We start from the raw sequence: 56,677 nt of genomic DNA on the forward strand, positions 1-56,677 counted from the left end.
TCGCCGCTTTCACAGGCATTCATCGAATTTGTGAAGTCGCCCGAGGGGAAGCGGATTCTGACCCAAACCGGAAACCATGTTCCTGGGGCAAAATAATGGCCGCGATCCAAAAGCTGACAAAACTCTCGACCCTTCTTGCCTTCCTGCTGGCCGTGCTGATTTCGATCGGACTTCCAACTGGCTATTACCTTCTCGGGTATCAGAACCAGAGAGCGGTCATTCAGACAGAGGCGTATATGAACTCGATCTTCCTGTCCGAGGCGATCAGCGAGAGCCCTGAATATTGGCGATATGAGGAACACAGGATCTCTGAAGTCCTCTCATATCACACCACGAGGCTCTTTGACCAAATGCGCAGCGTTGTTGACACCGACAACGCGGTCATCGCACGGAGTGGAGAGACTATTGCTCCGCCTCTTCTCACGGTTTCGCACGACCTGTACGACTCCGGGCGAGTAGTCGGCCGGATAGAGATAACCACTTCACTTCGTCCACTTCTGACAAAGACACTTTTTGCGGCTGTTCCCGGTCTTTTCTTCGGCATGCTTGTTTTTGCCACACTGAAGTATTTTCCGCTCCGCGCCCTGTCAACAGCGCTGCGGGCTATCTATGAGGAGAAGGAAAAGGCACAGGCGATCCTGAACAACGTTCCGGATATGGCCTGGCTGAAGGACAGAGAGGGCCGGTATATCTCGGCCAACGGTCCGTTCTGCAGAATCTGCGGTGTGGATCCGAACAAGCTGCCGGGCAAGACTGACCTCGATCTCTGGCCGCGCGCCCTTGCCGACAAATACCGCCTCGACGACAGGGAGGTGATGGAGACCGGAAGATCTAAACAGATAGAGGAACAGATCATCGACACTGGAGGCAGAACGACCTGGATATCAACGATAAAAACACCTATCTTCAGTGAAGGTGGCGAAGTTATCGGCACGACCGGCATAGCACGGGACTTTACTGAGCGCAGGCAGATCGAAAAGGAGTTGAGAGCGAGCGAAGAGAAGTACAGAAGCGTTGTCGATAACGTCGGGATCGGGATAGCGCTCATCAGTCCGAATATGGAGATCCTCTCCTTGAACAAGCAGATGCAGGACTGGTTCCCAGCTCTCGATGCATCCCACAGACCGATCTGCTTCCAATCATTCAACAGCCCCCCGAGGTCGGGGATATGCTCGTACTGTCCGACAGCCATTACCCTGAAGGATGGACTGGTACACGAGTCCATTACCGAAACACCAACGCAAGGTGGAGTGATAAATTTCAGGGTGGTCTCCTCACCCCTCAAAGACAGTGAGGGGAATGTGACCGCCGCGATCGAGCTGGTGGAAGATATCACGGCGCGTAAACGTGCTGAAGCAGAGATCAAGAGGCTGAATGATGAACTTGAACTCAAGGTTCAGGAAAAAACACGGCAGCTTCTGGATGCCCAGGAAGAACTGGTGCGAAATGAGAAGCTTTCTATTCTCGGCCAACTCGCCGGAAGCGTGGGCCACGAACTGCGCAACCCTCTTGGCGTTATGAATAATGCCATATATTTTCTGAAGACCGTATTGCCGCAGGCTGATGAAACGGTGCGTGAATATCTGAACATGATAAAAAACGAAATAGACAACGCCGAGCGCATCATCACGGACCTGCTGGATTTTTCACGCACTAAGACACCCCAGATCAGATCCATAACTGTCTATGAACTGCTCAGCACCAGCATGGGAAGATGTACTGTTCCTGAAAATGTGAAGATCGAGACGGACATCCCTGACAGACTGCCGCTGCTCAAGGTTGATCCTTTTCAGATAACGCAGGTATTTCAGAATCTGATAACGAATGCCTGCCAGGCCATGCCAAAAGGGGGCATACTGCGGATCAGTGCGAAGAATGTCGTTAGGGATCTCGGAACAGGGATTAGTGAAAAAGGACAGACCCCGAACGCCCTGACCACGGCCCCTGAGAGAACTTTCATTGAAATTACCGCAGCTGACACAGGAGAGGGAATATCTCCTGAAAACATGAACAGGATCTTTCAGCCGCTCTTTACGACAAAGGCAAAGGGTATAGGTCTTGGTCTCATAGTTTCCAAGAGACTCACAGAGGTCAATGGCGGAACTATAGGGGTAGATAGCAGGCCGGGCAAGGGGACAACATTTACCGTGATGCTGCCTGCTGAAGGCAAAGAAAAATAGTAAGAGGCCAAAAGGGGACAAAAAATGGGGAACAGAACAAAAGTGCTGGTGGTGGATGACGACCAGAGGATGGTCAGGACGATCTGTGATATCCTGAAGGTGAAAGGCCACGAAGCGTTAGCGGCATATTCAGGAGAGGAGGCGGTTGAAAAAGTGAGGTCCGATAATCCTGACTGTGTGCTGATGGACATGAAGATGCCCGGCCTGAACGGGACCGAGACGCTCAGCGCGATCAAGGCCCTTTCCCCCGGCCTGCCGGTTGTCTTGATGAGCGCCTATGCCTCAGAGGAGCAGATCGCCTGTGCCAGACAGCAGGGGGCATATGCGGTGCTCGCAAAACCGATAGACATGGGCGCCATCATCTCTTTTCTCTCCCTGCTCAGAAAAGAAGACAGCGTTCTGATCGTCGATGATGATCCGGGCTTCTGCAAAACTCTTGGAGACGTACTTACGTCGCGGGGATATCGTGTTGAGACAGAAGGCGACCCCAACAAGGTTCTGGGGCATATGGAGCAGGACTACAAGCTGGTTGTTCTTCTCGATCTCAAACTCGGAAACAGTGACGGGCTTGATGTCCTCAAATCCATACGGACCAAATATCCCACAAAACCGGTCGTGCTGGTGACCGGATATAAAGAAGATGTCGGGAGCTCTATAGAAAAAGGAATGAAGATAGGTGCATACACCTGTCTGTACAAACCGTTTGCAGCGGATGTGCTGATCGAATCCATTGAAGAAATAAGCATAATGAAACGCTCTGCTGTCCTTGAGCAGATATATTAGCAGAGGAGGACCGGGGTCATGACAACGGACAAGTTCAGTATACTGATCATTGACGATGACACTAATCTGAGAAGAACTCTCGCAGACATCCTCTCGGTAAAAGGATATCAGACCCTTGCGGCCAAGGACGGGTCTGAGGGACTTGCGCTGCTCGGCCTGCATACAGTTCATCTGGCCCTTGTTGACCTTCGTCTGCCTGACATGTCCGGGCTTGAAATACTGAAGATCATCAGGGCTGATCATCCACATACCGAGGTGATCATCCTGACCGGAAATGCAACCCTTGATTCAGCTATCGAGGCAACGAATAAGGGGGCCTTTTCCTATCTGCAGAAGCCGTATGACATTGACCAGTTGATGCTGCATATAAAACGCTCGATCGAAAAACAGCAGGCCGAAGAAAAGATCAGACAGTATCAGGGTCATCTGGAAGAGCTTGTGCGTGAAAGGACCTGTGAACTCGAGACTGCCATGGAGGCTGCCGAGGCAGGGAACCGCGCAAAGACAGAATTCATAGCAAATATGAGCCACGAGATAAGGACGCCGCTCAATGCCATCATAGGTTTTTCCGAGGTCCTCAGGGACGGTATCCTGGGATTGCTCAATAAAGAACAGACCGAATATATGAACGACATTGTCAGGAACGGCAGACACCTCCTCGAACTTATCCTGAACGTCCTCGCGGTTGCCGAAGCAGAATCAGACAGAATGAAGCTCAGATCGGACAAAATAAGACTGAAGGATATCTTCGTCTCAGCCCTGTCTCTGGTAAGAGATGAGGCCATGCGAAAGGATATTCTGACGGATTACAAAATATCGGCCGAGGCAGATATAGACATAGAGGCAGACGGTTCCCGGCTTCAGCAGGTCATGGTCAGTCTGCTCGATAACGCCGTAAAATTCACGCCAGCGGGCGGCTCGGTGAAGGTAACTGCACGGAGAATGCCTGGGGATTGGAGATCGGAGACCGGCAGAGATGATACGGATATTAAGACCAGAATCGCAAACCCTGACACTGATCTCATCGAGATCAGTGTCGCTGACACCGGCATCGGTATTAAACCGGAGGATATACTAAAGCTTTTCAGGCCGTTCCAGCAGCTCGAAGCGCCCTACACCAAGAGATACAGGGGAACCGGTCTCGGACTGCTCCTGGCAAAGAAATTAATCGAACTGCATGGCGGCAAGATACGGGTCGAGAGCGAGTTCGGCAAAGGCAGCACCTTCACCTTTGTGATACCGGTGAAACAGACATGCGATAACAGAGCAAGAACCGTCATTGAGGACAAAAAATAAGGAGTCTGTCTCAACCAGACATCAGGTCATTTCCCGTGCATCAAGCCCTGTATCTCTTCGCCCTGTAATAGCCAAGAATCTTTTTCATCGCCAATGGGAACACCCCAAGCAGCACAAATGAGATGATCAGCCCGGGCGAGAGAATGCCTTTGAGCGAATCGATCCTGCCGAGTTCCTTTCCGGCATTCACGTAGACCAGTGTGCCCGGCAGCATACCCAGCTGCGATACCCAGTAGAAGGTCTTGAGAGGCATCTTCGTCAGCCCCATCAGAAGGTTGATCATAAAGAACGGGAAGACCGGTATCAGGCGGAGGGTAAAAAGATAAAAAGAGCCGTCCTCTGCTATCCCCCTGTCTACAACAGAGAGCCTGTCGCCGAACTTCTTCTGGACCCAGTCCCTGAGGATATAACGCGATACAAAGCAGGCGAGCGTTGCGCCGATGCTGCTTGCAAAGGATATGATGACCGTACCTGTCCAGAGGCCGAAGAGCGCTCCGCCTGCAAGGGTCATAACGGTTGCGCCGGGAAGAGAAAGGGCAGTAACGACAATATACACCGCCATATAGACCGCAATGACCACAGGACCGTGATCTGCATAGAGTGCAATTAAGCGCTGTTGGGATGCCTTGACTGAGGCCAGGCTCAGGAGATCACCGAGAACATAGATCCTGAGTACCATTGCGACGGCAATGATCATTGCAGCGAGAGTTACTTTTCTTATCGCTTCGCGGCTCATATCACATGCCCTATACCATGACATGCTCTCCCTGTCATCTGAACACCTCAATATAGTCGACGAACGATTCAGAGCTTTCACCCGTGTTGTCCGAGTCGTTCATGATCGCGATACTTGCAAGAGCTGGCGGCTTTGTGCCGAACGCCTTTTGATAGTCGTCAAGGATATCGATCTCCTCTTCGAGCCACCGGCCGGCCTTTTCCGGCCCTGCCTCAAGAAGAATCATCTTCGCCTCATCAGCATACGCGTTGGTGATAATGCGTTCCGCATGCTTCCTGTTCGCCCAGATATAGTTCAGGCTGCTGTGAGGCGGATATTCGCCATAGATCCGTTTGGCAAGGCCGTATTTTATCATCTGGCCAAAAGCAGCTGCATCCGGATCATACTTGAAGATGATATAGATACGAATGGGATAGTCGTCTCCGGACTTCGACCGTTCATCCCCTTTTGCATAAATATTGCTGACCTTCCAGCGCCACCGTACCTTTGGGTAATCATATACGCTGAACTCCTTCTTGTAGATGATCCCTGATGCCGAGGCATTGCTCTCAGCCTTGAGAAGGCTGTCAGGGCCATCCTTGACAATGGTATATCTGGAGTGCTGCTTTATCTTAGGGAAAAAAAGCGGCCTCCAGTTTTCGAGATCGTTGAAATCTTCCCGCAGAAAAACCGATCGTGTTTCGGCTGATGCGGCAGCAATGCAAAGAACAGACAGAAGAAAAAGAACAACGGCACATGAGAGCAGTCTTTTCATATCGTTATCCTGATGATTCCGCAGGCCAACTGCCTGCTACCGGATCGAGCCGGTTCACGTGAACCCCTGACCCGCAGTGCAGGCGAAACAGTGATCGCCGACCGCAATGGTTCGCCCGGACAGCGCATCAAGGTCAAAAGTGCGTATATGCTGCGGGCAGCCTTCATCAGGCGGAATATCAAGGACCTGGTTAAAATCGCAGTCATAGATTCTGCCGTCCCACCCCACGCTGACCATGGACCGGCACATGAGGCCAGGCAGCGCATCAGCATTAAAGGAGCATTTAAGGAGTTCATGATACTGCTCCTCTTTTCCTGCCTGTTCAAGGACCTTCGAGAACCTGCCGATAGCCATATTTGCAAAGGTAAAGAGACGGTCAAAGGAGATGCCGTGGACCTCCAGGAGAACCTTTTTATAATCTCTTTCGAGCAGTGCCTGCGAAGAGGGAAGAAAAGCCCCTCCCGGGTTGTACACCAGATTGAGCAGTCGGTGTGCATTGCCTGTTCCATACCCGATCGCATTCAGCCGCTTCAGGGCATGGATGCTCTTTGCAAACGCACCCTTCCCCCTCATGCTGTCCACATTACCTTCCGTGTAGCAGGGCAGGGAGCCTGTTATCTCAAGATCATGACTGCTGAACAGTTCATAGAGATATTCGTATCGGGGATCAGCGAGCACGGTAAAATTGCTGCGGACAATAACATGGCTGCCTAATCTCCTGCCCTCCTCGACCAAAAAAACAAAGTTCGGGTTCAGCTCCGGCGCACCACCCGTAATGTCGAGTGCACTGATCTTATTGTCCCTCAATACAGAGAGCACCATTTCAGCGGTTTCTCTCTTCATCGACTCTGTACGCAGAGATCCGGCCTCGACATGGCAGTGGAAGCAGGACATGTTGCAGACATAACCGAGATTGACCTGAAGCGTTGATACGGAAACCGCCTTGAGCGGTCCAGACTGGAGGGCACTGACCTTGTCCTGAAATCTCATGCCTTCATTTTACCAGCTTCCGGGTCATGTTGGATATGATTATCACGTTGTATTCGTAAGCATTCAGGTATGAGGGGACAGATTCAATATCCCCTCCTTACCAAGGAGGGGCATGGGGAGGTTTTGGTTCATTTTCCAATACCCCACCCGACCTCCCCTTGGAAAGGGGAGGAGATTTACCCCTTACAACTGAGTGGTTACTTTTATTCAGGCACGACACAAAAATAGTTAAGGCAGGCTCCTGCATTTCTGATACAATTTTATCAGCATCAGCAAACGGAGGAACTATGCAGATCGGCATGATCGGTTTGGGACGTATGGGAATGAATATGGCGGTCCGCCTGCTTCGCGGCAGGCACGCAGTAACAGCCTTCAACAGAACGCCGGATAGGACCAGGGAAATCGCAAAAAAAGGAGCAAAGGCGGCCTTCACTCCTGAGGAACTCGTCTCCCTGCTTCGACCTCCCCGTTTTCTCTGGATCATGCTGCCTGCAGGAAGACCGACGGATGACATGATCGCCAGCCTCCTGCCGCTCCTGAAAAAAGGCGATACGATCATTGACGGCGGCAACGGTTTTTATAAAGATGATGTCCGGCGGGCGGAGAAGTTGAAAAAGGCCGGCATAGCGTATGTTGATGCAGGCGTGAGCGGCGGCATCTGGGGCCTGAAGGCAGGGTACTGTCTTATGACAGGCGGCGAAAAAGCGGTCTGCAAAAAACTTGAACCGATATTCAGGACCCTGGCGCCAAAAGACGGGTACCTCTATTGCGGCCCTGCCGGCGCTGGCCATTTTGTAAAGATGGTGCATAATGGCATCGAATACGGCATGATGTCTGCGTATGGAGAGGGCTTCGGTATCCTCGATGCATCACCTTATGGAAAACATCTGGACTTCGGCGCAGTAGCGCACCTCTGGAACCAGGGCAGCGTTGTCCGTTCATGGCTTCTTGAACTGGCAGAAGAGGCCTTCAAGAAAGATAAGAGGCTCGCAAAGCTCGAAGCATATGTGGAAGACTCGGGAGAAGGAAGATGGACCGTGCAGCAGGCAATAGAGACAGCGGTCCCTGCGCCGGTCATTACTGCCGCCCTCTTCCAGAGGTTCCGTTCACGGGATGCCAATGCCTTCTCTGACAGAATGTTGGCTGCACTGCGCAACGAGTTCGGCGGCCATGTGGTCAGGAAAAAGAAGGGCAACGGCAGGAAAGGCCAAGGTTAAGAGGAAACGGAAGATATGAATAACGGGCCTGCATACGCCACCTATGACAGCTGCAGCATAGAGATCCCGAGGCCTTTCCTGCTGGTGATATTCGGCGCATCAGGAGACCTCAGCCGGAAAAAGCTCTTCCCTGCGCTCTACCGTCTGGACAGAGACGGTCTTCTTCCCCGCAACTCCTGCATCCTCGGAACTGCAAGGACAGCAATGGACCAGAACTCGTTCCGTGAACAGATCCGCCAGGCAGTAGAACAGGCAATGGGCAAAGACTTTGACAGAAAGGCATGGGACGTCTTCAGCGCAAGGCTCTATTACCATGCAGGAGCTTATGACGATCCTGCCTCTTACTCTATCATGAGGGCGGTCATAACAGGACTCGAGCAGGCCCACGACACCCTGGCCAACCGGATCTTCTATCTTGCGGTGCCGCCGACCGTCTATGAACTGATCATTACGAACCTCGGCATATCCGGCCTTTCGAAAGAAGATGGCGGATTCACCCATGTAGCCGTAGAAAAGCCGATCGGTTCCGACCTCGACTCTGCAAGAAAGCTCAATGCCGTGCTCAGGACCTCGTTTCTTGAACGTCAGATCTACCGTATGGACCATTACCTTGCAAAAGAGACGGTGCAGAACATCCTCATGTTCCGGTTTGCCAATGCGATCTTCGAGCCGCTCTGGAACAGACGCTATATCGACCACGTTCAGATCACGGTTGCAGAGAGCATCGGCATCGAAAACAGGGCCGGCTATTATGAAAAGGCCGGCATACTCAGGGACATGTTCCAGAACCATATCTTCCAGCTCCTTGCGCTCACTGCCATGGAGCCTCCCGCGCTGTTTGAGGCTGAAAGGGTGAGGGATGAAAGGGTCAAGGTATTCCGTTCCATCAGACCCCTGAGTGTTTCCGGCCTTCGGGACAGTCTTGTGCTCGGCCAATACGGCTCAGGGTCGATCAACGGAACCGCAGTCAATGCATACAGACAGGAAAAGGGCGTATCGCCTGACTCGCAGACGCCGACCTATGCTGCTCTAAAGGTCTATATTGATAACTGGCGATGGAACGGTGTGCCTTTTTACCTCCGCTCAGGCAAGAGGCTTTCCGGGAAAAAAGCAGAGATCTCGATCCATTACAGGGCAGTGCCGCATCTTATGTTCGCCCAGGCACTGAAGGAGAAGATCGAACCGAATACGCTCGTGATCCGCATTCAGCCGGACGAGGGCATCGACATCACCTTCCAGGCAAAAAATCCCGGCACAAAGATATGTCTCAGCCCGGTGAACATGGATTTCTCATACCCGCGCTTTGTGGCGCTGAGCGATTATGAACGCATCCTGCTCGACTGCATGCAGGGGGATCAGATGCTTTTCGTCAGGGACGACAGCGTTGAAGAGACCTGGGCGCTTCTCAATCCGGTTTTTGAAGAGTTCGAGTCCGGAAGGTCAGCCCTGCTGCTTCAGCCGTACACTTCAGGAACTGAAGGTCCTGCTGAAGCAACAGAGCTTCTGCGAAAGGATGGAAGGGCATGGAGACCGCTCTGAGCGAGATTCTCAGAATCGTCGAAAACCCGGCGGAGCTTGCCGCTGAAGGCGCAAAGCTCTTCAGGGATGCCTCTGAACAGGCTATCGCGGAACAGGGCAGATTTTCCGTTGCACTCTCAGGAGGCTCGACACCCCGTCAGCTCTTCCGGCATCTTGGCACCTCATATCGGAAGAAGATCGCCTGGGACAGGGTACATCTCTTCTGGTCAGACGAGCGGTGTCTGCCGCGCGACCACGAGCAGAGCAACTTCAGACTGGCCTATGATGAACTGATATCGCGCATATGGATACCCGGTGCGAATGTTCACAGGATAAAAGGTGAACTGAGGCCTCTGGAAGCGTCCCAATACTACGAAGTTGATATGAAAAAACATTTTGTCGAAGATCTGCCGGCCTTTGACCTCATTCTGCTCGGTCTCGGCGCAGACGGCCATACTGCCTCTCTCTTCCCCGGTTCAGAGATCCTCAGGGAAAAGCAGCGGCTTGCCCTGCCGGTCTTCTCCGACACCGCTCTTCACTGGCGCGTCACGCTGACCCTTCCGGTGCTGAACTCTGCGAAGCGGGTGATCTTCCTTGTCAGCGGCAGATCAAAGGCAGGGATCGTCGGTTCTCTGCTCAGCCGCAAGGAAAACAGGGAATATCCGGCTGCGATGGTCAGACCATCTGACGGAAATATCACGTGGCTTCTGGACAGAGACGCAGCTGCAGATCTGCCGAAAGCCTCATTATGACGAACTTCAGCATCGCGATGCTTCGGGGTCTGGTCTCCTGGGGCGGTTTTTTTATCTTTCTCCTCTTCGAGTATGTGCGGCCCTACCGGCCATCCTCTGTGCCGAAAAGAGAACGGCTCTTGACCAACATCTCTCTCACGATATTCAACAGTGCAGTCCTCAGTCTCCTGTTTGCCACGGCAACGATCAACAGCGCCCTGCATGTTTCCGCAGGCCATCTCGGCATACTGAACAGCTTCAGTCTGTCTTTCTGGCAGAAGGTTTTTCTGTCGGTCATATGCATGGACCTCGTCTTTTATATATGGCATCTCCTGAATCATCGCGTCCCCCTTCTCTGGCGCTTTCACCGCGTACATCACAGTGACCTCAATATGGATGTGTCAACAGCAAGCCGTTTCCATATCGGTGAGCTTGCGCTCTCCTCCGGGATCAAAATAGGCCTGATCTATCTGATCGGTGCAAATGTGGTGAGCGTCATCCTCTTCGAAAGCCTCCTGGGACTGACTGCACAGTTCCAGCACAGCAGCGTCAAGGTGCCGTTATGGTTTGAAAGGATCTTCCATCTTCTTTTTGTTCCGCCATCCATGCACCGTATCCATCACTCGGTCGTCATAAGGGAACGCGATACAAACTACGGCACGATCCTTTCGATATGGGACAGACTGCTCGGAACCCTGCTGAAGGATATTGACCAGGAAGGGATCGTGATCGGCCTGGGTCCATACCGCAAGCCCGGAGAGCTCGGACTCCGCAGGCTTCTTATCATGCCTTTTACCCGGGCCATACGATGATCTCGATTATCATTCCGACGCTGAATGAAGAACTGCTGATAGCACGCTGTATTGACGCACTGGGGACAGAGGGCTTTCCAGGGGAGATCATTGTCGCAGACGGCGGCAGTGCTGACCGGACACGGGAGATCGCCCTGAGCCGTAATCGTGTCATGGTAATAGATTCTCCGAAAGGCCGCGGAACTCAGATGAATGCCGGCAGTGCAGTTGCTGCAGGTGACATTCTTCTTTTTCTTCACGCAGATACGATTCTCGAACAGGGCTGGGCAGAAGAGCTCTGCTCTGCCCTTGATGATCGATCGGTCGTTGGAGGCGCATTTCGCTTCTGCATAGACGATCCTTCTTCGAAATTCCGACTCGTTGAGGCATGGGTCAATATGCGCTGCAGGGCCTTCGGGCTTCCATACGGCGATCAGGCGATCTTCATCCGGAAAAGTATATTTGAAAAGCTCGGCGGCTACAAAGCGATACTGCTCATGGAGGATGTTGATATTATCAAAAGAATGAAAAAGCTCGGCAGGATCGCAGTCCTTCAGAAAAAAGCCGTGACATCAGGACGCAGATGGATCAGCAGGGGTCTGCTCAGGACTGCAGCGACCAACCAAATGACCATGCTGCTTTATCAGCTTGGCGTATCGCCGGATAAACTCGCTCGGTTCTACTACCGATGAACAGAAATCTGTACGGCATCATGATCAAATACCCGGAGCCTGGCCGTGTAAAAACACGTCTGGCAAAAGATCTCGGCAGCGAAGAGGCTGCAGAGATATATCGCAGGGTGACAGAGCAGATAATGAAAAACACGGCCCCGGCCGGTCAGGACTATCGACGCGCTGTTTTCTACGACCCTCCTGAACGACAGGAAGATTTCCGATCATGGTTTGAGCATGAAGAGCTTGTCCCCCAGCAGGGAAATGACGTCGGTCAGCGGATGGACAATGCGATCAGGCAGTTGCTATCGCTTGGAGCTGAGAAGGCAGTCCTGACCGGAACTGATATTCCCGGCCTGAACTCAACAATAATTACGCAAGCCTTTGCAGCCCTGGATAATGCAGATATCGTCATCGGCCCGGCAGAAGACGGCGGATATTATCTGATCGGCATGAAAGAGCCGCATGGAGAGCTGTTTCGTGACATTCCCTGGAGCACCGTACAGGTCTATGAGCAGACGCTCAGAGCGATCGAAGACGGGAAACTGCGCTGTCAAAGCCTCATCACTCTTTCAGACCTCGATATTGTGAGTGATTACCGGCGTCTGTTACTCAAGGGCCTCGCCTGATACCTGGAACGTCCTCATGAACTTCCGGTCAATGTGGTCCTTGAGCAGAAAGGCAGTTCTGCCATGCCAGACGAACTTTCCCCGCCAGAGAATACCTTTTCCGTTCCCAAGATTGAAGATGAGCATATAATGCTTCTGGGGCATGAATGTCCCGAGAGTTCCGCCTTCAAGGGAGGCCATAAGATTGTTGAAGAGGATCATATTCTGCCGAACAGCATATACCCCCACCTTTGCAAGCTGATGACCTTCGAGGTTTATGCAGTCGCCTCCGCCGAAGATTTCGGGATACGCAACACTCTGAAGATGGCTGTTCACCAGGAGGCCGTTGTCACTGCCGACCGGCAATCCGGAATCCCTGAAGAGCGTTGACGGCCTTACACCCGTTGAGATCAGCACAATATCAAATCCCTGCCCAGTATTGTCGTCAAATACCACCCGCTCCTCTTCTACCGCTGTGACGCGCCTGCCTTCCAGAATCTTGATACCTCTGGACAGAAACGAAGCCATCACCTGTGTTCGCACTCCCTCTGGGAGTGCATGAAGCATTCTGCTGCCGGCAATCAGGGTGATCTCAGCCCTGCCGTCCAGATCGTTTACGAGACGCCACACGTTTCCGGTCATTTCGACGCCTGCAGGCCCGCCGCCGACAACGGAAATGCGCAGGATCTTTTGGCCGATGCCTTCTGCAACAGCCTTCTTCGCAGCCAGGAGGTTAATAATAGGTTTGACCGTAAAGATACGCCCCGGATGCCCGGCCGCTGATGACAACGAAACTTCGCTGCCGATATTGAACGAGACCGCATCATACGTTATGCTCTTGCCTGAGGCCAGTATGAGCGATCGCTCCTGAGGCTTGATGCTGACCACCCGGTCTTCAATAAAGTCCCCGCCGCGGTCTTCGGTCATTTTTTTTATATTGAAACGGATATCCTGTGGTCTATAGATGCCTGACAGCATGCCCGGTCCCATGCCCGAATAATACTGATAGGCATAAGCACTGACGACCGTTACCCTATGGCCCCGGTCAACATAATCCTTTATGCGGGAAAGGGCTGTGAGATGGGCATGTCCCCCGCCGACAAATACGAGATGTTTTTTCATGGCTCTATTTTACAGGAAATCTGCTCCCTATGACTGAATACGGTCAGCACAGGCCAGAAACTCCTTCACTTTTTTCAGAGGCGTATCAGGAGGAAGATCACAGGACGGCATCAGGATATATCGATAAAGCGGATCTGAAATGCCTGCAACAGATCCTGCAACCACCCTGCAGATAAGCTCCTCATCCCCGCCATAGATCGTATTGATCACATCGATGTTGCCGGCAGTAACCAGCGTTTTGTGATAGTGGTTATACACCTCACTGATCAGGACGCCCGCATCAACTGATATGCAGTCTGCACCGGTCTCGGGATAAAGAGCGATCTGCTGATTAATATTGCCGCACTGGTGGAGGAAACAGCCAACACCGCGTGCCCTGACAAGGTCAAAGAGCTTCTTTTCATAGGGGAGGACCACGGTTCGATAAAGATCATGGGGAATGAGCGTTACCGCACCGTCCGGTATTGAGATGCCGTCGATGAGACCCCGTTCGATGAGCGGTTCATACAATGCAAACGAGAGGCGGACTCCCAGATCGCAGACCTCCTGCACAAACCTCCTGTCGCCCGCCACTTTTTCCCGCAGGAGGTGCCAGTCACAGAGGATCATGGCCCAGGTGAACGGCCCCCACGATGTAGCACAGATGTACCGGTCAGGAAGCCGTCTCCTGAGTCCGGCGATCATCTCGACCAGCGCAAGACTGTGGGGAGAGTTGGCAATACTGATCTGCGCAAAATAACCGGCGTCTTCAACTTTCTGGATAAGAGGGAACGAAAGCAGCGGGGCCTGCTCTCCCCGGAAGGCGAGCTGGCCGCCGATCGCCTCGGCAGGAAAGGAGTTCAGGCCTGAGCCGGCAAATATGATGTCCGTATTCAACTCCCCAAAAACAGCGGCAAGTGCTTCTGCATGGACGTCGGGAGCTTTTGCCATATCTTCGATCTGCAGACCCGCCTGGCGGAATGACCAGAGCCCTCCGCCGAACAGGGCACAAGAAACCCGGTCACTCCGGTCGCCACGCAAGATCGTTTTAACCCGGTTTCGCCCGTCCATGCTGTATGGTAACGCCACCGCAGGGAAATTGCAAAAAGACGAAACAGGGCAATAAAAAATGATTTGTCTTTAGACTTCTCTTAACGTAAAATCAGGCTGTGATGGAAGATAGACAAGAAGACAGTGCAGACAGTCAAAAGTCTGAGAGATCGCAATCGGACATTCTCGTCATGTACCGGGCAGCCATTGAAACATCCTCAGATGGTTTTCATTTGGTTGATGCGGAAGGCCGCATTCTCGATGTTAACAATGCTTATATAAAGCGCTCAGGTTACACACACGATGAGCTGCTCGCCATGAAAGTCACGGATCTCGAAGTAATAGAACGGCCCGAGGAGACTGCCTCCCATATCGCAAAGGTCATGCGCAATGGTAACGACTTATTCGAGACACTGCACCGCGCCAAAGATGGAACGATCTGGCCCGTGGAGATCAATACATCCTACCGGACGATTGAGGGCGGCCGCTTCTTCTGTTTCCTGCGCGACATCACCGAACGCAAACGTGCTGAAATGGAGATCGCCGAGCGTGGTGATATGCTGCAGCAGATCATGGACACTGCGAGCGTTGCGATCGGTCTGGTGGATAAAACCGGCCGCATCACCCACGCCAACCGGCGCATGGCAGAGATGTTCGGGCGAACGATTGAAGAGCTTCTCCGGTGCGAATATGTGGAACTGGTCCATCCGTCCGAGAAGGAGACCGGCCGGAAGAATATGCTCGCTCTGCTGTCAAGCGAGGTCCCTGCGGTTGATTTGGAACGTCTGTACTGGCGGAAAGACGGTACCCAGTTCTGGGGCCACCTTGCATGCAGGCGATTCCACGACGTCCACGGCAACGAAATCGGCCTGATTGGCGTGATTACAGATATCACCATGCGAAAGCAGGCCGAGGAGGCACTCAAGAACAACGACGAGCGCCTCAACACCATCCTGAACAATGTCGGGGCCGCTATCTTCATCAAGGATACTCAATACCTCTACACGTATGCCAACCGCAAAGTCTGCGAACTCTTCGGCAGGAGTACGGATGAGATCATAGGTAAAAGTGACAAGGAGTTTTTTTCAGCCCAGTCGGTTGAAGAGATCATGCGAAGCGACCGCCCGGTTATCGAGCGGGGGGAGACGGTCACCCGGGAAGAGACAGGGCTCAAGTCTTTCGACAAAGCGCCGCGTACCTATTGGACCGTTAAGTTGCCGCTTCGGGACAGCATGGGGACAGTCACTGGTCTCTGTGGTATTTCTACTGATATCACCGAGCGCAAACGCATCGAGGAAGCTTTGCGGATGAGCGAGAAGTTGCTCCAGACAATCATAGAGACCGAGCCTGAATGCGTCAAGCTGCTCGACGAAAATGCGAACCTGATCATGATGAACCGTGCGGGGCTGGATATGATCCAGGCCGATTCCTTTGACCAGGTAAGAGATCAAAACATCAGTCAGCTAGTCACTTCCGAGTATCGGCAGCCGTTCATGAATCTGGCCAAACAGGTGTTTCGGGGCGAAGCCGGAACCCTGTTGTTCGAGATCATCGGCATGAAAGGCCGCCACCTGTGGCTGGAGACCCATGCGGTCCCCCTGAGAAACGATAGGAACAAGATCACCGCGCTGCTGAGTGTGACACGCGATGTCACCGAACGCAGGGAGGCCGAAGAAAAACTCCGTCAGAGTGAAGAGTTTGTCCGGGGCATCCTCGATACCGTAGACGAGGGGTTTATCGTTATTGACCGGGACTACTGCATCCTGACGGCAAACAAGGCCTACTGCAGCCAGGTGGGCGGCTGCGATCAGGATGTCATCGGCAGCCACTGCTATGAGATATCGCACAAGATCGACCGGCCCTGCTTTGAGAAAGGCGAAGAATGCGCAGTCCGTCAGACATTCGAGACCGGAGCACCCCATTCAGCCCTGCACCGCCATAAAGATGCCAATGGCACTATCCTTTATGTGGAGACCAAGGCCTTTCCGATCAGGGATGATTCCGGCAAGGTCACTTCAGTCATTGAAACAATCAATAATATCACCGAAAAGTATCTCCTCGAAGAAGAAAGGCTCAAGACCCAGAAACTCGAATCCATCGGCACTCTTGCAGGAGGCATAGCCCACGACTTCAATAACCTGCTGCAGGGAGTATTCGGGTACATCTCGATGGCAAAGATGACGCTGGACCAAAAGGAAACATCGCTTGCCATGCTCGAACAGGCCGAGGAGGCTCTCCACCTGTCGGTCAACCTCACAACGCAGCTGCTGACCTTCTCCAAAGGCGGCAAGCCGATGAAAAAGCTGATCAGGCTCGAACCGACCGTTGAAAACGCCGTCAAGTTCGCCCTGAGCGGTTCCCATACCGACTATCGGCTCGACATAGTTCCCGGCCTCTGGTCTGTTGAGGCAGATGCCGGACAGCTCGCCCAGGTCATCCAGAATATCGTGCTCAATGCCAATGAGGCGATGGCAGGCAGGGGCACCGTAGTAATCGCGGTTAAAAATATGGATATCCCGCCAAAGACCAATCTAAGACTGCCCGACGGGGGCCGGTTCGTACGCATGGATATTCAGGATTCAGGTATCGGCATATCCGGGCAGAACATGACAAAGATCTTTGACCCCTATTTTACGACCAAACAAAGGGGAAGCGGTCTCGGACTTGCGACCTCGTATTCGATCATAAGGAACCACGGTGGTCTCATTGAGGTACGCTCTGAGATAAACAGAGGCACCACCTTCACCATCTATCTTCCTGCATCAAAGGAAACAGAGGTGAAGGCTGCAGCAACTGCTCCCGTTGCTGAAGGGACGAAGAAGGGCAGGATACTCCTGATGGACGATGAAGATCTGGTGAGAACCGTCGCCCATCAAATGATCACAGCGCTGGGTCACTCCGCAGTAAGCGCTGAGGATGGCGAAAAGGCGATCGATTCGTTCCGGGAAGCGAAGGAGACGGGCAGGCCTTTCGATCTGGTCATTCTCGATCTGACCGTAAAAGGGGGTATGGGCGGCGAAGAAACTGTCGCAAAGATCCTGGAGATCGACCCCCATGTCAAGGTAATCGTTTCGAGCGGATACGCAGACAATCCGGTAGTGGCTGATTATCGTGCATATGGTTTTTCTGGGGTCCTGAACAAACCCTACAGACTCGATGACCTGAAGGGCTGCCTGAATCTGTTTTTTTCGTAGCTGCATTCCTTTGTATCCGGCATGCGCAACTCGCTGTTGCAGCCATGCATAAATGGTGATAGGATACAGTCACCCGGCTGACAGCCCAGGCTGAGGAAAGGGACTCCCGGCCTTCTCATGAAATGACAAAAGAACAATATATTAGTTCTCGTTACGTTGACTATCTGCACTATTGGACAAGTATCGGGCTTGGTTTTGGGTCGATCCTCGTCCTGTCCCTGATACCACTCGACTATCTGGCAACCCCGGACAATTTTTTTGCCTTCCTTGCCTATCGTCTCTGCACATCAGCCTTGCTCTTTCTGTTGTATCTTCTCAACCGGCGGATGACGACCCGGAAACGCATGACTTTATTTGTCATCCTGGCGGCGGTCGCTGTCTCGACCATGCTTGCCCTGATGATCGCAAGATTCGGCGGTCACCAGTCACCGTATGCACCGGGCTTCATTCTGGTCGGCATTTTTGTGAGTGGCATCATTCCGCTCTACTTCGGCATATGCCTCATCTCGTCATTGATCGTCTATTCTCTCTATTTGGTACCGATCCTATTGTACGACCCTATAACGAATATCCCTTATTTTGCATCAGAGAGCATTCTCATATTCTCCTGCATAAGCGCCATGCTGATCATGAGATACGTTGCCAACAAGAGGCTTTTTTACGAGTTTGGGCTCCAATTCGATTTTGAGCAGTATAGGACAAGCCTTGAAGCTCAGGTGAAAGACCGGACGTATCAATTGACCACGACCATCATGCATCTTGAACAGGAGGTACAGGACCGTGAAAATGCCGAACGGGCACTCATCGAGAGCCAGGAGATCTTTCGTCATATTACTGACGATTCTCCAATGGCAATTTCTATGGTCACAAGAGAGGGCACAATCGAATATATTAACGTGAAGCACTTAGAGATCATGGGCTATACGCATGAGGATATACCCACCCTTGAGCGATGGTGGTCTCTGGCCTATCCTGATGCTGCTGCCCGCGAGAACATTTCGCGTAAATGGCAGGATCTGGTCGATCGCCTCTTCAGCGGAGAGCGGGTTCCCAATGTGGTGAGGCAGATTGTCTGTAAAGACGGAAGCATTAAGGACCTTGAGCTCAGGATTGCCAGGGCAGCTGACAAGATCATCGTTGCGTTTGACGATATCACGGAGCGCCGCCGGGTTGATGATCTCATTCGTCAGGCAAAGGACGACTGGGAAGACACATTCGATACGATCAACGACGCCATAACCATTCACGATAAGGATTTGAACATCATCCGTACCAATAAAGCGGCAGAACGTCTGCTCGGAAAGAGTGGCGCGGAAATTGTCGGCACTAAATGTTTCAGATCGTATCATGGAGCGGACCTGCCCCCTGACGCCTGCCCCGGCAGCCTGACCCTTCAGAACGGCGCCTCTTCCGTCATCGAGCTGTTCGAGCCGCATCTTAACAAGTATTTAGAGGTTAAGGCACTTCCCCGCTGTGACCGGTCAGGGGCATTGATCGGCGTGATCCATGTTGTCCGGGACATAACAGAGAGAAAAAAAGCAGAGGAGGCTCTGTCTGAGCAGCAGGACTTTGCATCTAACCTTATTGAGAACTCAACGGTTGCCACTTTTGTTCTGGACAGCAGCCATATAATCATGATCTGGAACAAGGCATGTGAAGAGCTTACCGGCTGCTATGCAGCAGAGATGATCGGGACTGATCATCAATGGAAACCGTTTTATGCAGAACAGAGGCCGACGGTTGCAGATGTCATTATCGACAACAGGGCAGGCGACCTTGCCGAACTTTACCAGAATTATTCCCGCTCCAAACTGAATCCCCTTGCAATCAAGGCAGAAGGATGGTACAGGAATCTGGGCGGCAAGGACCGCTATATCTCCTTTGAAGCTTCTCCGATCTTTAACAGCAGCGGCAGACTGATCGCAGCTATCGAAACTCTGCAGGATATTACAGAAGAAAAGCGGCTGGAGGAGCAGCTCTTTCAGGCCCAGAAAATAGAAGCAATCGGTCAGCTTGCAGGCGGTGTTGCCCATGACTTTAATAATATCCTCACGGCTATTGTGGGGTATGCCCATTTGACCCTGATGAAGATGCCGAAGGACGAACCGCTCAGGATCAATGTGGAGCAGATACTCCAGGCTTCGGACAAGGCCACTGTGCTTACCCAGAGCCTTCTGGCCTTCAGCAGAAAACAGATCATTAGCCCCAAACCGGTTAATTTGAACGAAATTGTAAAAAGACTCGAGAAGCTACTGATCAGGCTTATCAGGGAAGACATTCATATCGCAACGATCTGTGCGCCGGAAGACTTGACCGTATTCGCTGATGCAGGCCAGATCGAGCAGGTGCTTATGAATCTGGTTACCAATGCCCGGGATGCCATGCCGGGAGGCGGCCGGATCGAGATCAGGACCGAAGCGGTGCTGATGGACAGCACGTTCATAGATGCACACGGATACGGCAAGACCGGCAGCTATGCCCTCCTGTCCGTTTCTGACAACGGTGAGGGCATGGATGCAAAGACCCGGGAGAAGATATTCGAACCCTTCTTCACGACCAAGGAGCAGGGCAAAGGCACCGGACTCGGACTTGCCATGGTCTATGGCATCATCAAGCAGCATGAAGGCTTTATTAACGTTGACAGCGAACCCGGAAAAGGTACTGTCTTTATGATACATCTGCCGCTGTCAGCAGGCAGCGCGGAGATGCCGGATACCGGGGGAGAAGCCGTCACGAGCACAGGGGGAACAGAAACAGTCCTTCTTGCAGAGGATGACAGCAGCCTCAGAAAGCTGATGACCACGATACTGCGCAATCAGGGCTATATTGTGATCGAAGCAAAAGATGGTGCAGATGCCGTCGAGAAATATGGCGTCAGCAATGAAGCCATACAACTGCTTATCCTTGACGGTATTATGCCGAAGAAAAACGGTAAAGAGGCGCTGGACGAAATCAGGCTCATCAATCCCTCGGTAAAGGCCCTCTTTGTTAGCGGCTATGCAGAAGACATCGTCAGCAGGCAGGGTCTGCTTGAACCGGGCATCACGTTCATCCAAAAACCGCTCTCGCCTTCAGTCCTGCTGAAAAAGGTTCGGGAACTGCTGGATGCCTGATCCATCTCCGGGTTCTCAGCGCGATAGCTCACCCAGCGCGAACTGCAACCCTTCTGCCCTCCCCTGCCAATAGGCGATCTGGTCGCGGGTCATCCAGATGTCGTGGAAGTTTTTTGGTTCAGCATTTTCGAGCAGTTTCAGTTTTTCTGAAAACTCATGCTTCTTTGCAGCTGCTTTTTCGTATTCTGCCTGTATCTTTTCGATAGATGTCATGGGTTACCGCCTTATAAGGTCCAAGGCCATGTTCGTGCCCATCTTCATGCCATAGCCGAGCGTTATTACCAGCATGGCAACCGGCTCAAGCAGGCGGGCAGAGGTGAGGGGACCGCAATCGACCGGATCGAATCCGACATCCGTTATCAGCCTGGCTGCAGCAGACTTTGCCTCAGCATCATCGCCGCAGTAGAACATGCTTGCCCTGCGGGAGCCGAAGAGGCGTGATCTTTCCTCATACACCTGTGCAAAGGCTGTATTGAAAGCCTTGACTACCTTTGCTCCAGGCGCCATCCGGGCGATCTCCTCGGCAGCAGAACTGGTATGGCCCAGCTCCAGACCGCTCAGATCAGGTTTGAGCGGGTTCGTGCAGTCTATCACAATCTTTCCATTCAGAGAACCGGCCTGTTTGAGAGCATCCGGGACATCCGACCAGCGGACAGAAAGCAGGATTACCTCTGCCTGGGCGGCCTCTGCAGGTGTGCCGGTCTTTGCATTTGGCGCCGAGGCTGCAAGGCTGCTCAACTTTTCCTGACTTCTGGAATAACTGAAGATGATCTCATGTCCCTTTCCAGCCCAGATCCTCCCAAGGCCACTACCCATATTCCCCGAACCGATGACACCTATCTTCATGGTGTTGCCTCCCTATATTCTTTTCTCAACTATATCAAACAATAGATCATCTGTCGAAACAAAAAGAGGGTGCAGGAAAAACCCTGCACCCTCCCAATGATTATTCGTAAATAAAAAAGTTATGGCTTCCACTGCTCTACAAACTTGCCGTCTTTTGTGGTCCAGACAACATAAGGAGGGGCAGTAACATCGCCCTTACTGTCAAACTTGATCTTGCCTACCGCGCCGGTAAACTCCAGTGCATGGAGCTTCTCGATGATCTTCGTGCCGTCAGTTGTATTCGCTTCCTTAATGGCAGAAAGCATGATATTGGCAGCATCATAGGCATAGATGGAATAGGGGCCAAGCTCACCGAATTTAGCGTTGTATTTGCTGATAAAGTCCTTTGCCGAAGGAATATTCCTGGGGTCAGGGCTGAAGGTGAGATAGGTGCCCTCCGCTGCCTGCGCCCCTGCTATCTCTACGAATTTTGGATCGATGGAGCCGTCGCCGCTCATAAACGGTGTTTTCATGCCGAGCTCACGCGACTGTCTCACCAGCAGGCCCATCTCCGGATAGATGCCGCCAAAAAATATGAGCTCAGGCTTCTTCTCCCTGACCGTGGTGAGCACACCCTTGAAGTCCTTGTCTCCCTGGATAATGCCGCCATAGAATACGATCTCAACCTTATCACCAAGCGCTTTCTTGAACTCGTCGGCAAGCCCCTGACCATAGGTCGTCTTGTCATGGATGACAGCGATCTTCTTCACTTTCAGCTGGCTGTTGGTAAAATCAGATCCGACCTTGCCCTGCTGATCATCCCTTCCGCATACCCTGAAGACACCCTTGTATCCCTTCTCCGTAAACTGCGGATTCGTGGAACCGGGAGAGATCATCGGCAGACTTCCCCTGTTGTAAATATCAGAGGCAGGGATCGAGCAGCTTGAGTTGAAGTGGCCGATAATACCGATTGCACCGTCATTGACGATCTTGTTCGCAACCGAAACTGCCTGCTTCGGGTCATGCTGGTCATCCCCAACGATGATCTCGATCTTCTTGCCTAAAACGCCGCCCTTTGCGTTCCATTCCTCCACTGCAAGGGAAACGCCGTTCTTGAAATCAGTTCCCATCTTCGACTGATCACCGGTCATGGGACCTGCAACGCCGATCCTGATCGAATCAGATTTTTTCTGACAGCCCGCCACAAAGGCCAGCGCAACACCAAGGCAGAGAAGCATTACTAAATACTTTTTCATCTTATCCTCCCGCATTTTTCTGAATTATGCCGCAAAATCTTTTTGCGTTTTGCGTAATATCTCCCCTGCAGATAGCTGTTGCAACCGCAACAGCTGCTGCTCCTGCATGCATAACATCAGCAACCGTGTCGATACTGATACCGCCGATCGCTACAACAGGAATACTGCAATTTTGTTTGATTGCTGTAAGAATGTCAACACCTTTGGGTGCGCCAGCGTCCTTTGTGCTGGTATGGAATATGGGACCGAACCCGATGTAGTCGGCACCCCCGGCCTCCGCCGACTGTGCCTGTTCCATGCTATGCGTGGAGATACCGATGATCCTTCTGCCCATGATCTTTCTGGCTTCCTGCAGCGGCAGATCGTCCTGTCCGAGGTGCACCCCATCAGCTTCAACGGCAAGCGCAATATCTGCGTGGTCATTGATGATAAATACGGCATTGTAGGAAAGGGTCAGCGCCCTGAGCTTTAATGCCTCTGCATAGATCTCCCGCCGGGCCATCTGTTTTTCGCGATACTGGATAAACGTGATGCCGCCATCAAGCACCCGTTTTACCATATCAATCACCGGCAGTTGCGAACAGGTTCGATCCGTAATAAAACAGATGCCGCGCTGATACATTCCAGGGCTGCGGCTATTTGTTCGGAGTTTGAAGAGGGTTGTTCATCTTCTCAACCAACCCGGTATTGAACTCACCCTTGATAAAATCAGGATCGTTCAGCACCCTTTTATGGAACGGTATGGTGGTCTTGATGCCTTCAATGATGAACTCATCCAGGGCACGCTTCATCCTCGCAATCGCCTCTTCCCTGTCATGGCCATGAACGATCAGCTTGGCAACCAGAGAATCATAATGGGATGATACGGTGCAGCCGTTGTACATCGCAGTGTCCACGCGCACTCCCGGGCCTCCCGGCACTGCCATAAAGGTGATCTTGCCGGGGCAGGGTATGAACCGCTCAGGGTCCTCGGCATTGATCCTGCATTCTATGGCATGTCCTGCGAACTTCACCTGTGGCTGCTTCAGTTCGAGGGGAAAGCCCGCAGCCACCCTGATCTGCTCCTTCACAATGTCTATGCCTGTTACATATTCGGTGACAGGATGCTCGACCTGAAGGCGCGTATTGATCTCCATAAAATAGATATTGCCGTCAGGCTCAACGATAAATTCAACAGTTCCTGCATTACGGTATTTAAGCGCCCGGGCAGCTTTGACCGCATATTCACCGATCTTTTTTCTGAACTTCTCCGATGCGATTGGCGAAGGCGACTCTTCGATCAGCTTCTGATGCCGCCTCTGCACTGAGCAATCTCTTTCGCCGAGGTGAAGGATATTTCCCTTGCTGTCCGCAATGATCTGCACCTCAACATGGCGCATCTCGGTAATATATTTTTCCATATAGAGCTCACCATTGCCAAAGGCCGTAAGCGCCTCTCTCTGCGCCATAAAAAAGAGTTTCTCAAGCTCAGCCTCTGCCCTGATGATCCTCATGCCACGCCCACCGCCGCCTGCAGACGCCTTGATAATCACCGGAAACCCGATCTTTTTTGCCAACTTGAGCGCTGACTCCTCTGTCACAACAGGGCCGTCGCTGCCCGGAACTACCGGCACTCCTCTGCGCTTCATGGTCTGCCGGGCCTTCGACTTGTCCCCGCCAAGCCTGATCGTCTCTGCCGTCGGACCGATAAACGTGATGCCTGAAGTGAGGCAGGCCTCTGCAAACTGGGGGTTTTCCGAGAGGAACCCGTATCCGGGATGGATCGCCTCGGCATCGGTGATCTCTGCGGCTGAAAGAATACTGGGGAGATTATTATAGCTCTGGGCAGTGCTTGCAGGTCCGACGCAGACAGATTCATCAGCGATCTTTACATGGAACGACTCCCTATCAGCCTCCGAATAGATCGCAACCGTCTTTATGCCCAGTTCCTTACAGGCACGGATAACCCTGACCGCTATCTCGCCGCGGTTGGCAATAAGAATCTTATTAAAGAGTTTCATGCAGGCTCGACAAGGAAGAGCGGCTCGCCGTATTCAACGGCCTGTCCATTTTCCACGAGGGCCTTCACGACCGTGCCGTCAGCCTCGCACTCGATCTCGTTCATCAGTTTCATGGCCTCGATAAGACAGAGGACCTGTCCCTTTTTCACCTTCTGGCCGATCTCGATAAAGCTCGCAGCCTCAGGCGATGGCGAACGGTAGAACGTGCCGACGATAGGAGAGGTGACGGTGATCAGCCTCTGTTCAGGCTCTTCTGCCACGGCCTCTCTCACCTGTGTCTCCTGTGCCGTAACCACAGACGGCCTGTGGGCTGGGATCTCTATGGACTGGAGATATTTCTCGCGCTTGATTTTCACCTTCGTGCCGTCCTTCTCTACCTGAAGTTCGGTAATATCTGTTTCCTTGAGCAGTTCGATGATCTCTTTAAGATCCTCAAGTTCCATTATCGTACCCTTTCTATGTATTCAGACGTCCTGGTATCGACCTTGATCGTGTCTCCTTCACTGAGATGAAACGGCACCCTCACGACCGCACCGGTCTCGAGCGTTGCAGGCTTTCCGCCCCCTGATGAGGTATCACCCTTGAACCCCGCAGGGTCGGTCTTTGCAATGACCAGTTCAGCAAAGGTCGGCAGTTCTACATTGAGGGGCTCTCCCTTATAGTAGAGGACCCTTACCTCCATATTTTCCTTGAGAAACAGCTTTGTATCGCCCAACTGTAATGAACTCAGCGGAAGCTGCTCGTATGTTTCCTGGTCCATAAAGATATAGTCGTCACCCTGTGCATAGAGGTACTGCATCTTCTTCTCTTCGAGTCCTGCGGGAGGAAATTTTTCGCCGGATCTGATCGTCTCTTCGATAACGCCTCCGGTCTTGAGGTTCTTCATCTTAGTCTTGACGTTAGCGCCACCCCTTCCCATCTTCACGTGCTGGAAATCGATGATCTCGTAAGGTTCACCCTTATATTCTATCTTTGCGCCTTTTCTGAAATCACTCGTTGCTATCAATGGTCTGTTCCTCCTGAGTCAATGGTTAGAGTATTTCGAGTTTCCTGGGAAGTGATGTCAGGGTCGTGCATCCCTGCTTGTCTGCATGGACCATATCTTCGATCCTGACACCCCCGATTCCCGGAAGATAGATCCCCGGCTCTACGGTAAATACCATGCCTGCCCTGATCGTTTCTCTTCCAAAGCGCGATATGCGAGGCAGTTCATGGACATCAAGGCCCACCCCGTGGCCGGTACCATGACCAAAGTAGTCGCCGTACCCTGCCTTTTTTATAACATCTCTTGCTGTCTTGTCAACCGTGCGGGCAATGAGCCCTTCCCGTACAGAGGCGATCGCCCCCTGATTTGCGCTCAAAACCGTGCTATAGACGTCGATCTTTCGCGCAAGGTCCCTGCCGCCTTTCAAAAGAAAGGTCCTGGTCATGTCTGAGAAATATCCCTCTGCTTCACCAGCCCAGTCAAACATGATGAAGTCGCCCTGCTTAATCCTGTTGTCTGTGGGCCGGGCATGTGGCATTGCCGAGTTCTTCCCTGCGGCAACAATAATGTCAAAGGGGATCACGGCACAGCCCTGATTCTTCAGCCCTGCTTCCAGACGCAGCGCAAGATGCCGTTCCGAAAACCCGGGCTTGACATAGGGCTTCACCGCAAGAAAGGCCTTCTCTGCCCGCTCAACTGCCTTGCCGATCATCTTGAGCTCAAGCCGGCTCTTTATCCTTCTCATCTCCTCGATCAGGTTCGTGACGCTCCTGACCTTGAATCCCTTCCTGAGAAGAGACTTGTAAAACGCATAAGATACGGTCGATTCAAAACCGAGTGTTCTGATGCCGGCTGACTTTGCCTTCTCGAGGATCTGCTTCGGCCGTTCCTCGTGCTCGATAATAATATCAAAACCCCGCACCTCTCTTTTTGACTGCTCTTCATACCGGGAGTCGGTAAAAAAGATGCGCTCTTTCCTTGATATGAGCAGACAGGCGGATGAACCGGTAAACCCGGTAAGATAGCGGATATTCCTGATATTGGAAACAAGCATGCCGCTGATCCCTTTGGAAGCAAGGGATTCGGTAATCGCAATGATCTGCTTCATCCGTTCAGGATCTTCCGGCTGGCTCGTACGGCAAGGAGATATCCTTCAACGCCAAGGCCGCTGATCTGACCCGTGGCGACACCGGCGACGTATGAGGTCCTCCTGAAATCCTCTCTTTTGTGGATGTTCGAAATGTGCACTTCAATGGCAGGCCTGCCCACCGCAGAAATGGCATCTCTGATGGCAACACTCGTATGCGTGTACGCGGCAGGATTGATGATCAGCAGATCATAGGTCCTCTTCTGTATGGCATCAACAATTTCACCCTCGCTGTTTGACTGAAAGGTTTCCGCTTCAATGCCGAGTTCCTTTGACAGTTCGGTTATCTGCTGATTGATATCATCAAGGGTGGTGTTGCCGTAGACATCCGGCTCTCTTTTGCCGAGGAGATTCAGATTCGGGCCGTGTATGACAAGGATTTTCATGAGTATTCAGTCCAGAAATTACCGTTTACCGGCTAACGTGCGCCGATCACAGATCTTTTAGAATTCGTGTTCTATCCTGGGGATCATTGTTTTGAGGACGTAACGTCCCTTTCCGTAATTACCCTCAGGCTTTATGACGAGAGAAAAATAATAATCGTCGTTGATCTTCCGCATGATGATGCCGCAGGTATCTGAAACGATCGAAAATTCCCTGGCCTGGCCCAGTCCCAGGTTCTCGGCAGCATAGCCAACGTCCCTGATCATTGCAGAGGCCTCGGCGCCAAGCCCTGTCAAGTCTATGAGCTTCTCGGAAACAAACTCCTGAACAGGAATACCGTCAGAGGCAAGGATCATCGCCGCAACGGCACCGTCAACTTTTTCTACCGCCTCTTTAAGAATGTCCGAGAAATCCATCGCGCCCCTTCTGTATCCCTTCAAGAAATGCGTTCAATTTATCTATGAGTACTTCTTTGTCCTTGCCCAGGAGCTTCAAAAGCGACCTGAGTTCATCAACCCGCTGGAGGACCCTCTTATCATTCGGATCACCGGCAAGAAATTTTCTGTATACTCCCATCGCCTCTGCGAATTTTCCGTCTGCCACGAACCGGTCAGCGTCTGAAAGATCTGCCACTTCCTGCTTCGGCGCTGCAGGCACTTCTTCGAAACCCGCAATAACCGGTTCTTCAGCAATTTCAAGCGGCTCCTCCAGAAGTTCGATCGTCTCTTCAGCATCTTCTGAAGCAATGAAAGGCTCGCTGACAGCCATACTGATCTCCGGCGCTGTCGACTCGCCAACATCCTCGAACGACAGGTCCTCTATAGCAGCAACCTCGTCATCTGAAATAGAAGCGGTTCCTGCTTCTTCAGCCTCCTCCGGTGCCTCAACGTGAATCTCGTCATCATGCTCAAGCTCGCCGCCCAGGCCTGACTTGTCACCAAAAAGCGAGTCCTTGAAAGCGTTCAGTTCATCTTCAGAGTGCTCGACCTGAATATCGGGAGCCTCAATATGGATCTCTTCCCCAATATGGATATCAGCAGGAGCGGGCTCTTCCTCAGCTTCAGGCATCCTGACCTCACCATATGATGAGTCTGTTTTCCCTGCCTCCTGAGCGGGCTGAGCAGGAGAGAAGACTGCTTCGATATCCCTCAAACTGCCTAACGACTCTTCATCCATCGGATTAAGCTTCAGAATGGCCTTATACGACTTTATGGCAAGATCAGTCTCGCCGGTATCCCGGTACACCTCTGCAAGTTTTTTGTGTGCAAACAGGTTGTCCGGAACGATCTTTATAACGCCTTCGAATTCCTTCCGGGCCTCTTCCAGCATGCCCTTCTCCAGGTAGGTCTTTCCTAACAGAACCCGGGCACTGGTATAGGAGACATGCTTTTCAAGCCCCTTCTGCAGCACCTCTATCGCCTCTTCCAGCATGCCTTCTTTTCTATATTCCTCCGCAAGGGGCAGAAAAAGCTTCGAATTGGGGTCTTTATCAAACTTCTCTTTGAGTTTTTCTATGTCCTTGGATGCCATAACCTGCCAATTTTTTAGCAAAAAATGGAGATAAAGTCAAGTTTTGATAGCAAGATAGCGGTCCAGTATGGCATCGGCAATATCGTCTTTGCTCATGAGTTCGGTCTGCGTTAAACTGTTCTTATCGATAATGCTCACCCTGTTCGTTTCAGTTTCAAACCCTGCCCCTTTTTCAGTAACATCATTGAAGACGATCATGTCCATCTTCTTTCTCTTCATCTTATCCCTGGCCCGGTCGATCCTTCTGCCGGTCTCGGCGGCAAACCCGATGATAAAAGGCCTCTTTTTCCCTTGTGCAATACGGCTCACAATGTCCTCTGTCGGGGTTAATGAAAGAGATGACAGCTCCTTTTTCTCTACCTTCACCTTTGACTGTTTAGCTGGCCTGAAGTCTGCTACGGCAGCTGCCATGATCAGGGCAGAAACGCCTTTATCCGTTTCTTCCCTGACTGCAGACAACATCTCATCCGAAGTTTCAACCCCTCTGAAGATTACACCCTGCGGGCTATCGAGGGATGTGGGGCCGCTGATCAGCACAACCGACGCGCCGCGATTTCTGGCGGCCTTTGCAAGGCTGAAACCCATCTTCCCTGAAGACCGGTTCGAAATAAATCTGACAGGATCAAGATACTCGCGTGTCGGCCCTGCGGTCACAACGATCTTCTGCCCGGCCAGGTCCTGCGGAGTTAACGCAGCAATGACTGCATCGATAATCTCCTGCACCTCTGCAAGCCTTCCGGTTCCTTCCTCTCCGCAGGCAAGAGGTCCGCAGTCAGGACCTGTCTGGATAATGCCGAGTGAACGCAGTTTCCTGAGGTTTTCCTGAACAACGGGGTGTTCATACATCTTCACGTTCATGGAGGGCGCAATGATCACAGGACCGCGAAAGGCAAGAAACGCGGTCGAGAGGATGTCGTCAGCTATGCCATTCGCAAACTTGGCAATGATATTTGCCGTAGCCGGAGCGATAACCATGATATCCGCTGCAGCAGGGAGAGAGATATGCGTAAGGGGTTCCTGAAACAGCGAAGTATAAACGGTGTTCTGTGATGCGACCTGCAGAGAAAGAGGGGTTATAAACTGCTGGGCTGCCCCGGTCATCATAACCGTGACCGAGGCGCCTTTATCCTTAAGTCTCCGGGCAAGCTCTGCAGCCTTGTACGCTGCAACACCGCCGGATACGCCGAGAAGGACTGATCTATTCTTCAGGTTCGTCAGCTGCTGGTTCCTTTTCCTTTTTGCCGCCGAAAAGTTCGTCAAAGGCCATTTTGTCAAAGCCCCCGGTCCCCTTCTCCTTCTCGTGGAGGTAGACCTTCAGGTCCTTTTCAAGCTCGGTCAGATCCTCGCCTGCGGCAATCTTCCTGCTCTCTTCAAGAAGCTTCCGGTAATCAAGCTTTCCTGCCTTTTCCATGGCTATCCTTGCCTCTTCACCGGTGATGAATTCAAGTTTGTCCTGTACTGCTTCTTCGATCGCAATCGTGGTAACCTTTTTCGATTTTGTTATGATTCTCGGCTTTGCTCCGAGGGAAAGTTCCTTCGCCCTCTGGGTGGCAATGCTTACAAGCCTGAATTTGCCATCGATCTTCTTATGATCAATCTCCGCCGGCAGGGAAATAATGTCCATGAATGTTTACCTCCTGATGATATTTTTCTCGATCCACGCTGAATCTTTTTTTGAGCTCCGCTGGCTCTCTGCCACGATGATAGACTCGAACTTGCGGAGAGAGCTCTTCAGCCGGTCGTTTACTATAACATAATCATACATCTTATATGCCCGAATTTCCTCACTGGCCCGTCTCAATCTTCTCTCCATGTCCTCTTTGGTATTGCTCATTCTCTTTTCAAGACGGTCACGCAGTTCGGTCATGGAGGGAGGGAGAATAAAAATAAAGACACCGTTGCCATAGGTCTTCCTGATCTGTTCAGCACCCTGGGTGTCAATATCAAGAATAACGTCAAAGCCGTCATTGATGATCTTTTCGAGCCGCTTCCGCGATGTACCGTACAGGTTGCCATGCACCTCTGCCCACTCCACAAACTCGCCCTTGCGGATCATTCCCCTGAACTTTTTTTCACTGACGAACGAATAGTCCTCGTTGTCAACCTCTCCCTGTCGCGGCAATCGTGTGGTATAGGAGACAGAGGTCTTCACGGTATCCATGGCTGCCATGATCTTCTTGCAGATCGTTGTCTTTCCGGCCCCGGAAGGCGCCGACACGATGAACAGGCTCCCCTTACTCTTCTTCATCGCCACTGCCGCCCCTGCCTTCGAGGAATCTCTGTGTAATCGTCTCGGCCTGAAGAGCAGAAAGGATAATATGGTTGCTCTCCGTGATAATGATCGATCGTGTACGCCTTCCCTGTGTAGCATCAACGAGTTTGCCGGCTTTCTTCGCCTCTTCGCGGATACGCTTCATGGGAGCAGAGCCCGGGGTTACGATCGACACCACTTTGGCCGACGCAACGACATTTCCAAACCCGATATTGACCAGAACCGGACTGATATCATTTTTTTTCATACAAACCCCTCATTTCAAGACTAAGGTCAAGGCTAAGGTCAAGGCTAAGGCAAGAATCGGATCCCAACCTTAGCCTCAGCCTGCACCTGCTTCTCACTGTAAGTTCTGCACCTGCTCCCGGATCCGCTCTATCTCTGTCTTCATGTCAACTGCAAGCCGCGAAATACCGTAATCAGCAGACTTTGACGACATCGTATTGACCTCACGGTTCAGTTCCTGAACCAGGAAATCGAGCTTTCTACCGGCGATGTCACTGCCGAGCAGCTCCCTGAACTGCTGAATATGGCAATCCAGCCTCGCCGTCTCTTCCGCAATATCGACCTTGCTTGCAAGGATCGCGATCTCCTGCTGCATCCTCACCGGATCCATTTCATTGTTCCCGAGCAGCACCTTCAGTTTATCCTGCAGCCTCGCACCGGCTTCAGGCATTGCCTTTGCGATCAGAGACTTCATCTCCCTGTTCATCGCTTCGAGGGAATCAACGAGCCTGAGGAGTTCCTCGGCAAGCAACTGACCTTCCCTGCCTCTCATGACCTGCAGGCTGTCAACGGCCTCATCAAAAATCCGCTGCACTTCCTCTATATCAAAGGAAACGTCCGTCTCCATGAACTTGTCATGAAAATATGCCATGCTGTTTATGTCCAGCGTACCGGGCATCCGGAACTCCTCCTGAATGGCACTCAGTGCATTGAATATTCTGCCGGCCGCCACATTATTTACCTTAAGATCAGCAGCAGCCTCGCCGTTGATCGATATCGATACGTCGAATTTCCCGCGGTTAAAACGGCTCCGGAGGATGTTTCTGAATGTCATCTCATGCTGGTTCAGAAATGACGGCGCCTTGATATAGATATCCAGGAAACGCTGGTTCAGGGATCGAATCTCAACCCTGCACCCGGCTTTCTCTGCGCTTCCGAACCCTGTCATACTCTGTGCCATAGCGATCATAACTATAAAACAGCTCACCGGATAAGGTCAAATACAGCTATAAGTTATTGCAATACTTAAATATATTGAAAATTCAAAACCAAATGCTATAAAATCTAAATTCATTTCATTGAGCGGAGGAAACTATGGCTGAAACAGTTGAGATAAGATGGCATGGAAGAGGCGGCCAGGGCACAGTAACAGCAGCAAAGGTGCTGGCAGACGCCTGCCTGAGCGGCGGAAGGCATGTGCAGGCCTTTCCCGAATACGGACCTGAACGTGCAGGAGCTCCCCTGAGGGCATACAATCGCATAGCTTCAACGGAACTGAGGATGCACTGTCCTGTGCTTGAGCCTGATGTTGTAGCTGTTGTCGATGCGACGCTTCTTGACAGCATCAATATTACAGAAGGCGCAAAGGAAAACACGATCTTTGTCATCAACACCACAAAGGATCCCAAGGATATCAGGGCCAAACTTAATGCAGGCCCGAAGCAGCGCGTAGTAACTGTCGACGCCACAAAGATCGCCATTGACTGTTTTGGCAGGGCCATGCCGAATTCTCCGATGCTCGGGACAGTATGCAAAGTAACAGGCCTGGTGCCGCTTGAGCATCTTCTTGATGACGTCAGGAAAAGTTTTGGCAAGAAATTCTCCCAGAAGATCATAGATGGAAACCTTGAGGCAACCACAAGGGGATATCAGGAGGTAAAAGAAGGATGAAAGCAAAAGGATGGAGAGAACTGCCGCCCGGGTCAGTTGTACTTGAGGGTGGCAGCGCGGCCAAGTTCAAGACAGGCTCCTGGAGGGCCTACAGACCTATATGGAAGGAAGAGAACTGCATACAGTGCCTCTTCTGCTGGATCTACTGCCCTGACATGTCCATTAAGGTCAAGGACGGGAAAAGGGGAGAATTTGACTATGATTACTGCAAGGGATGCGGCATCTGCGCCCTGGAGTGCCCTGGCAAAAAAGGCCAGAAGGCCATTGAAATGGTAGAGGAGGGCAAGTAGATGGCAAAGGTGGTAGCAGTTACCGGAAATGAGGCCTGTGCAAATGCGCTGCGTCAGGTGAATCCTGATGTCTGCGGCATCTATCCCATTACGCCCCAGACAGACATGATGCAGAGGTTTGCATCGTTCATAGCTGACGGCAAGGTTGACACTGAATCAATCCTGGTCGAGAGTGAGCACAGTTCCATGTCAGCCTGTATCGGCGCTGCCGCAGCAGGCGGCAGAGTCATAACAGCAACATCTTCCCAGGGCCTCGCGCTTATGTGGGAGATGCTCCATATCGCGTCAGGGGACCGGCTGCCGATCGTCATGCCTGTTGTAAACCGCGCTCTTTCAGCGCCTCTGAACATTCATGGCGATCACTCTGATGCCATGGGAGCACGCGACACAGGCTGGATACAGCTCTGGTCTGAAAATGGTCAGGAGGCCTATGACAATACCATCCAGGCCTTCAGGATCGCAGAGCATATGGATATCAGGCTGCCGATCATGGTCTGTCTTGACGGATTTATCATCAGCCATTCGATAGAAAGGCTGGAATATCTTGAGGACAAACAGGTAAAAGATTTTGTCGGGCCTTTCCGGAACTTCCTGCCGCTTCTGGATCTTGCGAAACCGAAGAGCTATGGTCCTCTTATCCTCACCGACCTCTATCACGAATACAAGCGTGCGCAACATGAGATCATGACCAAGGTAAAAGACGTTGTGCTCGATGTCGCAAAGGACTTCGAGAAGATGAGCGGCAGGAAATACGGCATATTTGAGAGCTACCGGCTCGAAGACGCTGACGTAGCGATCGTGATCCTGAACTCTGCAGCAGGAACAACAAAGGACGTGATCGATCAGTTCCGGGAAAAAGGCATCAAGGCCGGACTGCTCAAGCCGAGACTCTTCAGGCCTTTCCCTTTCGCCGAGATCGCAGATGCGCTCAAGAATGCAAAGGCAGTCTGCGTCATGGACAGGGCAGACTCATACGGCAGCTACGGTCCGCTCTTTATGGAAGTGGCCTCAGCGCTCTACCCGCTCGAAAAGAAGCCGCTGCTCATGAACAAGATCTACGGCCTTGGCGGAAGGGACTATCTGCCTTCCCATGCTGCTCAGGTGCTTACAGAGCTCAATGAGATCGCAAAGAGCGGCAAAGTGAACGTGCTCAAAGAATACATAGGAGTGAGGGAATAACATGGCTACACCACTTACGTTAAAAGAGCTTTCAAAAAAAGAGGACCGTTTCACCCACGGCCACAGAATGTGCTCGGGGTGCGGCGCTCCTGTTGTTGTAAAGATCGCCATGATGGCGACCGAGTATCCTGTTATTGTCTCGAACGCAACCGGATGCCTTGAGGTTTCATCCTGCATATCCGAGTTCACTGCATGGAACGTGCCCTGGATCCATACGGCCTTTGAGAATGCAGCAGCCACACTCTCAGGAGTAGAGACGATGTACCGCTCCCTTAAGAAGCAGGGCAAGTTTGACCAGGAGGTCAAGTTCATCGCATTCGGCGGCGACGGCGGCACGTATGATATCGGGTTCCAAAGCCTTTCCGGCGCCATGGAGCGCGGCCATGACATGATCTACATCTGCTATGACAACGGCGCATATATGAACACCGGCATACAGCGTTCAAGCGCAACGCCGCTTGGCGCTGATACCACCACATGCCCTGCTGGTTCCGTGATACCGGGTAAACTCCGCAACAGGAAGAACCTCACAAAGATCATGGCAGCACACGATATCCCCTATGTTGCCCAGGCATCACCTTCACACTGGCAGGACCTTTTCAAGAAGGTGCAGAAGGCGCATGAGATCAAGGGACCGAAGTTCATCAATGTCATTGCTCCCTGCAACCGTGGATGGCGCTCAAAGACAAACGATGCCATCCAGCTCAGCAGGCTTGCGGTCAACACCTGCTACTGGCCGCTCTATGAGATTGAAGACGGGGTGACCAGGATAACAGTAACGCCGAAAGAGAAGATCCCGGTTGCAGAGTTCATGAAACCGCAGGGAAGATTCAAGCATCTTTTCACCCCTGAGAACGAGGGGCTGCTTCAGCGTGTCCAGGAGGAAGTTGACAAGGAATGGGCAAAATTACTGAAAGAGGCAAAAACAGATTGATAAAAGCCCGTCTTTATGATATTTTCTAAGGTGTTATGAGCTCAGACCTGGTAATGTATGAAGAGGAGTTCCAGAAAATCGATGAGGAACTTCAAAAGCTGTTTCAGCAGGCCAGCGCAAAGGTAGTATTTCTTGTCGACAAGAACGGCCAGCTGATCGCGTCAGCCGGCGATACGCGTGAGATCGATACCACTTCGCTCGCCTCACTTACCGCAGGTAACATTGCTGCAACGGGCGGCATTGCCCGCCTGCTGGGCGAGAAGGAATTTACGATCCTTTTCCACGAAGGAGAAAAAGACAACATCCATATATCCCTTATCGGCCAGAGGGTCATCCTGGTTGTTATCTTTGACAAACGGTCATCCCTCGGCCTTGTAAGACTCCGCGTCAAAAAATCATCAGAGGCGCTTGTGAAAATTTTTGGTGATATCACGAGCAAGGCTGAAAAAGAGAAGAGCGAAGGCAAACTCGATGAATCTCCTTTTGCTGAGATCAGCGATGAGGATATCGACAATCTGTTCAAGTAGGTGTGCTAATTAAGTGTCCTTTATAAACTACGCTTCCCGAGAGATCAACTGCAAGATCGTCTATTATGGTCCAGGCCTTTGCGGCAAGACCACAAATCTGCAGTATGTGTATAAGAAGACGAACCCTGATCAGAAGGGCAAGCTGATCTCGCTTGCTACCGAGACCGAGCGCACCCTCTTCTTCGACTTTCTTCCTCTTGCACTTGGCGATATCAAGGGCTTTAAGGTACGCTTCCATCTCTATACGGTCCCGGGGCAGGTCTTTTATGCGGCAAGCAGAAAACTGATCCTGAAGGGCGTTGATGGTGTTGTCTTTGTTGCTGACAGCCAGATCGAGAGGATGGAAGCGAACATCGAAAGTCTTGAAGACCTGCGGATCAACCTTGCGGAACAGGGATATGAGCTGGACAAGCTTCCTTACACGGTGCAGCACAACAAGCGCGATCTCTCAAATGTTGCTCCTGTCGAAAATATGAACAAACTTCTGAATCCCCGCAATGTTCCCTCCTTCGAGGGATGCGCTGTCACCGGAGTGGGGGTGTTCGAGACCCTCAAGAACGTGGCCAAGCAGGTCCTGATAGAACTGAAGAAGCACTATTAACCTTTTCCGAGTTTTTTCGAAATCTCTTCCGCAAAATCTGATAGGGAATCATCCCTCGCTCCTAAGACCACATACGTGTCATATTCACCAAAAACGTCAAAAACAGTATCCCTATCGATAACAGCAAGTGCATCCATGCCCGAGGCCTTTATGGGAGCCGCAATGTCCGCGCTCGAAATATCCTTTGCTGCCGTGCCGCCTGCATAAAAGATCGGCAGAACAATAAGCCGGTCCGTATCCCGCAGACGATCAATGAATGCTTGTATATACCCGTCCTTCATGAGCCTTGTCGGTCCGAACCCATGGGGCTGGAAGATATAGCAGACTTTTTTGCTGATCCCCTGCATGGTCTGCATAAGACTCTGGATCTTGTGAGGATTGTGGGCATAGTCGTCGATAACAAGATGCCTGCCGTTGTTGAGATGAATATCGAAACGTCTCTCAATGCCAATGAAATCCGGGAGCACAGCCGCAATCTCCTTCAGCGCTATGCCGGTTTCTGCGAGGAGTGCTATACAGGCAAGGGCATTATAAAGATTATGCCTGCCGGGAAGAGAGAGCATAAAGTCCTGTCCGTAAACACTGAACGTCGTATTCAAGGGGAGATACCGGATATCCACAGCCTGATAGTCAGAGGCTTTATCTATTGAAAAAGTGACAGCGTTTCTGATCTTGCAGAGTTTAAGATTCCAGTCATCTGCATTCAGGAGAACGATGCCTGAGGTATTGTCAGAAAGTATTTCGAACATCACGCCGGTCTCTGCAATAGCATGATGGTCAAGATCAAGATTCAGGAGAACAGTATGTTCCGGCAGGTAGTTTACAATACTGCCGTCAGACTCACAGGCTTCGATAACGAGCTGCTCAGAATTACTTGCCAGATAATTCCCGGGATTCTTCTCTGTCCTGAACTGCTTCACTCTGCCCCCGCCGATAAAGTTCGGCTGCATGCCGAGGCGATGCATAAGGAAGGCGAGCATGCCGGAGGTTGTGGACTTTCCACTCGTTCCGGCAATCGCGATTGTTTTGTATTCCGACACGATCTCAGCGAGGTATTCCGGCCTGGTTTTTATTAATAGGCCAATCTCCTGCGCCATCAGATAATCAGGATTCGACCGTTCAACCGCAGTGCTAAAGACCGCAAAGTCCAAGGTGCGATCAAAACCTTTACCATCCTGCGTAACTATCCTGATATGGTTTGCTTCCAATCTCTTTTTGACAGGGTGATCAGGGCAACTATCGAAAAGACGATCAGAGCCGATAACCACATGACCCCTATCCGCCATAAAACCGGCAATAGCTGATACGCCGCTGCCAGCGATGCCGGAAAAGAATATATTCAAGCGCACTTACTACTGTTTGCGGACAATGGCCTTCACACCCTGCTTGCCAAGAGCATCTGAGCCCTCAACCGCCTTCTTGTGACTGCTATAACTTCCAACGGTCACCCGGTACAGAGTCCTGTTCTGGGCATCTGCCACCTTCCTGATCACCGGCGTGAAGCCTTTCTGCCTGATCTTTTGGGCGACCGCTTTGGCATTCTTTTCATTTTCAAAAAGACCGGCCTGTACATAATAAGCCCCCTTTCCTTTTGGAGCAGCAAGATCCTCTTTATTAACAGCCGGTTTCGGCGATAACAACTTCTTCTCTTCCGGTTTTACGGCTGCTGCAGAAGCTGCTGTTTTTTTAGATTTCTCAGCCTCAGGCTTTTGAACTGGTTCTTTCCTGGCCTCCGGTTTTGGAAGGGACTCCTGAGGTTTCGCGTCCTTTGCCTGTGCTGTTTCAGTTTTTAGCGGCTCAGTCCTGACCGGTATCTCCGGGATCACATTTGGTTTTTCTGAAGGTATCGCAGCTGGTACCGGCGCAGGAACCAATGCAGGCTCAGGGAGGGTCTTGACGATCTGTTTTTCAGCAGGAGCTTGCTTGCTGCCGGCAGTAAAAAAGAAATATCCTCCGACACCAAGCCCGATCCCCACTACAATAGAAGCTGCAATCAGAAGTATTCGTCTGACCGGACTTGCCGGCTTTTCCTCTTCATAGGAGCGATCAACGTCATCTTCAGGAAAACTATCTTCTTCGTATTCCTCCTGTTGAGCTTTGCCCCTATCCCCGGACTTATTCAGTTCCTCTCCAAAGATATCAGATTCATCGGTGAACAGGTCCCTGTCTTTATCTTCTTTCCTGTCAAAAGGATTCTCTTTATCCGTCATATTGATTCCCCCTCTTTGGTCATTTCATTATATGGTTCCTCTGTAATAATCGGTCTGCCTCTTCTTCCTGAACAGGTTCGCCGACCGACTCGATGACAGATGCAGGCGCAGACTCCCCGGTCATCTCCTGAACTCAAGTTTCTTGATCTGTTGCTCCATATCAGAAATCTTTCCCCGCTGATTATACAGGATTATAAAGAAGAGAACATAACCGGCAATAGGGATAATGCTGAAGTACATAACGTAGGTTGGAAGCAGGGAATGCTGCAGGATCTCTACAAATTCAGACAGACCTGATTTCAGCGCAATGAAGATAACCGCACAGAAGAGAAAAATGAACTGCAGAAATTTAAGGAACTGCTGGATACTCCCTTCCTGGCCCCTGAGAGCATTAAGTTCCTTTTTCTTCAGATCAAAGACACAGCTCGCGCATTCCTTTCTGCCGGGCACACGGTGCCTTCTGCAGAGATTGCTCTTTTTACACCGCGGGCATACAAAGCTCTCCTGCTCGTGCACATAGTTATCGCAGACAGGACATCTTGTCATTACACTGCTTTCATCAACAAAATCTTTTTTTAAGCGTATTTTTTCCATATTAGCCGCCCCGTACAGACATAGGTTCACCCTTCTGTGCAGACCTGAAATCCTTCTGCCTCCGTATCAGATCCTGTTCCCTCGCCTCTTCAGGAACTTTCATGAATATTATATCCTCATTCCGTGCAGATACAAGCTCCTTCCTCTCTTCATCTTCCATTGTTTCGACAGGGAAAAGCTTCTCTTCAATGCCGGGAGAAAGGTATTCAACAGAATCCCCCCGGTCAAGTCTGTTTCTCAGGCCAACCTTTGCAAGTGTTCCCTTCTTTTCAAGAATGATGCCGACGAACTCATGGCTCATGCGATAGCTTTCGCCATCGAAATTATAGGCTTCGTCAGGCTGCCTGCCAAAAAACATGCCTGTGGTGTATCCGCGGCTGCTGAACATGGCGAGTTCTCTGGCCCAGCGGGGATTCACCTGATATGCATGATCGTCAGCGATCTGATCCATCGCCTCCCTGTAGACCTTGGTCACCCCGGAGACATAATTTATGCCCTTCATCCTGCCCTCGATCTTGAAGCTGTCAATGCCCGCATCTGCGAGCAAAGACAGATGTTCTATCATGCAAAGGTCTTTTGAGCTCAGGATATACGTTCCCCGGTCATCTTCGAAAACAGGGAAATGCTCGCCAGGCCGCTTTTCTTCCATCAGGGTATAACGCCACCTGCATGAGTTGGTGCATTCACCCGTATTTGCACTGCGCGATGCAAGAAAGCTGCTTATATAACACCGCCCTGAATAGGAAAGGCAGACCGATCCATGGACAAAGACCTCAAGTTCAACAGATACCTTCTCACGGATCTGTTGAATCTCATCAACAGAAAGCTCCCGGCTGAGGATAAGTCTTTTTGCTCCGAGATCCTGCCAGAAACGTGCAGATTCGGCATTCGTGATATTCGCCTGGGTGCTGATATGGATATCGATCTCCGGAGACTTATTTCTGCAGAGCCTGAAGACACCGGGATCTGAAAGGATGACCGCGTCGGGTCTCACGCCATTGAGGAGATCAAAATGCTCTTCCATGTCGCAAAGGTCCCTGTTGTGGGGAAAAATATTCATGGTCACATATGCTTTTTTGCCTTGCTCATGCACATAAGCCACCGCCTGACCAAGCTCTTCTCCCTGGAAGTTACCTGCCTTACCCCTCAGGCTGAAACGCGAGTCGCCGAGATAGACGGCATCTGCGCCATAGTGAAGAGCAGTTTTTAATTTTTCAAAGTCACCGGCAGGCGCGAGAAGCTCAGGCCTTTTCATGCGGGAGACCTATCTGCTGCCAGAGACCGCTTATGGCTCTTGATCGCACGGAGGGCAAGAATGTCGCAACGCTCATTTTCAACATGGCCATTATGGCCCTTTACCCAACACCATGTTATATCGTGGGGCTCAGCAGCCTTGAGGAGTCTCTCCCACAGGTCCCTGTTCATAACGTCTTTCTTCTGGGAATTCTTCCATCCTTTTTTTATCCAATCGTTGATCCACTCGGTCATGCCCTTCACCACGTAGCTTGAATCTGTGGTTATCTTCACCCTGCAGGGGACTTTTAGCGCCTCAAGGGCCGTTATTACACCCATAAGCTCCATCCTGTTGTTCGTGGTCATGCCTTCTGCATCTGAAAGCTCCTTCTCTTTTGCATCAGAGCGCAGAATCGCTCCAAAGCCACCCACGCCGGGATTTCCGCTGCACGCGCCATCAGAAAAAATCTCGACAAAGGGTACTTTTTTCTCTTTTTTCATGTTGTTATTTTACCCTTTTTCAGACCCTCATTGCCAAACGAAGATGTATTTTGACTTATTTATCCTCATTCTTTATCCTAATGCATGTCAGAAGATTGGACAACACTGCTCGTGACCTATGACCAGCTTGAGGCAGAGATGATTAAGGATCTGCTCGAAAGCGGTGACATCACGGTTGCGCTCAGATCTGCAAAAGTAAGTCCCTATCCGGTAAATGTCGGCAAGATGGGCGAAGTAAAGGTCATGGTGCGGTCGATCGATAAAGACGCTGCAGAAGAAGTTCTCAGAAAGTTTCGGGAAGAGGCCGGAAGCCTGGATGAGGAGTCAAGCTGAGCATGGCAGAGACTCTCGACGAACTGAAAAAGCAGGTCTTCTACGACATGCTGAATATCGTTGGGCGGGTATTCATCGCAGTAAGATACGGCAAGGATGTTGTCATCGGCAAGAGGGGTTTCCTGCCCGAGGAGAGGGAAAAAGGTCTTGTCCTCGTCTTCAATCAGAAGATGAACTTCACCTGGGATGATCTCGGCATTACAACAACCCTTGCTTTCGGCACAACGCCTGAAAAATGTTTCATTCCGCAGGAAAGCATCACTACTATATTCTCACCCGAGCTTAATGCCCAGTTCTCTGCCTTGTCTAAAGAGGGAGAAGATACAAGAGAACCACAGGCAAAAATGAAAGCTCCGGAGAAAAAGACCTCTGCAGATAAAAAAGTGATCAACGTAGATTTCAAGAAGAAAAAACAGTAACCGTTTTCAGCAATACGCCACTCAAAAATCTCCCCTCACCCCTCTTTGCCAAAGAGGGCCATGATACCTCCCTTTAGCAAAGGGAGGATAGGAGGGATTTAATAATTGTCTTCATGTTTTTGAACTGCCTTCTGCTTACTTTGTTATGCCCTCGGATGAAAGGTCTTGTATACTTTCTTGATCCTGTCGGTGGTTACCTTCGTGTATATCTGCGTTGTTGATATATCCGAGTGGCCAAGCATCTTCTGTAAGGACCTGAGGTCTGCGCCGCCCTCCAGAAGATGGGTTGCAAAGCAGTGTCTGATCGTATGCGGCGAAAGTTCAATGCCTGCCTGCCTGCCGATCGCCTTTAAGGTCTGCCAGAAGCGCTGCCGGGTCATGGGCCTCCCGTTCCTTGTCACAAACAGATAGGGGGACTGTCTCTTCTTCAGTATCCCCGGACGCTCCTTTTCAGAATAGGCCTTAATCTTCTCAAGGGCCCGCAGATTAACCGGAACAATACGCTCCTTTGATCCCTTGCCGAGCACTCTGATGAACCCTGCATCAAAATGAATATCCCCGATCTTAATGTTCACGAGTTCGCTCACCCTGAGACCCGAAGAATAGAGCAGCTCAAGCATGGAAGAATCCCTTAATGCGGTCTTGACTGAGAACGTAGCATCAAGCAGATCTTTTACATCAGATACGCTCAGGGCCTTTGGCACCCTCTCCCACTTTTTAGGTGTCTGCAGATTCTCGGTCGGGTCGTCCTGAATATCCTTTTCAAGAAGTAGGAACCTGTAGAAGGCTTTGATGGAGGAAATATATCTGCAGACCGTTGAAATGGTGTACCCATCGCTTCTCAACAGCTCAAGAAAATTCAGGACATCCGGCTTACCTGCCTTGACCGCTTTCCGTCCCTGACCGTTCATAAACAGGAGATATTTATTCAGGTCTGTTGCATAGGCGCTGACCGTGTTTCTTGAAAGGCCTTTTTCTACAGAAAGGTACGTAAGGAAGAGATCAGGCAACTCCGCAGGCAAGATATTCCTCTATCCCGGTTGCACGTCTCAGCCGCTCGTAAAGCATCGGTGCCATCTGCATAAGATTAACGGTATCTTCACGGTTGTAGCATATCAGGCGGTCAAGAGCTTCGGAAGATCCTGCCCTGGCCTGCTCCCACATCTTGACCGCATCATATCCATCGAGCCCCTGAACAGATCCGTCCCGCTGAATGCCGAAGTCATGTTCAAGCTTCTTCAGCCCTCCCTTGATGCCGAGCCTCTTGGCGGCAAAACAGAGATCAAAATGGGGCATCGGAAACTCTATGCCGCGAAACGTCTGCTGCAGAAAGGGGACGTCAAAGACTGCGCCATAAAAGGTTATGAGGCATTTATAGTTGCGGAGCTCCTCGTTGAGGGCCTCGGTCGTAAGGTTCTCTCCCCTGACAAAAGACTTATAATCATATCCGTCATAGAGACCGACCACCGTCACATAGCCGCCGCTGTTGTACTGCAGGCCGTTCGTCTCGATATCCAGACAGACGGCTTCCCCCCTGAATGCCTCAAAGAGCCGCCATTGCTCGCGACGCTGTACAGCCCTGCTGAAATAGGCCGCATTGCGGGTCTTCAGCGCAGACTGAAAACGGAAGAGACTCTCATCAAAGAGCCTCTTCCGTTCAGGACTGAATATCTGCAAATTATCTGCACCAATGAAGTCATCCCATGTCAGGATGCCTTCCTTCCAGAGCTTTTGCTCTTTCTTCTCGCCAATACCGTCAAGGATGCAGAAACTGTTTTCTATCATTCATTACTTCTTTCCCGAAGCAGCAGGCATCGATGCCGGTGCTGATGATGCAGAGGATTTTCTCTCGTCCATGCTGTTGAAGATCTTCATGCTTTTTACCGAAGATGGATCAGCCTTGGAACTGTGGCACATGCCGCAGAAATCTCCCATTTTCGCACCACGGGCTGTATCCACTCTGAGATATTTATGGTTCGGATTGGATGGATGAGGATCGTGACAGCCAACGCACTCGAGCTTGCCCTCCCTCAAGAGCATATCAGGCACATTTGCCACCTTTGCATTCGGCGTCACATTAAACGGATGACTGTGGTTCGCTTCAATCGGTGCAATACCCATCCCGCCCTTTTCTATGGTCTCATGGCAGCCGAGACAGAGCGCGGTCGTGCCGGAAAAAGGCTGTTTTGTCCTCGCATTCATCGCTTTCTTGTTGGGCTCTACAGCAAAAATAAGTTCACCCTTTGCCGTATGAATGCCATGGCATCCAACGCAGTTCAGTCCATCATGAGCCCCGGCAGCAAAGACAAATGCCGGCACAGCAAGAACAGCGATAACAACCCCCAAAACTCTCAACAAACCCATATGCATCTCCTCCTTGAAAAAAGTTTCTTTATTATACTGAATGGCGCCATGATCTTGCCATTAATTCTGCGATTGCATGTAACTCTTCAGTTAATCGCGGAAGAATCATAACCCCTCCTCACCTCCTCTTGAGGTAAGAGGGGGAAGGCCAACAGCAGGTGCTTTAGGCAGGGCGTTATGATCCCTTGTCCACTGAAGCCGCTGTGTCATCTGCCGTCTCCATACATTGCACTTACTTCGGCCGTATAGGAGCCGTCGGCATTGTATATAAAGAGAGGCCTTTCGATCCTGGCGCCTGGCCTGGACTCCTTGACCGCCTCGATCAGAACGATCTTGGACCCTGCGCCAGGATCATTATGGACAAATCTGATCCTTTTTGGTTCAAGACGGCAGGATCTGAGGGCATCAAATGCTTCAGGAAGCCTTTCAGGATGGTAGATCATAAAGAAACGCCCCTTTGCCTTAAGCAGATATGAGGCGGCCTCCGCAAGCTCTTTGATCTTGAGTGCCAGTTCATGCCGGGCAATGGCCCTCTCCTGGCCGATACTGAGCTTTCCTGTTGCCGGTTTTCTGAAGGGTGGATTTGATACCACAAGATCCTGGGTCATGGGATCACAGTTCTCCTTTAGATGCCTGATATCAGAAAGAACTGCCGTCACTCTCTCGTCGAGATCGTTGATCGTGACATTCTTCACTGCCAGGCGGTACAGAGACTGCTGCAGCTCGACCAGAGTGACTTTGGCCTTTGGATATTTACGGGCAAGGAGCAGCCCTATGATGCCGGAGCCGGTCCCCAGATCAGCAATATTCCTTGCATAGCGCATATCAACAAAGGTATACAGAAGAACGGCGTCGACCGAGAAACGATACCCTTCCTTATTCTGATAGACCTTTATGTCCCGGATACCGTCAAGCGTTGTTTCCATTATCATCTTCCCGCCAATACCACGGAGACGTCAGGGAACGCATCGATAACAAGATCAGCATCCTGAAGAAGACTGACATCCCGGAAACCATAGGTCACGGCGCAGGTCATGGTACCTGCTGCCTTGCCTGCCTCGATATCAACGTTGCTGTCTCCAACGATCACTGTTTCTGCAGGCTGGCAACAGAGCATATCCATCACCTTCATAAGCGGTCCTGGAGAAGGCTTTTTCTCACCAACACTATCGCTTCCGAGCACAGCATCGAAATACTGCAGAAGCCCGAGTTTCTCAAGTACCATCCTTGAGAGGAATTCCCTCTTGTTCGAGATCACGGCTTTTCTGTAGGAAGACAGATCTTTCAGCGTCTCGGCAACCCCGGGATAGGGCACGGTAAAATCGACAAGGTGATCTGAATAATGGGACATGAACCTGTCAAGGACCAGTGATTGAAAGTCACGGCGGTCAGGTCCCAGCAGATTTTCTATGAGTTTTGTAATGCCTTCGCCGACAAGACTTCTCGTCTGAGCTGCTGTCAGTTTCTTTATCGCACAGGGCTCGATGGCATAATTCAGTGCATTGGTAAGATCCATACTCGAATCGACCAGCGTTCCGTCAAGGTCAAAAATGATCAGCTTCAGCATAACGTATGGATTATACCGGAATAGCACGCGTTGTTGCAGGTGAATTGCCAGGTTTCAAAACTTCCTAACTATCAATCTATAGATTTATTTTATTGGTAAATTATAATTATGAATATGGTAAGATTTCGTGTTTATTGATATCAAGACAGGGAACAGAAAGGAGGCATTCAGCAGCACCAGTGTTTCGCTCAAAAACAGGAGAAAATATCATAACACAGGGGAATCAAATGAAAAAAACGTTGACCATTCTTTTAGCAGTAGCACTCCTCTCGTCAGGATACCTTGCCTTTACCGCATCAGGCGTCTTCTCACAATCTTCTGTAATGGCTTCAAAAAAGAATTACGCAGCAACGATGTATATAGCAGGCATGGGCGGACACTTTGCCAAGGCTGATATTGCGATCGATCCGAACAATGCTGATGATCCGATCAAAGTAACGGCTCTCGACAGGGTTGTTATCGGCGACAAGACAACGCATCCCACGCACGATGCCCGCATTGATGTGAACGATCCGAATATACTCTTCTGGTCAACCTACACACTTGACCCCAACAAAAAAATGCATGTGGGCAAGACCGACCTGAAGACAGGCAATGTTATCCTGGATGTCGCACTGGACCCTGACAAGAGGGCGCCCGGAGAAAAACCGCCCTTGTATTGCGCATCAGGGCAGTCAAAGAAATATTATATGCCGGTCTTTATGGGCGCTGAGGGATTCATCGATATCTTTGACAAGAAGACTCTGCAGCACAGGCACCGCATGTTCGTGAGCGATATCGGCTATTCTCTTGGATCGTATGTATTTGTCCACGGCATCAACTCAAATGACATGAAAAAATTCATCATTTCAATAAACCAGAAGGGCGAGGACGGAAAGGCGAACGGCAAGGTTGACTTCATCCTTGTAGATCTGCCCTCTCTTGAAAAGGGGAAATGGAAGGTTCTGAAGAAGAACACTCTGACCGGCGAGCCAGGCAAGACCATCACCTTCAGACAGTTCTTCAGCAAAAATGATAGGTATATCTTTGAATCTGCTGGCGATCGCTTCTGGCTTATAGACGCCAGGACCCTCAAGCTTGTTGACGAAAAGATGACCGTTGGCCAGAACCACGACGCAATGCCGACTTCAGACGGCAAATATGCGGTTCTTACACTCAGGACCAATACCGAAGGCTGTGACGCTGACGGCAAGGCCATCGCAGGAAAGACCATTACCGATGGGACCCTCCAGGTCTATGACGTCGATGCCAGGAAAGTAATCGGCAAGACCGTCTCTGTCTGTGTGGACTGCCATAAGGGCATTGGTCTTGGCGACAAGAGCGCCATCCTCTGCGGCATAGACGGCAACTGGAAGAAATAAGTTATTGCGGGCAATGCAGAGGATAAACTGCATTGCCCGTCTGCATTCCCTCTATCTTTCCGATCCTTCCCTTTATTTGGCAGGTCAGCACAGGATGGTGCTCATGCGATTATGATACAATTTAGGAAGTAAGGGGAGGATCCATATGATCGTCGGCATTCCAAAAGAGATAAAAAAAGAAGAATATCGGGTGGCCATCACATCTGCCGGAGCTGCAGAACTGAAAAAGAAAGGTCATACGGTCCTCATCGAAAGCGGGGCAGGAGCAGGCAGCGGATTTTCTGATGGCCAGTATCTGCAGGCAGGTGCTGATGTCCTTGACCGGGAAGCAGTCTTCGCCGGGGCAGATCTTATCGTAAAGGTCAAGGAACCCCTTGCACCAGAATATGACTTTCTCAGGGATGGTCAGGCTCTCTTCACGTACCTGCACCTTGCACCGAACAGGGAACTCACAGAAGTTCTCCTGAAAAAACATATCGCAGCTTTTGCCTATGAAACCCTTGAGAAGGACCATACGCTTCCCCTGCTCATACCGATGAGCGAGGTTGCCGGCAGAATGGCTCCTCTTATGGGAGCGTTCTTTCTTCAAAAGTTTCATGGAGGAACAGGCCTGCTTCCTTCCGGCATAGAAGGCGTCAGACCGGCAAAGGCTGTCATTCTTGGCGCAGGCGTTGTCGGGACAAATGCGGCTCGCACGGCTTACGGCATTGGCATGGATGTGATTGTTCTCAACAGGGGCATCGAACGGCTCCAGAAGATCGATGAGATGTTCATGGGCAGGGTAAAGACTCTTTCTCTCACCAGCGGAAATATTCAGCAAGAGATTAAAGATGCAGACATTGTTGTCGGTGCGGTGCTGATACCAGGCGGGAAAACTCCTGTTCTCATAAGCAGGGAGATGCTCAAAACCATGAAAAAGGGAGCGGTGATCGTTGATGTTGCCATTGACCAGGGAGGCACTGCAGAGACCTCCAGACCTTCAACTCATGACAAACCGGTCTATGAAATCGACGGTATAATCCACTACTCGGTCGCAAATATGCCGGGAGCGTATCCGAGGACCTCAACATTGGCGCTGACCAACGCCACCCTGCCCTATATCAAGATGATAGCTGATATAGGCATTGAGAAAGCATCAGACAATCCTGTTCTGATAACCGCCTTAAATACCTATGACGGCAAAATAGTGCATCCGGTGATTGCTGCGGCCATGCATACAAACAAAAAGGGCTGACCATCAGGTTAGCCCTTTTACCCTTGCCGAATCTATACTGTTTATTTCATTCTTCTGACTTCTGCTATCTGCATCCTGGTCACAGCCCGCTCGATTGCAGCCTCTGCCCTCTTGAAATCTATTTCTTCAGCCTTCTTGAGCCGTTCCTCAGCCCTCTTCATGGCTGCCTTTGCGCGTTCGATATCGATCTCATCAGACCGTTCAGCACTGTCAGCAAGGATGAGTACCTTGTCCTGACCAACCTCTGCATATCCCCCGTTCACAAAGAAGATCTTCATCTCATTCCCTGTTTTGCAGGTGAGCATGCCGATCTTGAGGATCGTCACAAAAGGCACATGACCGGGCAGAACACCAAACTCGCCCTCACTGCCGGTCGCCGTTACTTCATCTATCTCTTCGCTGAAGACGAGACCCTGTGGCGTCACTATCTCAAGAAGAAGCTTTCCCTCAGCCATTCTTACCTCGACCAGCCCAGCTTCCGTGCATTGTCTTCAACTTCTTCAATGCCGCCGCACATGTAGAATGCCTGTTCAGGGACATCGTCATACTGTCCGTCAACAACTGCTTTAAAACCCTTGATGGTATCTGCGACCTTTACATATTTTCCTGGTCTGCCGGTAAAGACTTCTGCAACGCTGAAGGGCTGACTCAGGAATCTCTGTATCTTTCTTGCCCGTGAGACTATCAATTTGTCGTCTTCAGAAAGTTCTTCCATACCAAGGATCGCAATGATGTCCTGAAGTTCCTTGTACCTTTGAAGAATTTTCTGTACGCTCCGTGCTACCGCATAGTGCTCCTCACCGATAACCTTGGGATCAAGGATCCGCGATGTCGAGTCCAGGGGGTCAACAGCCGGATAGATACCCAGTTCTGAGATCTGCCGTGAGAGAACAACGGTTCCGTCAAGATGAGTAAATGCTGTCGCAACAGCAGGATCGGTCAAGTCGTCAGCAGGAACGTAGATCGCCTGCATGGAGGTGATTGCGCCCTTCTTGGTGGTCGTGATACGCTCCTGAAGGATACCCATGTCAGTACCAAGTGTCGGCTGATATCCGACAGCAGAAGGCATTCTTCCAAGAAGCGCTGAAAGCTCAGCGCCGGCAAGCGTATATCTGAAGATATTATCGATGAAGATCAGAACGTCCTGGCCCTCATCACGAAAATACTCTGCTGCGGTCAGCGCAGTAAGTGCAACTCGTGCTCTTGCTCCGGGCGGCTCGTTCATCTGACCGTAGATGAGGGAGACTTTCTCAAGAACGCCTGAATGCTTCATTTCGCCATACAGGTCATTGCCTTCACGGGTTCTCTCGCCGACACCGGCAAAGACCGAGACGCCGCCGTGCTTCATGGCGATGTTATGGATCATCTCCATGATAACAACGGTCTTGCCTACACCTGCACCGCCGAACATACCCATCTTGCCGCCTCTGACAAACGGGACCAGAAGGTCAAAAACCTTAACACCGGTCTCGAACACCTGTGTGACAGGCTCCTGAGATGCAAAATCAGGCGCAGGACGGTGAATAGGAAGCCTTTTCTCAGATTTGACAGGCCCCAGTTTATCAACAGGGTCGCCGACAACATTCAGGATCCTTCCGAGTGCACCCTTGCCTACCGGCACGGTGATCGGCAGTCCTGTGTCCACTGCTGCCATACCTCTTACAAGGCCGTCAGTCGCCTGCATGGCGATCGTTCTGACCTTGTTGTCGCCAAGGTGCGAAGCAACCTCAAGCGTGAGATCAAAGTCAGGGATACCTTTAGATACATCACCCTTCTGTTCGACCTTGATCGCATTCAGGATATCGGGCATATGGCTTTCGAATTCGACGTCCACGACAGCGCCGATAACCTGCGAAATCTTACCTGTATTGTTGCTCATGCTTGTACCCCCGGGTGTATAGTCATTTAATTTATCCTTGCCTTTATCCTTTTAGGGCTTCAACGCCGCCCACGATGTCCATAAGCTCCTTGGTAATCGTTGCCTGGCGTGCCTTGTTATACTGAAGCGAAAGTTTCAATATCATCTCATTGGCGCTCTTTGTCGCATTCTCCATAGCAGACATCCTCGCAGCCTCTTCCGACGCCTGAGACTCAAGGAGCGCCCTGAATATCTGTATCTCAACATTCTTCGGAACGAGTCGGCTGAAGATCTCTTCTTTTGTCGGCTCATAGATGAAGTTAAACACCGGCAGGACATCTTCTGCAGCCGCGATAGGTGCAAGAGGAAGAAGCCGGGAGATCGAGATCTTCTGAGCGACCACTGACTTGAACTCGTTGTATACTACAATTACTTCGTCAACCGTCTCATTGGTGTAGCTTTCGATGATATCGGCCGATATCTCCTGGGCATTGGCATAAGAGATCTTTCCCGAGATGCCGGTCCAGGAATTTCTGAGCTCAACATTCCTTCTCTTGAAATAGTCCTTTGCCTTCCTGCCAACAGCACTGATCGTCACATTGAACCCTTCAGCCCTGAGTTCGGCGATATGCAATGTAGCGGCCTTGAGGATATTGGTGTTGAAGGCGCTGCAGAGCCCCCGGTCGCTTGTGACAACAAAGACCTCAATATTCTTTCTCGGTCTCACCGCAAGGAGAGGATGAACTTCACCTTCAAGGCTGCCGGCAAGGCCTGAGAGAATGGTATTCATCCTCTCAGCATACGGCCTGAGCTCGAACATCCTCTGCTGCGCTTTTCTGAACTTGGCAGCAGCAACCATCTTCATGGCCTTGGTGATCTTGCTGGTGCTCTGAACAGCCTTTATGCGTCTTTTTATGTCGCGTAATGTCGCCATTTATCAGCTCCTAGCTTTCAGCAAATAGCTATCAGCTTACAGAAAAAAATGTTTCTGCTTATCGCTAATAGCTGACTGCTAACTGCTTTTGTCACGCCTGAAATCCTTTTTTGAAGTCCTCGATAGCCTGTGTCAGCTTTGCCTTGAGGTCATCATCAATCGCCTTTTTGTCTCCCAGCTCCTTCATGACATCTGCCTTACGGTCATTCATGTACCGGAGGAACTCCTGTTCAAACTTTCTGATTGCCTCAACAGGGACATCATCAATGAACCCCTGGGTAGCAGCAAAAAGAACCGCAACCTGCTCGACCATGGACATGGGAACAAACTGGCCCTGCTTCAGGAGCTCGACCATTCTCTTGCCTCGTTCGATCTGTGCAAGCGTTGATTTGTCAAGATCGCTGCCGAACTGGGCAAAAGCAGCAAGCTCCCTGAACTGCGCGAGGTCAAGCCGCAGCGTTCCGGCAACCTGTTTCATTGCCTTTGTCTGTGCAGCGCCGCCGACCCGGCTGACCGAAAGACCGACGTTAACTGCCGGACGCACACCTGCATAGAAGAGTTCAGGCTCAAGATAGATCTGGCCGTCTGTGATCGAAATAACGTTGGTCGGGATATAGCCTGAAACGTCGCCTGCCTGCGTCTCGATGATCGGCAATGCAGTAAGAGATCCGGCACCGAGCTCATCAGAAAGTTTTGCCGATCTTTCGAGCAGTCTGGAATGGAGATAGAAGACATCGCCGGGGAATGCCTCACGTCCAGGCGGCCTTCTGAGCAGGAGTGAAAGCTGCCGGTATGCTGTTGCCTGTTTGGACAGATCATCGTATACGATCAGGGCGTGCTTGCCGTTGTCCCTGAAATATTCACCCATGGCGCAACCGGTATAGGGCGCAATGTACTGAAGCGGGGCCGGATCGCTGGCAGTAGCTGAAACCACGATCGTATGCTCAAGCGCGCCGTTCTCTTCAAGAATCTTCACAAGACGGGCAACGTTTGACTGCTTCTGGCCGATTGCCACATAGATACAGGTCACATCCCCGCCCTTCTGATTGATGATCGCATCGATAGCAACTGCGGTCTTGCCGGTCTGACGGTCGCCGATGATCAGCTCACGCTGTCCCCTGCCGATCGGGATCATGGCGTCAATGGCCTTCAGGCCGGTCTGGAGCGGTTCATGGACCGACTTCCTCTCGATAATGCCCGGAGCAACAACATCGACTATGCGCATCTCAGATGTGTTGATCGGACCTTTTCCATCAATAGGCTGACCGATAGCATTCACAACGCGGCCGCGTAGCGCTTCTCCTGCAGGAACAGACATGATCCTGCCCGTCCGCTTTACCACATCACCTTCGTGGATCAGGGAGTCCTCACCGAACAGAACAGCGCCGACAGCATCTTCTTCAAGGTTAAGGGCCATGCCCATAACGCCATTGGGGAACTCGAGAAGTTCTGATGCCATACACTTGTCAAGTCCGTAGATCCTGGCAATACCGTCGCCGACAGAAATGACCGAGCCGACTTCGCTCACGTCAACCTTCTTCTCAAAGTCAGCTATCTGTTTCTTCAGCAGTTCACTTATTTCATCAACCTTAATTTCCATCAAATCACCCCTTTATAAGCTCATCTTTTAATAGTCTGAGTTGGCCTTTTACACTGCTGTCATACATCGTGCTTCCCACCTTGACCAATATGCCGCCAAGGAGGGACGGGTCGATCACGTACTCAAGATCAACATCCCGGTCAAGCAGCCTTTTTAAAGAAACCTTAAGCCTCTCTTCGTGGCCTTTCGACACCTCAACCGGCGTAAAGACCACTGCCTTGGCCTGCTTCTTCTTCTCCAGATATATGGCTGTAGCATTCTTTACGATCTCTGAAAGCGCTGCAACCAGCCTGTTTTCTGTAAGGTATAGAACAAATTTAACCACGTTTTCCGAAAGCTTTGCCTTTTCAGCGATCTTCCGGATAGCACCTTCCCTTTCTGTCTGGGAAAATCCCGGGTTCAGAAGAAGGCTCCTGACCGGGTCGCTGCTGTTCATCAGTTGTTCAACGGCAGTGAGTTCCGACAGCGACTGCAGGGCCGCATCCATACCCACTACATTGATGAACATCTTTGCATAACGTTTTGCCTGTTTGACCGGTTTCAATTCTTGCCCTCTATTTTCAGAAGAGATTCTTCAAGCAGTTTGATCTGCTCCTCTTTTGTAAGCCTGTCCTTCAGTTTCTTCTCGGCAAGTTCCATGGCAATACCGACCGCTTCCTGCTTGATCGTCTCTTTCGCCATCTTGACCTCGAAATCGATATTGTTCTTTGTCTGTTCGACGATTCTTTCTTTCAGCCTGGAGCCTTCCTCGATGATGCGCACCTTTTCCCGCTCCCCGGACTCTTTGGCTGCCTTGAGGATCTCTTCCAGTTCTTTATCCTTGATCTTAAGCCGTTCTTCAACCTGGGCAAGGGCTTTCTGCGCAAGTTCTTTTGCCTCGCGAGCCTCTTTCAGCGACTGTTCGATCAGTTCAGTCCTCTTTCTGAAAAAGCCTTTGATGTCCATCATTTTCATCAGAAAAACGAGAAGAGCAACAAGGATAAGGAAATTGAGAATAGCGGGAGTATAGGTAGCGAGCAGCGATTTTGGCGCCTCTTCACTGCCGCTCGCAAAAACCGGTGATGAGTGAAAAGTGATAAGTAATGAGTAACAAACAGAAAGAATTACATTTCTGAAGTTCCGAAAGCTGATCGCTAATCCCTGACTGCTGACGGCTGATTGCTGAAAGCTGACGGCTAACTGCTGACTGCTATTTCTCATGCCTTCACCAACTTCCTGACGATCTCTTCTGAGAATTTCTCCGCATCAGCCCTCAGTGTATTCTTGGCCTTTTCAGTCTCGGCCTTCAGTTCCTCCCGCGCCTTCTGGAGCATCGCAGCAGCCTGCGCCTCAGCTTCTGCCATGGACATCTTTTGACTGTTCAGGCCCTCTTCCCTGAGCTTTTCAAAGGCATCTTTTGCCTTGTGTCTGGCCTCAGAGAGCTCTTTGCTCATCTTTTCGAGACCCTCTTCTTTCTTTCTGTCCATCTCCTTTGCCGCATCAAGGGAACCCTTCACAGAACTTTCCCGTTCCTTGAACAAGGCAAGCAACGGTCGGAATAGAAGGATATTAAGAATATAGACAAGGACAAGGAAATTGATGAGCAAGACGATCAGCCATTTTAACTCAATATCAAGCATTGCTTCCCCTTGGATTGATTTTTGGTGAAAAGCTTAGAAAGGTTATCACAGGCCCATTTTTGTTGTCAAGAAATATTGCAGTAATAATAAGAAGTTAGCCATTAAATTATCTGCAATCAACAATTAGAAAAACTTATTGAGTGTATAAAGACGGCGATATTGAAAGAGATTATTTTCTAACGGCGAGTCTGTCCATGATCTTTTTCATCTCTTCCGGCATCTCACCCTTCATATGCTCTTTCAGGTAGGAATTGTTAGCAATGATTTTCGTCACCTTGATCATGAACTCCTGTTTTTCCGGCGACAGTTTTTCAAGGTTCCTGAGCTTATCCATATAGAAATTCTTCGAGGCAAGCCCAAGCTCGTTCCGCACCTCGTCAAGCGTCATCGCCGTCGGCTTCACAACCGGCTCTACGAGATTGTATTTACTGTAATCAAACACCTCGACATACGGTTTCAGCAAGGGATAGATCTCTGAATACGGCCAGGGAGCTATCGCAAGAAAAAAAGCAAGGTCAGGATTGTAGAATTTCGCCAGTTCGACGGTGTTCCTGATCTTCTCTATGGTATCGTCAGGCATGCCCAGAACAAATGAGGTCTCAGAAACAATATTATGCTTATTGATCAGATCGAGCGCCTTCTTGGACTGCTCAACCTTAATATCTTTCTTGAATATGTCAAGAGCTTCCTGCGTCGTAGCCTCAACACCAACATAGATGTGATCGATCAATGCCTTTTGATATTTCCACATGATATCCTCATCACGGAGGATGTCATCAACCCTCGTCTCCATGAGGATCTTGGTGCCGACCTTTCGCTCGATCAGGAGATCGAGGATCTTTTCCCAACGTTCCCTTTCGAGTGTCGGTGTCTCATCAGAGATCATAACCACATTGACGCCATAGGTATCTCTCAGATATTCAAGCTCTCCAACAAAGTTCTCCGGGCTCCTGCCGCGCCAGTTCCGCTGCCAGAAGAGCTGCTGGGAACAGAAACTGCATTGCTGGCTGCATCCCCGTGAAGAGCTGACAATGGCCAGACGCGAATTCTCCATCGTCCGATAGGTGTAGATAGGCCAGTCAACAAGGTCCCAGGCAAGAGGAAGTGCATCAAGGTCCTTGATATATCCGCGTGAGGGGGTGACGACAAGTTTCCCGTTATCGAGATAGACGATGCTTTTTACTGCTGAGATATCTCCACCCGAGTTCAGGGTATCAAGAAGGTCGACCAGCGTTTCCTCCCCTTCTCCCCTGACAATATAATCAATAGTATCAGCATGGTCCCTGAACAACTCTTCATAGCAGAATGTGGGGTGCACATTGCCGATAACCGTAATGATCTCCGGGTTTATTTCCTTGGAGAGCTTCAGCACCTTAAGTGCCTCAACGATCCCCGCCGTAAAAGCAGTTGTAGCAACAACATCAGGCTTCTCAGCTTCGATCCGTTTTCCTATCGTTTCAAGCTTGTGCCAATGGCTCATGGCATCGTAATAAACTGGGTCATATCCCCCAGCCCTGAGGCTTCCCGCGATATAGACAAACCCGACATTCAGCCAGACTCCGGCAGATTCAACAACACCGGCGTGATACGGAGGCGTTATAAGCATGACTTTAGAAATCTTTTTCATAGTCTTTATATTAAGCAATTTTAGTACCATCGAGCAAGCTAAATCTGTGAGTTATTTAATGAAATTAAGCCGGTATGCCCTGTGAGAGTAACAGTTCTGTCTGATAGCTGAATGCTGACAACCGACTGATTGCCACCGATGATTGATCAGAAAGTCATTGAATACTGCCACCAAATGCCGAGTCCGAAAACAGTGAGGAGAACTATATGTTTGATCATGAGCAGCCGCCTTCGTTTTTTCTCTGCTTCAGGCCCATAGACATTATCAACATAGGTAAATGTCCTGCCTGCACCCGTGGCAAAGACCGTGATCACGCAGACAATGCCGGTCCAGAACAGCTGCTTTTTTAGACCAAGAATAATGATACCGACCTCTGAGGAAAAGACCTGACTGCTCAGCCAATAGATGCCGATAACTGTTGCCGCATAGCAGCCGGCGGCAAAGTCATGGACAAATCCGATTATTATGGTCAAAGCTTTTTTCATAATTTCAGGTCTCTATAGTTATTACTGCATTCAAACAATGCTATTTACCTCTCAGATCAACATGTCTTCCATGTTACGCATTCTTTTTTTCATAAGAGATCTCCCCGGGAAAGATAGGGCAGAACAAGGGAGCCGTCTTCTAATATGGCAGGGGGAAACTTCTCTGTCATATGTCTGTT

The 56,677-nt window shown here is 50.9% G+C and carries 63 protein-coding genes (2 of these 63 cut by a window edge); 22 read left to right on the plus strand and 41 right to left on the minus strand.

Annotated elements, in window-relative coordinates; all coding sequences use genetic code 11:
- The 4 genes in view from HZB62_12235 to HZB62_12250 are tightly spaced (at most 24 nt apart) and all read left to right on the plus strand, a layout consistent with a single transcriptional unit that may run on beyond the window.
- Positions 1–96, plus strand: the 3' portion of a protein-coding gene (locus HZB62_12235; protein MBI5075919.1) for a substrate-binding domain-containing protein. Its footprint begins 765 nt before the window's first position; the window shows 96 of its 861 coding nt (coding positions 766–861); its start codon lies off the left edge, out of view; the stop codon is at positions 94–96.
- Entirely contained in the window at positions 96–2,180 is a 2,085-nt protein-coding gene (locus tag HZB62_12240; GenBank protein MBI5075920.1) for a PAS domain-containing protein, read from the plus strand. Before HZB62_12235 ends, HZB62_12240 begins: the two co-directional genes overlap by 1 nt.
- Before the next feature lie 24 nt (positions 2,181–2,204).
- On the plus strand, positions 2,205–2,963 hold the full coding sequence (locus HZB62_12245; GenBank protein ID MBI5075921.1) for a response regulator: 759 nt from the start codon (positions 2,205–2,207) through the stop codon (positions 2,961–2,963).
- 18 nt (positions 2,964–2,981) lie between these two features.
- Positions 2,982–4,259 carry a response regulator gene (locus HZB62_12250; protein MBI5075922.1) on the plus strand — a complete coding sequence of 426 codons (1,278 nt, stop codon included), beginning with the start codon at positions 2,982–2,984 and terminating at the stop codon, positions 4,257–4,259.
- A gap of 40 nt (positions 4,260–4,299) precedes the next feature.
- On the opposite strand, the gene HZB62_12255 is transcribed toward HZB62_12250, so the two are convergent.
- The 3 genes from HZB62_12255 to arsS are packed head-to-tail and all read right to left on the minus strand — an operon-like array spanning position 4,300 to position 6,739.
- Positions 4,300–4,995 (minus strand): TVP38/TMEM64 family protein, encoded by a 696-nt coding sequence (locus tag HZB62_12255; protein ID MBI5075923.1) that lies wholly within the window; start codon positions 4,993–4,995, stop codon positions 4,300–4,302.
- Between the two features lie 34 nt (positions 4,996–5,029).
- Complete coding sequence (locus HZB62_12260) at positions 5,030–5,749, minus strand: DUF3047 domain-containing protein (GenBank protein MBI5075924.1); 720 nt, start codon at positions 5,747–5,749, stop codon at positions 5,030–5,032.
- Between the two features lie 54 nt (positions 5,750–5,803).
- The gene (arsS, locus tag HZB62_12265) at positions 5,804–6,739 is read right to left on the minus strand and encodes an arsenosugar biosynthesis radical SAM protein ArsS (GenBank protein MBI5075925.1); all 936 of its coding nucleotides are present in this window, start codon (positions 6,737–6,739) and stop codon (positions 5,804–5,806) included.
- A gap of 287 nt (positions 6,740–7,026) precedes the next feature.
- Here arsS and gnd point away from each other — a divergent pair, with 287 nt between their 5' ends.
- From gnd to HZB62_12295, 6 genes are read left to right on the plus strand one after another with little or no spacing between them, the layout of a single operon-like run.
- Positions 7,027–7,956, plus strand: a complete 930-nt coding sequence (gnd, locus tag HZB62_12270; GenBank protein MBI5075926.1) for a decarboxylating 6-phosphogluconate dehydrogenase — start codon at positions 7,027–7,029, stop codon at positions 7,954–7,956.
- Between the two features lie 15 nt (positions 7,957–7,971).
- On the plus strand, positions 7,972–9,495 hold the full coding sequence (gene zwf, locus HZB62_12275; protein ID MBI5075927.1) for a glucose-6-phosphate dehydrogenase: 1,524 nt from the start codon (positions 7,972–7,974) through the stop codon (positions 9,493–9,495).
- On the plus strand, positions 9,480–10,226 hold the full coding sequence (pgl, locus tag HZB62_12280) for a 6-phosphogluconolactonase (GenBank protein MBI5075928.1): 747 nt from the start codon (positions 9,480–9,482) through the stop codon (positions 10,224–10,226). The genes zwf and pgl overlap by 16 nt, the downstream gene beginning before the upstream one ends.
- Entirely contained in the window at positions 10,223–11,017 is a 795-nt protein-coding gene (locus HZB62_12285; GenBank protein ID MBI5075929.1) for a sterol desaturase family protein, read from the plus strand. Before pgl ends, HZB62_12285 begins: the two co-directional genes overlap by 4 nt.
- Positions 11,014–11,688 carry a TIGR04283 family arsenosugar biosynthesis glycosyltransferase gene (locus HZB62_12290; protein ID MBI5075930.1) on the plus strand — a complete coding sequence of 225 codons (675 nt, stop codon included), beginning with the start codon at positions 11,014–11,016 and terminating at the stop codon, positions 11,686–11,688. The genes HZB62_12285 and HZB62_12290 overlap by 4 nt, the downstream gene beginning before the upstream one ends.
- Positions 11,685–12,296: a TIGR04282 family arsenosugar biosynthesis glycosyltransferase gene (locus tag HZB62_12295; GenBank protein MBI5075931.1), complete on the plus strand. Its 612-nt coding sequence runs from the start codon at positions 11,685–11,687 to the stop codon at positions 12,294–12,296. The genes HZB62_12290 and HZB62_12295 overlap by 4 nt, the downstream gene beginning before the upstream one ends.
- On the opposite strand, the gene HZB62_12300 is transcribed toward HZB62_12295, so the two are convergent.
- A complete protein-coding gene (locus HZB62_12300) occupies positions 12,276–13,397 on the minus strand; it encodes an FAD-dependent oxidoreductase (protein MBI5075932.1) in 1,122 nt (373 codons plus the stop codon). The genes HZB62_12295 and HZB62_12300 overlap by 21 nt on opposite strands.
- A gap of 27 nt (positions 13,398–13,424) precedes the next feature.
- A complete protein-coding gene (locus tag HZB62_12305; protein ID MBI5075933.1) occupies positions 13,425–14,447 on the minus strand; it encodes a hypothetical protein in 1,023 nt (340 codons plus the stop codon).
- 101 nt (positions 14,448–14,548) lie between these two features.
- Here HZB62_12305 and HZB62_12310 point away from each other — a divergent pair, with 101 nt between their 5' ends.
- Positions 14,549–17,620 (plus strand): PAS domain S-box protein, encoded by a 3,072-nt coding sequence (locus HZB62_12310; GenBank protein MBI5075934.1) that lies wholly within the window; start codon positions 14,549–14,551, stop codon positions 17,618–17,620.
- 122 nt (positions 17,621–17,742) lie between these two features.
- The gene (locus tag HZB62_12315) at positions 17,743–20,733 is read left to right on the plus strand and encodes a PAS domain S-box protein (protein MBI5075935.1); all 2,991 of its coding nucleotides are present in this window, start codon (positions 17,743–17,745) and stop codon (positions 20,731–20,733) included.
- Positions 20,734–20,748: 15 nt separating this feature from the next.
- Here HZB62_12315 and HZB62_12320 read toward each other — a convergent pair whose 3' ends face one another.
- The 16 genes from HZB62_12320 to HZB62_12395 form a co-directional block, all read right to left on the minus strand.
- Positions 20,749–20,946, minus strand: coding sequence for a hypothetical protein (locus HZB62_12320; protein MBI5075936.1), 198 nt, complete (start codon positions 20,944–20,946; stop codon positions 20,749–20,751).
- A 3-nt stretch (positions 20,947–20,949) separates the two neighbouring features.
- Positions 20,950–21,579, minus strand: coding sequence for an NADPH-dependent F420 reductase (locus tag HZB62_12325; protein MBI5075937.1), 630 nt, complete (start codon positions 21,577–21,579; stop codon positions 20,950–20,952).
- Positions 21,580–21,698: 119 nt separating this feature from the next.
- Positions 21,699–22,814, minus strand: coding sequence for a branched-chain amino acid ABC transporter substrate-binding protein (locus HZB62_12330; GenBank protein MBI5075938.1), 1,116 nt, complete (start codon positions 22,812–22,814; stop codon positions 21,699–21,701).
- Between the two features lies 1 nt (position 22,815).
- Positions 22,816–23,436 (minus strand): thiamine phosphate synthase, encoded by a 621-nt coding sequence (gene thiE / locus HZB62_12335; protein ID MBI5075939.1) that lies wholly within the window; start codon positions 23,434–23,436, stop codon positions 22,816–22,818.
- 13 nt (positions 23,437–23,449) lie between these two features.
- Entirely contained in the window at positions 23,450–24,814 is a 1,365-nt protein-coding gene (gene accC, locus HZB62_12340; protein ID MBI5075940.1) for an acetyl-CoA carboxylase biotin carboxylase subunit, read from the minus strand.
- Positions 24,811–25,257 carry an acetyl-CoA carboxylase biotin carboxyl carrier protein gene (gene accB, locus HZB62_12345; protein ID MBI5075941.1) on the minus strand — a complete coding sequence of 149 codons (447 nt, stop codon included), beginning with the start codon at positions 25,255–25,257 and terminating at the stop codon, positions 24,811–24,813. The genes accC and accB overlap by 4 nt, the downstream gene beginning before the upstream one ends.
- The gene (gene efp, locus HZB62_12350; GenBank protein MBI5075942.1) at positions 25,257–25,820 is read right to left on the minus strand and encodes an elongation factor P; all 564 of its coding nucleotides are present in this window, start codon (positions 25,818–25,820) and stop codon (positions 25,257–25,259) included. The genes accB and efp overlap by 1 nt, the downstream gene beginning before the upstream one ends.
- 25 nt (positions 25,821–25,845) lie before the next feature.
- Positions 25,846–26,907: an aminopeptidase P family protein gene (locus tag HZB62_12355; GenBank protein MBI5075943.1), complete on the minus strand. Its 1,062-nt coding sequence runs from the start codon at positions 26,905–26,907 to the stop codon at positions 25,846–25,848.
- Complete coding sequence (aroQ, locus tag HZB62_12360; GenBank protein MBI5075944.1) at positions 26,904–27,332, minus strand: type II 3-dehydroquinate dehydratase; 429 nt, start codon at positions 27,330–27,332, stop codon at positions 26,904–26,906. The genes HZB62_12355 and aroQ overlap by 4 nt, the downstream gene beginning before the upstream one ends.
- A gap of 57 nt (positions 27,333–27,389) precedes the next feature.
- On the minus strand, positions 27,390–27,746 hold the full coding sequence (locus tag HZB62_12365; GenBank protein ID MBI5075945.1) for a roadblock/LC7 domain-containing protein: 357 nt from the start codon (positions 27,744–27,746) through the stop codon (positions 27,390–27,392).
- A complete protein-coding gene (locus HZB62_12370) occupies positions 27,724–28,860 on the minus strand; it encodes a tetratricopeptide repeat protein (GenBank protein MBI5075946.1) in 1,137 nt (378 codons plus the stop codon). Before HZB62_12370 ends, HZB62_12365 begins: the two co-directional genes overlap by 23 nt.
- A gap of 36 nt (positions 28,861–28,896) precedes the next feature.
- The gene (coaBC, locus tag HZB62_12375) at positions 28,897–30,078 is read right to left on the minus strand and encodes a bifunctional phosphopantothenoylcysteine decarboxylase/phosphopantothenate--cysteine ligase CoaBC (protein ID MBI5075947.1); all 1,182 of its coding nucleotides are present in this window, start codon (positions 30,076–30,078) and stop codon (positions 28,897–28,899) included.
- Entirely contained in the window at positions 30,059–30,484 is a 426-nt protein-coding gene (rpoZ, locus tag HZB62_12380) for a DNA-directed RNA polymerase subunit omega (GenBank protein ID MBI5075948.1), read from the minus strand. The genes coaBC and rpoZ overlap by 20 nt, the downstream gene beginning before the upstream one ends.
- Positions 30,485–30,490: 6 nt before the next feature.
- Positions 30,491–31,108 carry a guanylate kinase gene (gene gmk / locus HZB62_12385; protein MBI5075949.1) on the minus strand — a complete coding sequence of 206 codons (618 nt, stop codon included), beginning with the start codon at positions 31,106–31,108 and terminating at the stop codon, positions 30,491–30,493.
- Positions 31,095–31,379 carry a DUF370 domain-containing protein gene (locus HZB62_12390; protein ID MBI5075950.1) on the minus strand — a complete coding sequence of 95 codons (285 nt, stop codon included), beginning with the start codon at positions 31,377–31,379 and terminating at the stop codon, positions 31,095–31,097. Before HZB62_12390 ends, gmk begins: the two co-directional genes overlap by 14 nt.
- Positions 31,380–31,472: 93 nt before the next feature.
- Positions 31,473–32,318, minus strand: a complete 846-nt coding sequence (locus HZB62_12395; GenBank protein ID MBI5075951.1) for a YicC family protein — start codon at positions 32,316–32,318, stop codon at positions 31,473–31,475.
- Positions 32,319–32,452: 134 nt separating this feature from the next.
- Between HZB62_12395 and HZB62_12400 the strand changes: the two genes are divergently transcribed.
- From HZB62_12400 to HZB62_12425, 6 genes are read left to right on the plus strand one after another with little or no spacing between them, the layout of a single operon-like run.
- Positions 32,453–33,028 (plus strand): 2-oxoacid:acceptor oxidoreductase family protein, encoded by a 576-nt coding sequence (locus HZB62_12400; GenBank protein ID MBI5075952.1) that lies wholly within the window; start codon positions 32,453–32,455, stop codon positions 33,026–33,028.
- Positions 33,025–33,318: a 4Fe-4S binding protein gene (locus tag HZB62_12405; protein ID MBI5075953.1), complete on the plus strand. Its 294-nt coding sequence runs from the start codon at positions 33,025–33,027 to the stop codon at positions 33,316–33,318. Before HZB62_12400 ends, HZB62_12405 begins: the two co-directional genes overlap by 4 nt.
- Positions 33,319–34,497 carry a pyruvate ferredoxin oxidoreductase gene (gene porA, locus HZB62_12410; protein MBI5075954.1) on the plus strand — a complete coding sequence of 393 codons (1,179 nt, stop codon included), beginning with the start codon at positions 33,319–33,321 and terminating at the stop codon, positions 34,495–34,497.
- Position 34,498: 1 nt separating this feature from the next.
- Complete coding sequence (locus tag HZB62_12415; GenBank protein MBI5075955.1) at positions 34,499–35,431, plus strand: pyruvate ferredoxin oxidoreductase; 933 nt, start codon at positions 34,499–34,501, stop codon at positions 35,429–35,431.
- Positions 35,432–35,466: 35 nt separating this feature from the next.
- Positions 35,467–35,958, plus strand: a complete 492-nt coding sequence (locus tag HZB62_12420) for a roadblock/LC7 domain-containing protein (protein ID MBI5075956.1) — start codon at positions 35,467–35,469, stop codon at positions 35,956–35,958.
- Between the two features lie 13 nt (positions 35,959–35,971).
- Positions 35,972–36,559, plus strand: coding sequence for a GTPase domain-containing protein (locus HZB62_12425; protein MBI5075957.1), 588 nt, complete (start codon positions 35,972–35,974; stop codon positions 36,557–36,559).
- Here HZB62_12425 and HZB62_12430 read toward each other — a convergent pair.
- The 5 genes from HZB62_12430 to rnhA form a co-directional block, all read right to left on the minus strand.
- The gene (locus tag HZB62_12430) at positions 36,556–37,902 is read right to left on the minus strand and encodes a hypothetical protein (protein MBI5075958.1); all 1,347 of its coding nucleotides are present in this window, start codon (positions 37,900–37,902) and stop codon (positions 36,556–36,558) included. The genes HZB62_12425 and HZB62_12430 overlap by 4 nt on opposite strands.
- Positions 37,903–37,911: 9 nt before the next feature.
- Positions 37,912–38,769, minus strand: coding sequence for an SPOR domain-containing protein (locus HZB62_12435; GenBank protein ID MBI5075959.1), 858 nt, complete (start codon positions 38,767–38,769; stop codon positions 37,912–37,914).
- Positions 38,770–38,889: 120 nt separating this feature from the next.
- A complete protein-coding gene (locus HZB62_12440) occupies positions 38,890–39,363 on the minus strand; it encodes a hypothetical protein (GenBank protein ID MBI5075960.1) in 474 nt (157 codons plus the stop codon).
- 1 nt (position 39,364) lies between these two features.
- Positions 39,365–40,618, minus strand: a complete 1,254-nt coding sequence (locus HZB62_12445) for a U32 family peptidase (GenBank protein MBI5075961.1) — start codon at positions 40,616–40,618, stop codon at positions 39,365–39,367.
- Positions 40,615–41,097 carry a ribonuclease HI gene (rnhA, locus tag HZB62_12450; GenBank protein ID MBI5075962.1) on the minus strand — a complete coding sequence of 161 codons (483 nt, stop codon included), beginning with the start codon at positions 41,095–41,097 and terminating at the stop codon, positions 40,615–40,617. Before rnhA ends, HZB62_12445 begins: the two co-directional genes overlap by 4 nt.
- 84 nt (positions 41,098–41,181) lie before the next feature.
- Here rnhA and HZB62_12455 point away from each other — a divergent pair, with 84 nt between their 5' ends.
- Both HZB62_12455 and HZB62_12460 read left to right on the plus strand, forming a co-directional pair.
- The gene (locus HZB62_12455; GenBank protein MBI5075963.1) at positions 41,182–41,430 is read left to right on the plus strand and encodes a DUF2007 domain-containing protein; all 249 of its coding nucleotides are present in this window, start codon (positions 41,182–41,184) and stop codon (positions 41,428–41,430) included.
- A 2-nt stretch (positions 41,431–41,432) separates the two neighbouring features.
- The gene (locus tag HZB62_12460; GenBank protein ID MBI5075964.1) at positions 41,433–41,849 is read left to right on the plus strand and encodes a hypothetical protein; all 417 of its coding nucleotides are present in this window, start codon (positions 41,433–41,435) and stop codon (positions 41,847–41,849) included.
- Positions 41,850–41,992: 143 nt separating this feature from the next.
- On the opposite strand, the gene xerD is transcribed toward HZB62_12460, so the two are convergent.
- From xerD to HZB62_12485, 5 genes are all read right to left on the minus strand, one after another.
- Entirely contained in the window at positions 41,993–42,874 is an 882-nt protein-coding gene (gene xerD, locus HZB62_12465; protein MBI5075965.1) for a site-specific tyrosine recombinase XerD, read from the minus strand.
- Entirely contained in the window at positions 42,852–43,634 is a 783-nt protein-coding gene (locus tag HZB62_12470) for a ribonuclease H-like domain-containing protein (GenBank protein MBI5075966.1), read from the minus strand. The genes xerD and HZB62_12470 overlap by 23 nt, the downstream gene beginning before the upstream one ends.
- Positions 43,635–43,637: 3 nt before the next feature.
- Positions 43,638–44,213: a cytochrome C gene (locus HZB62_12475; GenBank protein ID MBI5075967.1), complete on the minus strand. Its 576-nt coding sequence runs from the start codon at positions 44,211–44,213 to the stop codon at positions 43,638–43,640.
- A 206-nt stretch (positions 44,214–44,419) separates the two neighbouring features.
- Positions 44,420–45,139 (minus strand): tRNA1(Val) (adenine(37)-N6)-methyltransferase, encoded by a 720-nt coding sequence (locus HZB62_12480; GenBank protein ID MBI5075968.1) that lies wholly within the window; start codon positions 45,137–45,139, stop codon positions 44,420–44,422.
- 2 nt (positions 45,140–45,141) lie between these two features.
- Entirely contained in the window at positions 45,142–45,780 is a 639-nt protein-coding gene (locus HZB62_12485; protein ID MBI5075969.1) for an HAD-IA family hydrolase, read from the minus strand.
- Positions 45,781–46,007: 227 nt separating this feature from the next.
- Between HZB62_12485 and HZB62_12490 the strand changes: the two genes are divergently transcribed.
- Positions 46,008–47,141: a hypothetical protein gene (locus tag HZB62_12490; GenBank protein MBI5075970.1), complete on the plus strand. Its 1,134-nt coding sequence runs from the start codon at positions 46,008–46,010 to the stop codon at positions 47,139–47,141.
- 145 nt (positions 47,142–47,286) lie between these two features.
- Positions 47,287–48,375, plus strand: coding sequence for an alanine dehydrogenase (ald, locus tag HZB62_12495; GenBank protein ID MBI5075971.1), 1,089 nt, complete (start codon positions 47,287–47,289; stop codon positions 48,373–48,375).
- Positions 48,376–48,416: 41 nt separating this feature from the next.
- Here the strand turns inward: ald and HZB62_12500 are convergent, their stop codons facing one another.
- From HZB62_12500 to HZB62_12545, 10 genes are all read right to left on the minus strand, one after another.
- Entirely contained in the window at positions 48,417–48,830 is a 414-nt protein-coding gene (locus HZB62_12500; protein ID MBI5075972.1) for a F0F1 ATP synthase subunit epsilon, read from the minus strand.
- 2 nt (positions 48,831–48,832) lie between these two features.
- Positions 48,833–50,254 carry a F0F1 ATP synthase subunit beta gene (gene atpD, locus HZB62_12505; protein ID MBI5075973.1) on the minus strand — a complete coding sequence of 474 codons (1,422 nt, stop codon included), beginning with the start codon at positions 50,252–50,254 and terminating at the stop codon, positions 48,833–48,835.
- Between the two features lie 43 nt (positions 50,255–50,297).
- Complete coding sequence (gene atpG, locus HZB62_12510; GenBank protein ID MBI5075974.1) at positions 50,298–51,167, minus strand: ATP synthase F1 subunit gamma; 870 nt, start codon at positions 51,165–51,167, stop codon at positions 50,298–50,300.
- A 91-nt stretch (positions 51,168–51,258) separates the two neighbouring features.
- Positions 51,259–52,767, minus strand: a complete 1,509-nt coding sequence (locus HZB62_12515) for a F0F1 ATP synthase subunit alpha (GenBank protein ID MBI5075975.1) — start codon at positions 52,765–52,767, stop codon at positions 51,259–51,261.
- A 4-nt stretch (positions 52,768–52,771) separates the two neighbouring features.
- Positions 52,772–53,311, minus strand: coding sequence for an ATP synthase F1 subunit delta (gene atpH, locus HZB62_12520; GenBank protein ID MBI5075976.1), 540 nt, complete (start codon positions 53,309–53,311; stop codon positions 52,772–52,774).
- Positions 53,308–53,967, minus strand: a complete 660-nt coding sequence (locus tag HZB62_12525; GenBank protein ID MBI5075977.1) for an ATP synthase F0 subunit B — start codon at positions 53,965–53,967, stop codon at positions 53,308–53,310. The genes atpH and HZB62_12525 overlap by 4 nt, the downstream gene beginning before the upstream one ends.
- On the minus strand, positions 53,964–54,386 hold the full coding sequence (locus HZB62_12530) for an ATP synthase F0 subunit B (protein MBI5075978.1): 423 nt from the start codon (positions 54,384–54,386) through the stop codon (positions 53,964–53,966). Before HZB62_12530 ends, HZB62_12525 begins: the two co-directional genes overlap by 4 nt.
- Positions 54,387–54,555: 169 nt before the next feature.
- Entirely contained in the window at positions 54,556–56,013 is a 1,458-nt protein-coding gene (locus tag HZB62_12535; GenBank protein ID MBI5075979.1) for a cobalamin B12-binding domain-containing protein, read from the minus strand.
- A gap of 146 nt (positions 56,014–56,159) precedes the next feature.
- Positions 56,160–56,498 (minus strand): hypothetical protein, encoded by a 339-nt coding sequence (locus HZB62_12540; GenBank protein ID MBI5075980.1) that lies wholly within the window; start codon positions 56,496–56,498, stop codon positions 56,160–56,162.
- Between the two features lie 89 nt (positions 56,499–56,587).
- Positions 56,588–56,677: the final stretch of a hypothetical protein gene (locus tag HZB62_12545; protein MBI5075981.1), read on the minus strand. It continues 135 nt past the right edge of the window; the window shows 90 of its 225 coding nt (coding positions 136–225); its start codon lies beyond the right edge, outside the window — the gene reads right to left on this strand; its stop codon occupies positions 56,588–56,590.

This window comes from Nitrospirota bacterium (genome assembly GCA_016214855.1).
Lineage (GTDB): Bacteria > Nitrospirota > Thermodesulfovibrionia > Thermodesulfovibrionales > UBA6898 > UBA6898.

Coding starts and splice junctions, on each gene's coding strand:
- HZB62_12240 (MBI5075920.1), top strand. CDS start 96: ATGGCCGCGATCCAAAAGCTGACAAAACTCTCGACCCTTCTTGCCTTC.
- HZB62_12245 (MBI5075921.1), top strand. CDS start 2,205: ATGGGGAACAGAACAAAAGTGCTGGTGGTGGATGACGACCAGAGGATG.
- HZB62_12250 (MBI5075922.1), top strand. CDS start 2,982: ATGACAACGGACAAGTTCAGTATACTGATCATTGACGATGACACTAAT.
- HZB62_12255 (MBI5075923.1), bottom strand. CDS start 4,995: ATGAGCCGCGAAGCGATAAGAAAAGTAACTCTCGCTGCAATGATCATT.
- HZB62_12260 (MBI5075924.1), bottom strand. CDS start 5,749: ATGAAAAGACTGCTCTCATGTGCCGTTGTTCTTTTTCTTCTGTCTGTT.
- arsS (MBI5075925.1), bottom strand. CDS start 6,739: ATGAGATTTCAGGACAAGGTCAGTGCCCTCCAGTCTGGACCGCTCAAG.
- gnd (MBI5075926.1), top strand. CDS start 7,027: ATGCAGATCGGCATGATCGGTTTGGGACGTATGGGAATGAATATGGCG.
- zwf (MBI5075927.1), top strand. CDS start 7,972: ATGAATAACGGGCCTGCATACGCCACCTATGACAGCTGCAGCATAGAG.
- pgl (MBI5075928.1), top strand. CDS start 9,480: ATGGAGACCGCTCTGAGCGAGATTCTCAGAATCGTCGAAAACCCGGCG.
- HZB62_12285 (MBI5075929.1), top strand. CDS start 10,223: ATGACGAACTTCAGCATCGCGATGCTTCGGGGTCTGGTCTCCTGGGGC.
- HZB62_12290 (MBI5075930.1), top strand. CDS start 11,014: ATGATCTCGATTATCATTCCGACGCTGAATGAAGAACTGCTGATAGCA.
- HZB62_12295 (MBI5075931.1), top strand. CDS start 11,685: ATGAACAGAAATCTGTACGGCATCATGATCAAATACCCGGAGCCTGGC.
- HZB62_12300 (MBI5075932.1), bottom strand. CDS start 13,397: ATGAAAAAACATCTCGTATTTGTCGGCGGGGGACATGCCCATCTCACA.
- HZB62_12305 (MBI5075933.1), bottom strand. CDS start 14,447: ATGGACGGGCGAAACCGGGTTAAAACGATCTTGCGTGGCGACCGGAGT.
- HZB62_12310 (MBI5075934.1), top strand. CDS start 14,549: ATGGAAGATAGACAAGAAGACAGTGCAGACAGTCAAAAGTCTGAGAGA.
- HZB62_12315 (MBI5075935.1), top strand. CDS start 17,743: ATGACAAAAGAACAATATATTAGTTCTCGTTACGTTGACTATCTGCAC.
- HZB62_12320 (MBI5075936.1), bottom strand. CDS start 20,946: ATGACATCTATCGAAAAGATACAGGCAGAATACGAAAAAGCAGCTGCA.
- HZB62_12325 (MBI5075937.1), bottom strand. CDS start 21,579: ATGAAGATAGGTGTCATCGGTTCGGGGAATATGGGTAGTGGCCTTGGG.
- HZB62_12330 (MBI5075938.1), bottom strand. CDS start 22,814: ATGAAAAAGTATTTAGTAATGCTTCTCTGCCTTGGTGTTGCGCTGGCC.
- thiE (MBI5075939.1), bottom strand. CDS start 23,436: ATGTATCAGCGCGGCATCTGTTTTATTACGGATCGAACCTGTTCGCAA.
- accC (MBI5075940.1), bottom strand. CDS start 24,814: ATGAAACTCTTTAATAAGATTCTTATTGCCAACCGCGGCGAGATAGCG.
- accB (MBI5075941.1), bottom strand. CDS start 25,257: ATGGAACTTGAGGATCTTAAAGAGATCATCGAACTGCTCAAGGAAACA.
- HZB62_12355 (MBI5075943.1), bottom strand. CDS start 26,907: ATGAAGCAGATCATTGCGATTACCGAATCCCTTGCTTCCAAAGGGATC.
- aroQ (MBI5075944.1), bottom strand. CDS start 27,332: ATGAAAATCCTTGTCATACACGGCCCGAATCTGAATCTCCTCGGCAAA.
- HZB62_12365 (MBI5075945.1), bottom strand. CDS start 27,746: ATGGATTTCTCGGACATTCTTAAAGAGGCGGTAGAAAAAGTTGACGGT.
- HZB62_12370 (MBI5075946.1), bottom strand. CDS start 28,860: ATGGCATCCAAGGACATAGAAAAACTCAAAGAGAAGTTTGATAAAGAC.
- rpoZ (MBI5075948.1), bottom strand. CDS start 30,484: ATGGACATTATTTCCCTGCCGGCGGAGATTGATCATAAGAAGATCGAT.
- gmk (MBI5075949.1), bottom strand. CDS start 31,108: ATGAAGAAGAGTAAGGGGAGCCTGTTCATCGTGTCGGCGCCTTCCGGG.
- HZB62_12390 (MBI5075950.1), bottom strand. CDS start 31,379: ATGAAAAAAAATGATATCAGTCCGGTTCTGGTCAATATCGGGTTTGGA.
- HZB62_12395 (MBI5075951.1), bottom strand. CDS start 32,318: ATGGCACAGAGTATGACAGGGTTCGGAAGCGCAGAGAAAGCCGGGTGC.
- HZB62_12400 (MBI5075952.1), top strand. CDS start 32,453: ATGGCTGAAACAGTTGAGATAAGATGGCATGGAAGAGGCGGCCAGGGC.
- HZB62_12405 (MBI5075953.1), top strand. CDS start 33,025: ATGAAAGCAAAAGGATGGAGAGAACTGCCGCCCGGGTCAGTTGTACTT.
- porA (MBI5075954.1), top strand. CDS start 33,319: ATGGCAAAGGTGGTAGCAGTTACCGGAAATGAGGCCTGTGCAAATGCG.
- HZB62_12415 (MBI5075955.1), top strand. CDS start 34,499: ATGGCTACACCACTTACGTTAAAAGAGCTTTCAAAAAAAGAGGACCGT.
- HZB62_12420 (MBI5075956.1), top strand. CDS start 35,467: ATGAGCTCAGACCTGGTAATGTATGAAGAGGAGTTCCAGAAAATCGAT.
- HZB62_12435 (MBI5075959.1), bottom strand. CDS start 38,769: ATGACGGATAAAGAGAATCCTTTTGACAGGAAAGAAGATAAAGACAGG.
- HZB62_12440 (MBI5075960.1), bottom strand. CDS start 39,363: ATGGAAAAAATACGCTTAAAAAAAGATTTTGTTGATGAAAGCAGTGTA.
- HZB62_12445 (MBI5075961.1), bottom strand. CDS start 40,618: ATGAAAAGGCCTGAGCTTCTCGCGCCTGCCGGTGACTTTGAAAAATTA.
- rnhA (MBI5075962.1), bottom strand. CDS start 41,097: ATGAAAAAAGAGAAAAAAGTACCCTTTGTCGAGATTTTTTCTGATGGC.
- HZB62_12455 (MBI5075963.1), top strand. CDS start 41,182: ATGTCAGAAGATTGGACAACACTGCTCGTGACCTATGACCAGCTTGAG.
- HZB62_12460 (MBI5075964.1), top strand. CDS start 41,433: ATGGCAGAGACTCTCGACGAACTGAAAAAGCAGGTCTTCTACGACATG.
- HZB62_12470 (MBI5075966.1), bottom strand. CDS start 43,634: ATGATAGAAAACAGTTTCTGCATCCTTGACGGTATTGGCGAGAAGAAA.
- HZB62_12475 (MBI5075967.1), bottom strand. CDS start 44,213: ATGGGTTTGTTGAGAGTTTTGGGGGTTGTTATCGCTGTTCTTGCTGTG.
- HZB62_12480 (MBI5075968.1), bottom strand. CDS start 45,139: ATGGAAACAACGCTTGACGGTATCCGGGACATAAAGGTCTATCAGAAT.
- HZB62_12485 (MBI5075969.1), bottom strand. CDS start 45,780: ATGCTGAAGCTGATCATTTTTGACCTTGACGGAACGCTGGTCGATTCG.
- HZB62_12490 (MBI5075970.1), top strand. CDS start 46,008: ATGAAAAAAACGTTGACCATTCTTTTAGCAGTAGCACTCCTCTCGTCA.
- ald (MBI5075971.1), top strand. CDS start 47,287: ATGATCGTCGGCATTCCAAAAGAGATAAAAAAAGAAGAATATCGGGTG.
- HZB62_12500 (MBI5075972.1), bottom strand. CDS start 48,830: ATGGCTGAGGGAAAGCTTCTTCTTGAGATAGTGACGCCACAGGGTCTC.
- atpD (MBI5075973.1), bottom strand. CDS start 50,254: ATGAGCAACAATACAGGTAAGATTTCGCAGGTTATCGGCGCTGTCGTG.
- atpG (MBI5075974.1), bottom strand. CDS start 51,167: ATGGCGACATTACGCGACATAAAAAGACGCATAAAGGCTGTTCAGAGC.
- HZB62_12515 (MBI5075975.1), bottom strand. CDS start 52,767: ATGGAAATTAAGGTTGATGAAATAAGTGAACTGCTGAAGAAACAGATA.
- HZB62_12525 (MBI5075977.1), bottom strand. CDS start 53,967: ATGAGAAATAGCAGTCAGCAGTTAGCCGTCAGCTTTCAGCAATCAGCC.
- HZB62_12530 (MBI5075978.1), bottom strand. CDS start 54,386: ATGCTTGATATTGAGTTAAAATGGCTGATCGTCTTGCTCATCAATTTC.
- HZB62_12535 (MBI5075979.1), bottom strand. CDS start 56,013: ATGAAAAAGATTTCTAAAGTCATGCTTATAACGCCTCCGTATCACGCC.
- HZB62_12540 (MBI5075980.1), bottom strand. CDS start 56,498: ATGAAAAAAGCTTTGACCATAATAATCGGATTTGTCCATGACTTTGCC.